This is a genomic window from Umezakia ovalisporum Ak1311 (assembly GCF_029891685.1).
Classification (GTDB): Bacteria; Cyanobacteriota; Cyanobacteriia; order Cyanobacteriales; family Nostocaceae; genus Umezakia; species Umezakia ovalisporum.
The window spans coordinates 1-45,539 of sequence record NZ_JANQDJ010000071.1 but is presented as its reverse complement, the minus strand read 5'-3'; the positions used below and the strand labels follow the sequence as shown (position 1 = coordinate 45,539).

The 45,539-nt window shown below is 41.0% G+C and carries 37 protein-coding genes and 1 pseudogene; 18 read left to right on the top strand and 20 right to left on the bottom strand.

What is annotated here, in order from left to right; genetic code table 11:
* Positions 1-322: 322 nt before the first annotated feature.
* Positions 323-883 (top strand): Bpu10I family restriction endonuclease, encoded by a 561-nt coding sequence (locus tag NWP25_RS14170; protein WP_280699629.1) that lies wholly within the window; start codon positions 323-325, stop codon positions 881-883.
* A gap of 129 nt (positions 884-1,012) precedes the next feature.
* Complete coding sequence (locus tag NWP25_RS14165; protein ID WP_280699627.1) at positions 1,013-1,762, top strand: TspO/MBR family protein; 750 nt, start codon at positions 1,013-1,015, stop codon at positions 1,760-1,762.
* Between the two features lie 428 nt (positions 1,763-2,190).
* On the opposite strand, the gene NWP25_RS14160 is transcribed toward NWP25_RS14165, so the two are convergent.
* From NWP25_RS14160 to rimI, 3 genes are all read right to left on the bottom strand, one after another.
* On the bottom strand, positions 2,191-2,409 hold the full coding sequence (locus NWP25_RS14160; RefSeq protein WP_280652521.1) for a helix-turn-helix domain-containing protein: 219 nt from the start codon (positions 2,407-2,409) through the stop codon (positions 2,191-2,193).
* 273 nt (positions 2,410-2,682) lie between these two features.
* Entirely contained in the window at positions 2,683-5,154 is a 2,472-nt protein-coding gene (locus NWP25_RS14155) for an ATP-dependent Clp protease ATP-binding subunit (RefSeq protein WP_280652522.1), read from the bottom strand.
* 454 nt (positions 5,155-5,608) lie between these two features.
* Positions 5,609-6,154: a ribosomal protein S18-alanine N-acetyltransferase gene (gene rimI / locus NWP25_RS14150; RefSeq protein ID WP_280657691.1), complete on the bottom strand. Its 546-nt coding sequence runs from the start codon at positions 6,152-6,154 to the stop codon at positions 5,609-5,611.
* Positions 6,155-6,322: 168 nt separating this feature from the next.
* Between rimI and lysA the strand changes: the two genes are divergently transcribed.
* The 7 genes from lysA to NWP25_RS14115 all read left to right on the top strand — a co-directional run bounded on the left by lysA (position 6,323) and on the right by NWP25_RS14115 (position 14,349).
* Entirely contained in the window at positions 6,323-7,738 is a 1,416-nt protein-coding gene (lysA, locus tag NWP25_RS14145; RefSeq protein ID WP_280652511.1) for a diaminopimelate decarboxylase, read from the top strand.
* Between the two features lie 412 nt (positions 7,739-8,150).
* A complete protein-coding gene (gene cdaA / locus NWP25_RS14140) occupies positions 8,151-9,074 on the top strand; it encodes a diadenylate cyclase CdaA (RefSeq protein ID WP_280652512.1) in 924 nt (307 codons plus the stop codon).
* Complete coding sequence (locus NWP25_RS14135; protein WP_280652513.1) at positions 9,071-9,820, top strand: isoprenyl transferase; 750 nt, start codon at positions 9,071-9,073, stop codon at positions 9,818-9,820. Before cdaA ends, NWP25_RS14135 begins: the two co-directional genes overlap by 4 nt.
* 363 nt (positions 9,821-10,183) lie before the next feature.
* The gene (locus NWP25_RS14130; RefSeq protein ID WP_280699625.1) at positions 10,184-11,254 is read left to right on the top strand and encodes a sulfate ABC transporter substrate-binding protein; all 1,071 of its coding nucleotides are present in this window, start codon (positions 10,184-10,186) and stop codon (positions 11,252-11,254) included.
* Between the two features lie 22 nt (positions 11,255-11,276).
* On the top strand, positions 11,277-12,128 hold the full coding sequence (gene cysT, locus NWP25_RS14125; RefSeq protein ID WP_280699623.1) for a sulfate ABC transporter permease subunit CysT: 852 nt from the start codon (positions 11,277-11,279) through the stop codon (positions 12,126-12,128).
* Positions 12,118-12,990 carry a sulfate ABC transporter permease subunit CysW gene (cysW, locus tag NWP25_RS14120; protein ID WP_280652516.1) on the top strand — a complete coding sequence of 291 codons (873 nt, stop codon included), beginning with the start codon at positions 12,118-12,120 and terminating at the stop codon, positions 12,988-12,990. Before cysT ends, cysW begins: the two co-directional genes overlap by 11 nt.
* A 210-nt stretch (positions 12,991-13,200) precedes the next feature.
* Entirely contained in the window at positions 13,201-14,349 is a 1,149-nt protein-coding gene (locus tag NWP25_RS14115) for an alanine--glyoxylate aminotransferase family protein (protein WP_280652517.1), read from the top strand.
* Between the two features lie 443 nt (positions 14,350-14,792).
* On the opposite strand, the gene NWP25_RS14110 is transcribed toward NWP25_RS14115, so the two are convergent.
* The 5 genes from NWP25_RS14110 to NWP25_RS14090 form a co-directional block, all read right to left on the bottom strand.
* A complete protein-coding gene (locus NWP25_RS14110) occupies positions 14,793-16,685 on the bottom strand; it encodes a hybrid sensor histidine kinase/response regulator (RefSeq protein WP_280652518.1) in 1,893 nt (630 codons plus the stop codon).
* A gap of 243 nt (positions 16,686-16,928) precedes the next feature.
* Positions 16,929-17,156 carry a response regulator gene (locus NWP25_RS18560; RefSeq protein ID WP_313959016.1) on the bottom strand — a complete coding sequence of 76 codons (228 nt, stop codon included), beginning with the start codon at positions 17,154-17,156 and terminating at the stop codon, positions 16,929-16,931.
* Positions 17,157-17,840: 684 nt separating this feature from the next.
* A complete protein-coding gene (pyrR, locus tag NWP25_RS14100; RefSeq protein ID WP_280650610.1) occupies positions 17,841-18,383 on the bottom strand; it encodes a bifunctional pyr operon transcriptional regulator/uracil phosphoribosyltransferase PyrR in 543 nt (180 codons plus the stop codon).
* Between the two features lie 105 nt (positions 18,384-18,488).
* Entirely contained in the window at positions 18,489-19,457 is a 969-nt protein-coding gene (cbiB, locus tag NWP25_RS14095) for an adenosylcobinamide-phosphate synthase CbiB (protein WP_280650609.1), read from the bottom strand.
* Between the two features lie 39 nt (positions 19,458-19,496).
* Entirely contained in the window at positions 19,497-19,940 is a 444-nt protein-coding gene (locus tag NWP25_RS14090) for an Rrf2 family transcriptional regulator (protein ID WP_280650608.1), read from the bottom strand.
* 389 nt (positions 19,941-20,329) lie between these two features.
* Here NWP25_RS14090 and NWP25_RS14085 point away from each other — a divergent pair, with 389 nt between their 5' ends.
* Entirely contained in the window at positions 20,330-20,743 is a 414-nt protein-coding gene (locus tag NWP25_RS14085) for an AbrB family transcriptional regulator (RefSeq protein WP_280657685.1), read from the top strand.
* 51 nt (positions 20,744-20,794) lie between these two features.
* On the opposite strand, the gene NWP25_RS14080 is transcribed toward NWP25_RS14085, so the two are convergent.
* Positions 20,795-22,687 carry a chloride channel protein gene (locus tag NWP25_RS14080; RefSeq protein WP_280650606.1) on the bottom strand — a complete coding sequence of 631 codons (1,893 nt, stop codon included), beginning with the start codon at positions 22,685-22,687 and terminating at the stop codon, positions 20,795-20,797.
* Positions 22,688-23,404: 717 nt separating this feature from the next.
* Between NWP25_RS14080 and NWP25_RS14075 the strand changes: the two genes are divergently transcribed.
* Entirely contained in the window at positions 23,405-23,776 is a 372-nt protein-coding gene (locus NWP25_RS14075) for a hypothetical protein (RefSeq protein WP_280650605.1), read from the top strand.
* A 28-nt stretch (positions 23,777-23,804) separates the two neighbouring features.
* Here NWP25_RS14075 and NWP25_RS14070 read toward each other — a convergent pair whose 3' ends face one another.
* A complete protein-coding gene (locus tag NWP25_RS14070; RefSeq protein WP_280650604.1) occupies positions 23,805-25,466 on the bottom strand; it encodes an ArnT family glycosyltransferase in 1,662 nt (553 codons plus the stop codon).
* 262 nt (positions 25,467-25,728) lie between these two features.
* Between NWP25_RS14070 and NWP25_RS14065 the strand changes: the two genes are divergently transcribed.
* Positions 25,729-27,327 carry a hypothetical protein gene (locus NWP25_RS14065; RefSeq protein WP_280650603.1) on the top strand — a complete coding sequence of 533 codons (1,599 nt, stop codon included), beginning with the start codon at positions 25,729-25,731 and terminating at the stop codon, positions 27,325-27,327.
* Here NWP25_RS14065 and NWP25_RS14060 read toward each other — a convergent pair.
* On the bottom strand, positions 27,317-28,609 hold the full coding sequence (locus NWP25_RS14060; RefSeq protein ID WP_280650602.1) for a recombinase family protein: 1,293 nt from the start codon (positions 28,607-28,609) through the stop codon (positions 27,317-27,319). The genes NWP25_RS14065 and NWP25_RS14060 overlap by 11 nt on opposite strands.
* A gap of 16 nt (positions 28,610-28,625) precedes the next feature.
* Entirely contained in the window at positions 28,626-28,985 is a 360-nt protein-coding gene (locus tag NWP25_RS14055; RefSeq protein WP_280699621.1) for a VOC family protein, read from the bottom strand.
* Positions 28,986-29,415: 430 nt separating this feature from the next.
* On the opposite strand from NWP25_RS14055, the gene NWP25_RS14050 reads away from it, so the two are divergent.
* The 3 genes from NWP25_RS14050 to NWP25_RS14040 all read left to right on the top strand — a co-directional run bounded on the left by NWP25_RS14050 (position 29,416) and on the right by NWP25_RS14040 (position 31,773).
* Positions 29,416-29,901 (top strand): DUF4383 domain-containing protein, encoded by a 486-nt coding sequence (locus NWP25_RS14050; protein ID WP_374915148.1) that lies wholly within the window; start codon positions 29,416-29,418, stop codon positions 29,899-29,901.
* Between the two features lie 285 nt (positions 29,902-30,186).
* On the top strand, positions 30,187-30,897 hold the full coding sequence (locus tag NWP25_RS14045) for a rhomboid family intramembrane serine protease (protein WP_280650015.1): 711 nt from the start codon (positions 30,187-30,189) through the stop codon (positions 30,895-30,897).
* Positions 30,898-31,098: 201 nt separating this feature from the next.
* Complete coding sequence (locus NWP25_RS14040) at positions 31,099-31,773, top strand: rhomboid family intramembrane serine protease (RefSeq protein ID WP_280699619.1); 675 nt, start codon at positions 31,099-31,101, stop codon at positions 31,771-31,773.
* A 95-nt stretch (positions 31,774-31,868) separates the two neighbouring features.
* Here the strand turns inward: NWP25_RS14040 and NWP25_RS14035 are convergent, their stop codons facing one another.
* From NWP25_RS14035 to NWP25_RS14015, 5 genes are all read right to left on the bottom strand, one after another.
* Entirely contained in the window at positions 31,869-34,028 is a 2,160-nt protein-coding gene (locus NWP25_RS14035) for a GumC family protein (RefSeq protein WP_280657680.1), read from the bottom strand.
* Positions 34,029-34,266: 238 nt separating this feature from the next.
* On the bottom strand, positions 34,267-35,652 hold the full coding sequence (locus tag NWP25_RS14030; protein ID WP_280657679.1) for a polysaccharide biosynthesis/export family protein: 1,386 nt from the start codon (positions 35,650-35,652) through the stop codon (positions 34,267-34,269).
* Positions 35,653-35,806: 154 nt separating this feature from the next.
* A complete protein-coding gene (locus NWP25_RS14025) occupies positions 35,807-36,529 on the bottom strand; it encodes a cyanoexosortase B system-associated protein (protein ID WP_280650019.1) in 723 nt (240 codons plus the stop codon).
* Positions 36,530-36,585: 56 nt separating this feature from the next.
* Positions 36,586-37,488, bottom strand: a complete 903-nt coding sequence (gene crtB, locus NWP25_RS14020) for a cyanoexosortase B (protein ID WP_280699618.1) — start codon at positions 37,486-37,488, stop codon at positions 36,586-36,588.
* A 109-nt stretch (positions 37,489-37,597) separates the two neighbouring features.
* Entirely contained in the window at positions 37,598-38,755 is a 1,158-nt protein-coding gene (locus tag NWP25_RS14015; protein ID WP_374912272.1) for a DegT/DnrJ/EryC1/StrS family aminotransferase, read from the bottom strand.
* Between the two features lie 750 nt (positions 38,756-39,505).
* Here NWP25_RS14015 and NWP25_RS14010 point away from each other — a divergent pair.
* Both NWP25_RS14010 and NWP25_RS14005 read left to right on the top strand, forming a co-directional pair.
* Positions 39,506-41,029, top strand: coding sequence for a sensor histidine kinase (locus tag NWP25_RS14010; protein WP_280699616.1), 1,524 nt, complete (start codon positions 39,506-39,508; stop codon positions 41,027-41,029).
* A gap of 403 nt (positions 41,030-41,432) precedes the next feature.
* Positions 41,433-42,860: an IctB family putative bicarbonate transporter gene (locus NWP25_RS14005; RefSeq protein WP_280650022.1), complete on the top strand. Its 1,428-nt coding sequence runs from the start codon at positions 41,433-41,435 to the stop codon at positions 42,858-42,860.
* A 169-nt stretch (positions 42,861-43,029) separates the two neighbouring features.
* Here NWP25_RS14005 and NWP25_RS14000 read toward each other — a convergent pair whose 3' ends face one another.
* Positions 43,030-43,305, bottom strand: coding sequence for a WGxxGxxG family protein (locus NWP25_RS14000; RefSeq protein WP_280650023.1), 276 nt, complete (start codon positions 43,303-43,305; stop codon positions 43,030-43,032).
* A gap of 300 nt (positions 43,306-43,605) precedes the next feature.
* Positions 43,606-44,073, bottom strand: a complete 468-nt coding sequence (smpB, locus tag NWP25_RS13995) for an SsrA-binding protein SmpB (protein WP_280650024.1) — start codon at positions 44,071-44,073, stop codon at positions 43,606-43,608.
* A 448-nt stretch (positions 44,074-44,521) separates the two neighbouring features.
* On the opposite strand from smpB, the gene NWP25_RS13990 reads away from it, so the two are divergent.
* Entirely contained in the window at positions 44,522-45,205 is a 684-nt protein-coding gene (locus NWP25_RS13990; protein ID WP_280650025.1) for a response regulator transcription factor, read from the top strand.
* Between the two features lie 3 nt (positions 45,206-45,208).
* Here the strand turns inward: NWP25_RS13990 and NWP25_RS13985 are convergent.
* Positions 45,209-45,403, bottom strand: a pseudogene (locus tag NWP25_RS13985) (arsenate reductase/protein-tyrosine-phosphatase family protein); the annotation flags it as partial.
* Between the last annotated feature and the right edge of the window lie 136 nt (positions 45,404-45,539).

Below are 45,539 nucleotides of genomic sequence, written 5' to 3'. Positions count from 1 at the left end.
ACCTTCAAGCTTGTATGTGTCAACAAATCAGTTATGTTCATTGGATGGAAGATATTATGAGATGTTGACATTTTCACCTTTGATAGGACTACTATATCTAACTATGTAAAGTTTTGTAACGACATTCAACATTTCTGGATTTCTTAGATCAACAACATTATGCTGAAAAGTTTGACTCTCGCTCAAATCTTCACTCTAGTGTATTGGAAGAATTTCTTTATTATTTATTTCGAGATTTAGCTAGAGATTTTGGGGTAAATGCTCTCATTAGAAAATCTCATACTTTTAAAGATATTTTTTTGTTCCTCCAAAATATGCTGAAATGCTCAAACATCCCTATGCACGTATTGAAAAGAAAGACCATGATTTTGTGATTGGTGCAACTATTGAAGCATCATTTGAAGCAGTTACACCTCCAGAAACAGAAAAAAATTCTGGTGAAATGTCCACCCTGATTAAAGAAGAACCAGAAAACTATTCAGAAGTGACAATTACAGGTAATACAGAAACTCATATATTTGATATTCCAGTAATTGTCATTGAATGTAAAACATACCTGGATAAAACTATGTTAGAAGGTTCATCACGAGCAGCAGAGGAATTAAAAGCAAGAAATCCCAATAGTTTGTATATCGTACTCATGGAGTGGATAAAATTAAGCAGTGATGTCAATCTTAGAAAGTACAAAGTTGATCATATTTATGTACTACGTCAACAAAAAAATACTGATCGAGAATTTAGGTATGAAGAAACATACATGAAAAATCCGATTAATCCGAAGGTAGTCCGACATTTATTCCATAAAGTTAGGAAACATTTAACAATGGACTGGACTAGAGCAATTGAAGATGGTATACAACGAGGTTGGTTAATTGAAGAATAATTACTTATTTTTTTGCATATTACTCAATTAGTAACTCTCAAATAATTTTTATTTTTGTCTCAATGTAAAAAAGCCTAATATATAATTAATTATTATTAATACTTACCAACTACTCACCATCTCTTAATTATGAACCAAGCCAAAACACGAATACTGGAAAAGTTCGTCAACACAGTTATGGGGGTAAAACCTGGTAAACAAAACTCCCCCAACACCTCAACAGCCACCACACAAGAACTAGATATCAACGCAGTTTTAGTTTATAAACTAGGGACTATCCTACAAATAGCAGTGATGATTCTTGTGTTGGTGGGAATGGAAAAATTAATTATGTTCATTGATAATAATTCCGGTTTCCCCAGTTGGGTTAGCACTGCATTAACTGGATTATTTTTTGCTGTCTTAAGTATCCGTTCCCGGATTTTTTCCCTTTTAGATAATACCCGTTCTCGTACCACCTATGACCAAGTAATTAGACCCAGATGGTCTCCGCCACCTTTAGCATTTCCCATAGTTTGGATGATAATAGCAGTTTTGCGGGTGATTTCCTCTGTATTAGTTTGGCAAACAATGAATCACCAATTTTTGGTATTACCTTTAATTCTGTTTGTGGTACATCTAGCTCTAGGGGATACTTGGAATACAATTTTTACCGTAGAACGGAGATTAGGTACTGCTGTTCCTGTAGTTATTTTAGGTCCTTGGTTATCTGCGCTAGTGGTGACAGCAATTTATTGGGAAACTAATCCTTTAGCAGGGATGATTTTATCATTTTCCTGTGTTTGGTTAACTGTAGCTGCTGTACTAGTGTGGAGAATTTGGCAATTAAATGGATCCGAACCTCTGTATCCCTTAAAGGTTGCATCTGGGGAGAAATAAATAGAGCTGGCTGAATAAATGTAAAACCTATATAAATCAAAGGTTTGAGGTCGCTAAAAAAACAAAACAGGTGCAGGGTTTTTGAAGGCTTTACCATCAAAAGTGTACATTTTGGGTTAGATAAATCAGAAAATTTAGGGATGACCGATAGCGGAAACTGTTCCCTGTTCCCTTTCCTCACTGATAATTTCTCAACTCAAATAGGATGACTATACATGAAAAACTGTAGGGAAGAATTAATTCTCTACCTCCAAAGTGACGCAATAACACTGTGATTATTTCTGGGAGTTTTTTTTTAAAGCTTTTTGCACTTATGGTTTAGCATTGGCACTGGGTGGGCCTGGTACTTTTAATTTGGCATTGAGCTTGTAGCGGACAATTTTATGTACCGTTTTGTAAGCCAGTGTCACTCAGCACTTTTGAGATAGCTATTCTTGGATTTGGCTGTAGCTGTTAAATCCTTGGGGTTGACTCAAGTCTTGCTGTAGTTGGTTCATCACTTGGGGTGGAACTAAACTTTGTTTTCCTGGAGGAGTTTTCAACTCCAGCAATCCTTCGATTCCCTCTTGCTGATACCTTTTTACCCAACGGTACACGGTTGATTCGTTTCTTCCTAATCTTTGTGATAGTTCTTGTCTCGTAGCGATAGAGCATGCGCTTTGGTTTTGAGCCAGTAGAGCATCTGTACCCTTTCTTTGGTTGCGCCAGTAACTGCATGACGCAATCGGTGTTGTAATTCCTCACAACTGATTTCCCATACAGATGCACCTGATTTTACTTCTCTTAATTTAGTGCATCTTCATAGAGAATTGGTATCAGCCACAAAACCCTCCTTCTTTTCTCTTGCGCCTGGTGCTTCACAAAAAAAAGGGTAGAGAACGGAAATTCCCCACCGCTGATTTAAGTTTTATAATTTCTAACTAGGAATCAACACCCTGAGTTAATAACTCGCGGCGCTGTCCAGCACTAACTTGAACGTTACCACTCTCATCAACATCAACGTAGGCGATGTCGCCATCCTTAATGCGACCAGAGAGAATTTCTTCTGCTAGGCTATCTTCTAACAAGCGCATAATCGCTCGACGTAACGGCCTTGCGCCATAGCTGGGGCTGTAACCTTCCTCAATCAAACGATCCTTAAAGCGATCGCTCACCTCTAAAGTGATACCCTTCTCAGTTAGACGACCAAATACTTCCTTGAGCATGATATCGGCGATTTGTGTTACCTCTAGCTTGCTCAACTGACGGAAGACAATAATTTCATCTAGGCGGTTGAGGAATTCAGGACGGAAGTACTGCTTGAGTTCTTCATTCACCAGAGAGCGAATGCGGTTGTATTGAGTCTCAGTAGCATCATCGGCGAATTCAAAGCCGATACCGCCACCGCCTTTTTCAATTACTTTAGAACCAATGTTGGAAGTCAAAATCAGCAAGGTATTCTTAAAGTCTACCGTACGTCCTTTGGCATCAGTTAACCGACCGTCTTCCAAAATTTGCAGCAGCATATTGAAGACATCGGGGTGGGCTTTTTCGATTTCGTCGAACAGCACCACAGTATAGGGTCGCCGTCTCACAGCTTCAGTTAATTGACCGCCTTCGTTGTATCCAACATAACCAGGAGGCGAACCAATCAGCTTGCTGACAGTGTGGCGTTCCATGTATTCCGACATATCCAGGCGGATCATTGCTTCCTCGGAACCGAAGAAGTAAGATGCCAAAGACTTCGCTAGCTCAGTTTTACCTACACCCGTTGGACCGGAGAAGACAAAACTAGCAATGGGTCGATTGGGATTTTTCAAACCGACACGAGCGCGGCGAATTGCCCGTGAAACTGCTTTCACAGCGTCTTCTTGACCAATCAAACGCTGATGCAAGGTGTCTTCCATGTGCAGCAGCTTTTCGGATTCCGATTCGGTGAGCTTGTTTACTGGTACGCCAGTCCAGGAAGCCACAATGTGAGCGATATCCTCTTCATCTACTACGGGTTCTTCACCTTGGTTGCTGGAACTGTTGGTTTTGCTTTGTGCGATGGCGCGAATTTCAGCTTTGATTTCCATTTCGCGATCGCGCAGTTCTCCTGCTTTATCAAAGTCTTGCGAGCGTACAGCGTCGTCTTTTTCCTTTAAGATTTGACGTAGTTCCTTGTCTAACTCCTTAGCTGCGGGTGGCAATTGGGAGTTAATCAAACGTACCCTAGAACCAGCTTCATCGATTAAATCGATAGCTTTGTCTGGGAGGTAGCGATCGCTTATGTAACGGTCAGATAATTTCGCAGCCGCTACAAGAGCTTCATCGGAGATTTTCAGCTTGTGGTGTTGCTCGTAGCGTTCGCGCAACCCGTGTAAGATTTCAATAGTTTCTTCAACTGACGGTTCACCCACCATTACCGGTTGGAAGCGTCGCTCCAAGGCTGCATCTCGCTCGATGTGCTTGCGGTACTCATCAAGAGTGGTGGCACCAATACATTGCAACTCCCCTCTAGCCAAAGCTGGCTTGAGGATATTTGCTGCGTCGATGGCTCCTTCCGCTGCACCTGCACCAATTAGGGTGTGTACCTCGTCAATCACCAGAATCACATTACCCGCCGAGCGGATTTCATCCATGATTTTTTTGAGGCGTTCTTCAAATTCACCCCGGTACTTGGTACCCGCCACCAGCAAGCCGATATCTAGAGTGACCACCCGCTTATCTTCCAGGATATCAGGCACATCTTTGTTGGCAATCCGTGACGCTAAACCTTCAGCGATCGCTGTTTTCCCAACTCCTGGTTCACCAATCAATACTGGATTATTTTTTGTCCGCCGACCCAAAATTTGGATCACCCGTTCAATTTCTTTGGCCCGTCCCACAACTGGGTCTAGCTTGTTGTCCGTCGCCATTTGGGTTAGGTTCGAGCCAAATTCATCCAAGGTTGGTGTTTTGGTGCGACCCGATGGCCCAGTGGCTGAAACCTCTGCTGTTTCTCCCAGCATTCGGATTACTTGGGTTCGTACTTTTGATAAATCCACCCCTAGGTTTTCTAGCACCCTGGCTGCCACACCTTCCCCTTCCCGGATCAGGCCCAACAGCAGATGCTCGGTGCCAATGTAGTTATGCCCTAATTGGCGCGCTTCTTCCAAGGATAGTTCTAAAACTCGCTTTGCCCGTGGCGTAAACGGAATTTCCACGGCCACAAAGCCTGAACCCCGGCCTATGATTTTTTCTACTTCAATGCGGGCATCTTTGAGATTGACACCCATTGATTTCAACACTTTAGCCGCAACTCCCGTACCTTCCCCAATCAGACCCAGGAGGATCTGTTCGGTTCCCACGAAATTGTGACCTAAGCGGCGGGCCTCTTCTTGGGCCAGCATGATTACTTTAATGGCTTTTTCTGTGAAGCGTTCAAACATGGCATTTTTCCCATCACCTGCGTCGTGCCGGTATGCTGATTTTAGCACAGGCTCTGCTTTTGGATGCCTGTATAAAGATTATAGGCCACCAAAAACTTTCGCCCTATGTAATAGCGCAAGTGCTAACTATTTATTACTTCTTTTATGGCTGCTATACTGAGGAGCTTAAGTCTACCAGGGTTTCTGGGCTTGACCACTGTGCAACATACCACTATTCTTAATGCTTTATTTAACCATTTACAAACGCTAACTAATAACACATTCGTCAGACTATAGTCAAGAATATGGTCAATTGATATTTTTTTCAAAATTTAATCTTTGGTTTAATTAAATATTTAAATCAAATGTTTTGGCGTAAACCTGAATTTTTGGTCATTAATGTGATCTTAATGGCGGTTAAGTGATTTTTATCTGTCAACCAAGATGGTGAAAAATTTCAACAATCACCAATGACTCAAAGCATCTGCCAAAAAGAGTGCTTCAAGCGATCGCTCACAGCAGTCTGCCAATTTTTCAGAGTTTTTGTAAATTGGGGACATTGTAACTCTGATAGCCACAGCACCAAAGCATCCTCGCCGTTGTCTTGGTAATAACGTTTACGCCGCCCCGCTATTTTGAAGCCAAATTTTTGATATAAAGACATGGCCACCACGTTAGAGGCACGAACTTCCAGGGTAGCTCGTTCTAAGCCGTGATCCCTAGCCGTTTCAAGTAGGGAATATAGTAAAAGCTGTCCTAAGCCTTGACGGTGATATTGGGGATGAACTGCCAAAATTGTGATGTGTGCTTCGTCTAAGATCCCCCAAAAGCAACCCATTCCTAGCAGTTTTGCCGGAACAAGAGGGGAGAACAAACCCAGGAATTCACTGTTAGGACTATCTAACTCTCTTTGGTAGCCTTCCATAGTCCACAAACCGCCAAAACAGGCTTGATCCAGTTCCAGGATGGCACTCAAATTCTCTGAAGTCAATGATTTAATCTTCAAGTCTAATAAAGTCACGTTAATGGGGAATGGAGAATAAAAAAAGAGCGCTTCAAGACAATGGCAAACTGAACTCAGGCATATCTGCTGTTACCGACTTATTTTCGGTAAACTGAGAATCGGGACACCTACTCACGCCACGCCCAGAAAATTTTCAACTTTGAGCAAGGACAATTTATAAAAACTATGGTATCGACTCACCCCACTGGGGTTCAATATACTGGTAGTCAGTATTTACCTCAAAAGCGCAACCCAAAAGCAAATGTTTCCCCCAACCAGGAACTTTTGCCTTTGACTGCCAAAGTTAATAGTCAAAACATCCTGGAAATTGGTGGGTGTGATGTCACGACACTAGTGCAGCAGTTTGGTTCACCTTTGTACATTTTAGATGAGGAAACGCTGCGTTTAGCTTGTCAGCAATACCGAGACGCATTTAAGCAATATTACCAGGGTGAATCTCAAGTATTATACGCCTCAAAAGCCTGGAGTTGTCTGGCTGTTTGCGCCATCGCTGCATCTGAAGGTTTAGGAATAGATGTAGTTTCAGGAGGCGAACTTTACACGGCTCTGACTGCTGGTGTGCAGGCGCATAAACTTTACCTCCACGGTAATAATAAATCTCGTGAAGAACTCGTTTTAGCCATTGATTCCGGTTGCACTATTGTGGCAGATAACTGGCAAGAACTACATACATTGGTGAACATAGCAAAACAAGGAGGGGAAACATCTTCGCCCATCCGGGTCATGTTGCGGTTAACACCAGGGATTGAATGCCATACCCACGAATATATTCGCACAGGACATTTAGATAGTAAATTTGGCTTTGACCCCAATGATTTGGACGAAGTATTGACCTTTGTTAGTCAGCAACCTGCTTTAAACTGCATAGGGTTACACGCTCACATTGGTTCCCAAATTTTTGAACGCCAACCCCACCAAGATTTGGCCGCTGTCATGGTGCAGTGGTTACAAAAGGCAGCAAATTACGGTTTAAGCGTCACAGAATTGAATGTTGGTGGTGGTTTAGGAATTAAATACACTGAATCCGACGATCCCCCCAGTATTGAAGAATGGGTAAAGGCAATTTGTGAAGTCGTTCAAGAAGCTTGCACCGCGGAGAATCTACCTTTGCCAAAATTGTTATGTGAACCCGGGCGATCGCTCATTGCCACAGCCTGCATCACGGCCTATACTATTGGATCATCGAAAGTTGTACCCGACATTCGTACCTACTTGACAGTTGATGGCGGCATGTCCGACAATCCCCGACCGATAACTTACCAATCAGTTTATCGTGCAGTAGTGGCCAATAAAATGTCTGCTCCTGTCACAGAAACCGTAACAATTGCCGGTAAACATTGTGAATCGGGGGATATTCTCATTAAAAATGCCCAACTGCCAAAAACTGAACCAGGGGATATTCTCGTGGTTATGGCAACTGGTGCCTACAACTACAGTATGGCATCTAACTATAATCGCTTATCCCGACCCGCAGCTGTTCTAGTGGCAAATGGTGATGCCAACCTAATTTTGCGCCGGGAAAGTTATCAGGACTTGATTCGACAAGATTGTCTACCAGACAGACTAAACGCGCGGAAGTAACAAGCATAAAGGTTGAATTTTGGGAGTTTCCCCACTTGTCGGCCTTTGGCATTCTTCCGGGGTAAAAGCTACTGTGAACTTAGAAGCTAAAAAGCCCATTTTTTCTCAACCCTCTCTTTCCTTAAAGTTGGTTTGTATACAAAGCTCCAAAACTTCCTATACCCAGGAATTTCCACAGAACAAGAAAAGGTTGTTCCATGGTTTTTGGGTGATTCCGTGAGTTTTGTATAGACTTACTCTTTTAGGACAGGGAGGGTGCGGAAAAGAGGTTTCTAGAATCAATAGCTAAAAAATGATCACCAATAGCTAATGATTCATCACTCGCTGATTCCTCAAGCGTAAACCTTTGGCGCATAAAAACGACGGGGAAATGACAGAATATTGAGGCACAACAAAGAGTAATCCAGATGTCATGAGAGATTCGTGGAAGCAATGGCTGACAAACCTGGGATGGTCGCAGTCCTTGCTGCTTGGGACTCTGGATATCTTGTTAGTGTTAGCGCTGACATATATGATACTAGTTATTATTAGTGAGCGTCGAACACTTTGGATGGTGCGGGGTTTCATTATCTTGATGTTAGCCTCAGCAATTAGTGGCAGAATGGGTCTACTACTGTTAAATTTTGTTCTCGAAAAGTTGGTGATTGGCTGTGCTGTAGCCATGGCTGTTGCTCTCCAGTCAGAGTTTCGCCGCTTTTTAGAACAAGTGGGACGTGGTGAATTCCAGCAGTTATTTAAACCATCCAGTTTAACAATCCCCAAGTCTGATACTGTGATTGATGAAATTGTGGATGCGGTTAAAGAACTTTCAAAAAACCGCATAGGAGCTTTGCTGATTTTGGAAACAACTGGTCCGATTCACGAGCGGGATTTTTCTGTGCCTGGAGTTAAGCTGAATGCTGATGTTTCTAAGGAACTCATACAGACAATTTTTCAACCAAAAACTTTACTGCACGATGGAGCAACTTTGATCCGTGGCTCGCGTATTGTTTCATCAGGTATAATTTTGCCCCTTTCGGGACGCACAGCCTCCCGCCAGTTGGGAACACGCCATCGGGCTGCAATGGGAATTACTGAGCGAGTGGAAAATTGTATCTGTGTCGTTGTATCAGAAGAAACGGGTTCTATTTCCCTAGCGGAACGAGGAACTCTCAATCGACCACTGACGATTAGAACACTCAAAGAGTCCTTGGAGGCTCGATTATCTCCAGCTGTAGACCGGGAGGCAGTTGCTCCTAGTTTATTAGGTTTGGGTCTTCAGATGGGTCGTAAGGCAATAATACTAGTTTCACGTTTACTCGGATTACCATCGACCGCTTCTCGAAATAAAAAATGACAGCACAACAAACTGAATTGCAATATTTACCCTCTGACTTAAAACGAGAACTACTGCCAAAGCACGTTGCAGTGATTATGGATGGCAATGGTCGATGGGCTAAACGTCAAGGTCTACCCAGAATTATGGGACATAAGCGAGGAGTGGATGCTCTCAAGAATTTGCTGCGCTGTTGTAAAGATTGGGGTATTCAGGCGTTAACCGCTTACGCTTTTTCTACCGAGAACTGGAAAAGACCCCACGAAGAAGTAGATTTTTTGATGACTTTGTTCCAAAAAGTTTTACGCCAAGAGCTACGGGAAATGATCGAGGAGAATGTGCAAATCCAGTTTGTGGGCAATTTAAATGCTTTACCGCTATCACTACAAGCAGAAATCTCCCGCTCAATGGCAGCAACCCGCCATAATCATGCTATTCGGTTCACGGTAGCTACTAATTATGGTGGACGGCAGGAAATTTTACAAGCTTGCCGCGCCATCGCCGAAAAAGTGCAGCAAGGTGTCCTTAAACCTGATCAAATTGATGAACAGTTATTTGAGCGTCACCTGTACACAGCAGGAATTACTGACCCCGATTTATTAATTCGTACTAGTGGCGAAATGCGACTTTCAAATTTTCTCCTCTGGCAAATGGCCTATGGGGAAATTTATATTACGGATGCTCTTTGGCCAGATTTTGACCGTAATGAGTTCTACCAGGCCTTGTCTGCCTATCAGCGAAGAGAGCGGAGATTTGGGACAGTCTAATTAGTAACTGTAGGCAAAATTTTCTACATAAACTTAATCATAACTTGGTCAGCGATAGCCACGCTGTAATCGTTGACAATCATTATGTCAAAGGCACGCTTCTAGAACTGACGCATTGACAGAACAAACTAAATAGGAAGTATGGATTTTAGAGACTTAACGTTTATTCTCTCACAATTTTAGGCCATCGCCATTTATCAAAGAATGATTGATAAAAGCCTGAAACGACCCATTTCCCTCAATCCACAAAATAATAAATTTGTACGGTGTGTAAGTCCTACTGTAATATCTATGACTAAACCCAAAAAGCCCATAACTTGATAGATTAACTGTAGATTTAAATTGAGGAGCCTTAAGCTCAGTATGTGGCTGGATAATTGGAATCAATGGAAACACACATCATTATTAAAAAGCTTGATTTCCCCGTTTTTGGTAGCAGTCTGCTTAAGTATTGGGATCTCCGCCTGCGCTCCTGGTAATAGTGAAAGTGGTTCAGCAAGAAAAGAACTTACCCTACTCAGCTACGCCGTCACCCGCCCCGCATATAAAAACATTATCCCCCTCTTTGTCAAAGAGTGGCGAGAAAAAACCGGGCAGATTGTCACCTTTGGCCAAAGCTACGGCAGTTCAGGCTACCAAACCCGTGCTGTAATTGACGGTTTAGAAGCAGACATAGTAGCCCTAGCGCTATCGGCAGACACCTTGAAAATTCAAAATGCCGGACTAATTAAACCTGGCTGGGAGAAAAAAACACCCAATGGCGACGGCATTGTTCACCGTTCTGTAGGCGTGATTGTTACCCGCGAAGGCAACCCGAAAAATATTAAAAATTGGGATGATTTAGCCCGGGATGACATCAGCGTAGTCACTGCTAACCCCAAAACCTCTGGTGGCGCTCGTTGGAACTACATGGCCCTATGGGGGAAGATAATCAAAACAGGCGGCACTGAAGAACAAGCCAAAGAGTTTGTGACTAAAGTCTACGCCAATGTACCAGTTTTACCAAGAGATGCCCGTGAAGCAACTGACGCATTCTTTGTGCAAAAACAGGGAGATGCACTCATCAACTACGAAAACGAAGTAATCTTAGCTAAAGAGCAGGGACAAAATTTACCTTACCTAGTTCCCGAAATTAATATTTCTATTGATAGCCCCATTGCCGTAGTCGATAGCTATGTTGACAAGCGAGGTACCCGCGAGGTAGCAGAAGCCTTTGTGCAGTTTCTCTTTACCCCCACAGCCCAGCGCGAGTTCGCCAAAGTGGGATTTCGCTCTGTGATACCAGAAGTAGCGGCGGAATTTGCCGGCAACTATCCCAAAATCTCGACGCTGTTCACCATCGAAGACTTTGGTGGATGGAATCAAGTCAGTCCCAAATTCTTTGACGACGGCGCAATCTTTGATGATATCCAAGCCAATATTGCCCGACGTTAGGCCTAACTCACCTCCTCAAGTCATGACACTTTCAAACACACAATCTACCTTCCTCCCTAATCCCAAAAATTGGCTGAAGGGCTTTTCTTTGCCGTGGGGAATTACCATTACCTATCTTTCCATTGTCTTACTGTTGCCCGTCTCAGCCTTGATACTACGGGCTACAACCCTAACACCTGGGGAGTTTTGGCGGCTGGCTACCGCTCCTGTTGCCCTGTCAACCTACAACATCACATTTGGTACTGCCTTTTTTGCGTCCGCTATTAACTGCGTGGCTGGTACTGCTACAGCTTGGGTGCTGGTGCGTTACGACTTTCCCTTGAAACGAGTTCTAAATGCAGTGATTGACCTACCTTTTGCCCTACCCACAGCAGTTGCAGGTATTACCCTCAGTACTGTTTACAGCGAGCAAGGCTGGATTGGTTCGTTTCTCGCGCCCTTGGGCATGAGGGTTTCCTTCACTCGCTTGGGGGTGGCGGTGGCGATGGTGTTTATTTCTGTTCCTTTTGTAGTTCGCAGCGTACAGCCTGTACTGCAAGAGTTAGACCATAGCATCGAAGAAGCTGCTTGGTCTCTGGGGGCTTCCCAGTGGGAAACTTGTTGGCGGGTAGTGCTACCGCCCCTCATACCTGCCGTCCTGACGGGTACGACCCAAGCTTTTGCCAGGGCGGTGGGAGAATACGGCTCAGTGGTTTTGATTGCTTCTAATATTCCCTATCGAGATTTAATTGCTCCCATTCTGGTATTCCAGCGCCTTGAACAAAATGACATCGCTGGGGCTACCGCTATTGCCACAGTATTACTGGTTATTTCCCTGGTATTGTTGCTGATAGTGAATTTATTGCAAGCTTGGAGGCACCATTATGAGGGTTGAACCCAAATCTACCCGGTCTCTCCCAAATACAGTCAAATCCCAGCAAAATAAAGAGTGGGGTAAAGTTGCTTTGATTGCAACTGTAGTCACCTATTTAGTGCTGGTCTTGTTTCTTCCCACTCTTTATGTATTTATTGGAGCTTTTAGCCGAGGTATCAGCCCATTTTTTGCCAATCTTACCAGTCCTGATTTTATTCAAGCTTTGCGTCTTACGGCATTAGCTGTAGCAGTAGCTGTACCATTAAATATAGTCTTTGGGCTATGTGCAGCTTGGGTAATTGCCCGTCGTCGGTTTCGGGGACGTACTCTGTTACTCAGTATCATTGACTTACCGTTTTCAATTTCACCCATTGTGGCAGGTTTAATGCTTGTTTCCCTCTATGGACGCAATGGGCTACTTGGCCCTCTACTACAATCCTTGGACATCAAGATTATTTTTTCCTTCCCTGGTATTGCCCTGGCGACTATGATGGGGGGAATGCCCTTTGTAGCTCGGGAGGTAATTCCAATATTAGAAGAAGTGGGCACTCAAGAAGAAGAAGCTGCCAAAACCTTGGGGGCTGGAGAATGGCAAACTTTCTGGCGAGTGACACTACCTTCTATTCGTTGGGGATTGTTCTATGGAATTATTCTCACCACTGCTCGGGCTATGGGAGAGTATGGTGCTATTGCTGTAGTATCGAGTAACTTAATTGGCCGTAGCCAGACCCTCACCCTATATGTAGAAGAGGCTTATCGCAATTACGATTCCCAAAGCGCCTTTGCCGCTTCGGTGGTTTTAGCCGGACTTGCTGGTGCTACCCTGGTCATTAAGGAGCTGTTTGAGCGTCGCATTCGTATCAAAGATGAAAGAGACAGCTAGTACCACCTTGAATTCAAAAGTCAAACCGCTTTATTACTTGGGTCAAGCAACTTGTTAAAAAAACGAACCCCAAAAAGTGATGTTTGGAATCTCCCCCTGCACCAAGTAAGCAGTGAGTGGGGGATAAGGTCAAGAAGGTCATTCTTTGATTTCAGGTTTGGTATCACTTTTGATGCGATAAATTAAGTATCGTTTAGGCAAAAGCAAATCATGATGCCAACTATTTCCATTAACGACAGTCACCGCTTACCACTAAAACCTCTAGAAATTCCATTGCGTCTGCTATTGGGGCCTGGCCCATCCAATGCCCATCCCGCCGTTCTTCAAGCCATGAATACCCCACTAATTGGGCATCTCGACCCAGCTTTTTTGGAACTCATGGATGAAATTCAATCTCTGCTCCGCTACGTATGGCAAACAGAAAACTATCACACCATAGCAGTTAGTGGTACGGGTTCAGCCGCAATGGAAGCAACTATCGCTAATGCTACAGTACCGGGTGATGTGGTTTTGATTGGTGTAGCTGGATACTTTGGCAATCGCCTGGTAGACATAGCTGGGCGATATGGCGCGGATGTGCGAACTATCCCCAAACCTTGGGGGCAAGTTTTTAGCCTTGATGAACTTCGCACGGCTGTAGAAAAGCATCGTCCGGCAATTTTGGCTTTGGTTCACGCCGAAACTTCCACAGGTGCACGTCAACCTTTAGAAGGAGTGGCTGAGTTGTGCCGTGAATTTGGGACTTTGTTGTTGGTAGATACAGTTACCAGTTTAGGTGGTGTGCCGATATTTTTGGATGCTTGGGGAGTTGACTTGGCTTATAGTTGTAGTCAAAAAGGATTGGGTTGTTCTCCTGGTGCTTCACCTTTTACCATGAGTTCTCGTGCAGTAGAAAAACTGCAGCAGCGTTCTACAAAGGTGACCAACTGGTATTTAGATATGTCTTTATTGCGTAAATATTGGGGGAAAGAACGAACCTATCACCACACAGCACCCATTAGTCTATACTATGGCTTGCGGGAAGCACTGCGTCTAGTGGCAGAAGAAGGATTAGCCAATTGTTGGGAGCGTCATCAAAAGAATGCAGAGTATCTCTGGGAAGGATTAGAAGATTTAGGCTTAAGTATGCACGTTGAGAAGGAGTATCGTCTGCCAACTTTGACTACTGTGCGTATTCCCACAGGAGTAGATGGTAAAGCCATCGCTCAACGGTTACTCGATGAACATAATATTGAAATTGGCGGCGGTTTGGGTCAATTAGCCGGTCAAGTTTGGCGAGTGGGACTAATGGGTTTTAATAGTCGCCGAGAAAACGTTGACCAACTTCTGTCCGCATTACAGCAAGTTTTACCCAAGTAGCCATCATCCCACTAGCCCAAACCCTCTCCTTGGTCAGGGGAGGGACAGGTTCTGGTGTGCAAAACAAGGATAAGGTTAATGCTGCTTTAGTGAAAGAAAAAACCAGTAATTATTAGGGGTAAGAGAATTAAGGCAGAGACAATTAAAACAAGTGTTGCAGGATCAATTTTAATGTAGTTCTTCTGTGGATCTTCCATTTGTGAACATCTCAAACGAGTTAAGTGTATGAATTTAGCCTATGGTATATTTGCTCTTTCTTCCCACATTACTACGAATCTTCCCCGCTAAGGGTTTACCTCACTTATGTGAAATGCCTGTAAGTAAAAATCAAACTAACTATATTACGAAAAGTAAACAAGTCTGAAACCCCAAGCAATCAACCGGATTTACGCCCAGTTGCGTAATTAAATTTTTTAGCTGATTTTAAGTTCCGTGTAGCAGAACTAATCCTTACTTTTAACAGCACTAATGGTTTGCAATAACTGACTAGCTGTGTAAGGCTTCGCTAAAAAGGCTTTAATGCCAACATCATGAGCCGCTTTGAGTTTATCAGTTGTCGCCAATCCACTGACAGCTATAATTTTTACATTTGGGTTAATTTTTTGCAATGTCCTAATAGTTGTCATCCCATCCATAGAGGGCATAATCATATCGGTTAAGACAAGAGATATTTTGTCTCGATTTTCGACATACAAAGCTATGGCCTCAATACCATCACTGGCGGTGATTGCTTGGTAATTATAGTTTTCTAAAGATGTTTTCGTAATATCGCGAATGGTGGCTTCATCATCTACAACTAAAATTAATTCTCCATTGCCTTGGGGCAAACTCTGTTCCACTTCTTCTATGGTTTCTGCTATCTTTTGTGCCGGCAAATATACCTTGAATTGACTGCCGTGTCCTGGTTCACTGTGCACATTTACAAAACCACCGTGGCTTTTAATAATCCCCAAAACTGTAGACAGCCCCAGCCCAGTTCCTTTACCAATTTCTTTAGTTGTAAAAAATGGCTCAAATATCCGATCTAATATTTCTGGATTAATACCCATTCCTGTATCAATAACAGTAATAACTACATAGAAACCAATTTTGGCATCAATGTTCATTCTGGCGTAATTCTCATCTACTAACAGATTTTCCGCCAATATTTTTAAATTCCCGCCATGGGGCATGGCATCACGAGCATTAACACACAAATTCATCAGCAATTGATGTAATTGTGTAGCATCACCACATACAGTCCACAGATTTTGAGGAATTTGGGTAGTAACTTCTATGGACTTGGGAAAAGTTTCCTTAATAATTTGTTGGATTTCTATAATTAAATGCTTTAGTTGTAAAAGAGTGCGCTCTCCCTCAAGACCACGAGTAAATGATAATACCTGGTTAACTAAATTGGCTCCACGTTTAGCGTTGGAAATCAAAATGGGCAACAACCTTCTAGATCGCTCATCATATGTTTGCGACTCTAAAAGTTGGGCTGTCATCATAATTGGCGCTAGAACATTATTTAGGTCATGGGCAATACCGCTTGCCAAAGTGCCAATGCTTTCTAATCTTTGGGCACGGAGAAATTGAGATTCCAGTTGTTTTTTTTGGGTAATATCTGTATTAACCACTAGGATAGATTGTGGTGTATTACCAAAGTTTTGCACTAATGTCCAACGGCTTTGGACAATAATTTCTCGTCCTGATTTCGTCTTTTGATGTAACTCTCCCTCCCATGAACCATGTTGCATCAGATGCTTGAATGCTTCTTGTAATAGCGGTTCATTTTTTTCATGCCAAAGTTCTTGTGTTTTCTTGCCAATTGCTTCTTGTTTTTTCCAACCGTATAAACTTTCAGCTGCTTTGTTCCAAAATAAAACAGGGTCGTCCACGTGGTGGACAAAAATCGCATCGGTAGCAACGTCTAATAAAGCGGCTTGTTGGCGGATTTTCTGTTCTGTTTGTTTACGCTCCATAGCGTAACGGATGGAACGTTCTAGTAAAGGCGCGGTCAATTGGCTTTTTTCTAAATAATCTGCTGCGCCTGCTTTCATGGCTTCTAAGTCTATTTCCCTGTCTCCATGACCAGTTAGTAAAATTATCGGGGATGAACAGCCTTCGGCGATGGCTTGACGCAATAGCTCTAGTCCACTATGAATTCCTAAACGGTAGTCTACAAGATAAATATCATAATTGTTCTGAGCGATGATATCCTTGGCGATTTCATAATTATCTATCCATTCCAACTCGCAGCCAGCTACCTGAAATTCACTAAACCAATCACGAGTTAAAATATAATCCTCCTCATCATCGTCAACTAACAGAACTCTGATTGGGTTGTCGTTCATTTCTTACTCCCAAATCTTCTAGCGGTAGTTGCACTATTTCAAGCCAGAATTTTCCTATACTGTTCATGATTTCAACTAGGGAGGTAAATGTTACTGGTTTAGTGATGAAGGAATTTGCACCTAAATAGTAAATATGATATGTGTCTGTTTTGTATCTAAATTTGATAGTATTATCACTGTAGTAAGGCGTAGTATGCGATCTGTTTTAATATCAAAGTTTTGCAGTACTTCAAAACCGTTTTTTTAGGCATATTTAAATGTAGTAAAATTAGCCCTCCCTGGACGTGGAGCGTGAGTTGTGCCATTGTACGAACCACGATTGTGCGGGTAATCCAGCAGATCTTTACCATTGCTGGCAATATGGAGATTGATTGGCAATTGGCTTTCTGCTAATGCTCTATGAACTAATATGTGGTCTTCTTCATCATCATCCGTCATGATCATTGTGACGGTTGTGTGCCTACCGTCCACGCTGAATTTCTCCCATAAATTAGTCACTAAGTTAGACAGTATCAATAATTGAAGTTTAAATTACGACATACTCCCAGATATACCAGATAAAGATATATCTGTTAAGTTAGAGAATGCCATTTTACGGTTTTTTATTAATCTCTCTCCAGGAAGAATAACCAGAAATTACAATTCATTGGCAACCTGACCATAAACTTTAGTTCTTGTCCTAGTATAGTTTCTACTGTGTTGACACTCCCCTGCCTTTAGGCTAGGGGATTTTACATTCACCGTTTCTGTAGCTTTAATATGCCTGACGGGACGCCACGCGAAGGAGGATGCCCTCCCCTATTTTTTGCTAAATTGAGAATATTTACTGCTGCATTCACATCTCTTTACGACTCACACCCACAACCACATCTATTACATTTGTATTAACTTTGGCTATGCAAGGGTTGGAAAGTGTGAAAAATACGGTCAACATACTTTTGATAAAAACCAATTCCATTATCTTCAACAGTAACTTGGCAAGTGTCAGAAACTACAGCAACTTCATCTGGTTGACCGTGTAAAAGTTTACGTTAAAATTTTGCACAAGCTGTGGTTTCGGGGCGGTGAAAAATTTCAGATGTTGTTTGACGATGCCTAAGACTAGTAAGGAAAGGATTTAGGTATGAGGTTTTGTATTGTCCTAAGTCGTCATTCCTAGTTATTTGCCCCCATCAACTCAACTGCATCTCTACCGTCCCAATCTTGTAAATAAACCTTGACAATTTCTTCTTTAGCGGTAGGTAGTTGCTTGCCAAGGAAATCTGGGTGAATTGGTAGTTCTCGATGACCTCTGTCTACTAAAACCGCTAAACGAATTACTTCCGGTCTACCATATTCGGTAACGGCATTCAAAGCAGCGCGAACCGTCCGACCTTTAAAAATTACATCATCTACCAGCACAACTGTCTTGCCTGTGAGGTCAAAAGGAATGTTGGTTTTTGCTGGAGTCCTTAATCCAATTTTGTCGAGATCATCTCGATAAAATGTGATATCTAACGCCCCCACTGCCACGCTGACACCTTCGAGTGTTTCAATCTGACGTGCCAATAATTCTGCTAATAGCGCTCCTCTAGTATAAATACCGATGAGTACCAGTTGGGATAAATCACGGGATTTTTCAACAATCTGACAGGCCAGGCGAGTTAAAGTACGACGGAGGTCTTCTGAAGAAAGGATTTCAACTACTTTGGCAGACATAGTTTAGATGGAGAAATGGATAGATAGGCCATGAATCGCATTTGTACAAGGGAATTATGAATGGGGAGCAAAAATGTCTCAATGCCCAATTTTCTATATTAATAATTATCGGTTTACAAGTACGAATAACAAAGCGATCACTATCCCCAGCCAGAATAAAAAAGAGTATCGAGTCAGTAATAAGGCAGTTTGAATCGATTTTGGGGTAATGGGATGCATAGCATCTCCTAGTAGTGGTTTTTGTTTAGGCACTCCGCCGTACCAATTTGTTCCTCCCATTTGCACACCTAAAATCGCCGCATAAGCACACTCACTCCAGCCTGAGTTGGGACTGGGATCTTTTACTCCATCTCGGCAACACATTCGCCAAACATATCGGGGTTTACCTGACAATAATCCCAAGGTAATTACCGTTAAGCGACAAGGTAGCCAAGTTAAGTAATCTTCCAACCTCGCGCTAAACCACCCCAAATAAGTATATGGCGCTTGACGGTAACCAACCATGGAATCCAAAGTGCTACTAGCTTTGTATGCTAAAGCCAAAGGAATTAAACCCACACCAGGCAAACAAGCACCAAGAATTGCATAAAACAGTGGTGCCATAACCCCATCAGTAGCATTTTCCGTGACAGTTTCTAACACAGCGCGTAAAATTTCTGGTTCTGAGAGCTTTTGTGTATCTCTACCTACGTAATTACTTAAAATGTTACGTGCTGACTCTAAATCTCCGGCGGTTAATGGTTCTAAAACCCGATACGCTGCTGTTCGTAAACTTTTTAAAGCAAAACAACTAGCTAGAAGAATGCTTTCCACAACAATTGCCCACAATGGATGGAACCATTTGGCAGTTTCAATTATTAACCAACCGACACAGCCGCTACCAATTATTAAAATCAAACCTAAGAAGATTCCAGCTATGCGTTGTGTTAGAGAATTATGACAAACTTGGATAAAAAATTTAGTGAGGCGAGAAATTAGACACCCCATAACTTGTACGGGATGAGGCCAACCCCAAGGATCACCAATGAAGTAATCTAATAGCGCGGCAACGATGAAAACCAGAGATAATGTCATTTGTATTCTGTTGGAAAGGGAATTAGTAATGACCAATGACTAAACAACAAAACTAGCTTCCTCTCCAAGGGAAGCTTGCCAACTACGAGCATCGTAATAGAGATCAGCAAGAGTAATACTGTACAAAGCTTCTTTTAGCTTTTGGTTGAGTCTGTGCCAGAGAGTGAATGTCACCCAATCTTCAGTTTGTGCCGGCGTTGGTGTGTGATGTGGTAAATGAGTAATAGTTTCGCCCACTGCCTCTAAAATTTGACCTATGGAAATTTGTGCTGGCTTTAATGCTAATTGGTATCCGCCAATGCTACCGCGAATTGATTTGACTAATCCAGCCCGACGCATTGTTATCAGCAACTTCTCAAGGTAAGGCGCTGGGATATCTTGGCGAAGCGAGATCACTCTCACTGATGCGGGTCCATAATCTGGTTGTAAAGTCAAATCTAGCAATGCCTTTACACTGTAATGTCCTCTAGTAGTTAGTTTCATGCTGGCAAGTTTTGTTGATTTCTCAGCTGTCAGTCGTTGTATTTTGACGAGTGACGAGTGATTAATTACTAATGGTAATGATTAAAGGATGAGGTTTGCTGATCATCTTGTGTTCTCACTATCAAGCTGACCAAGTGTACAATTTTTGGGTGGGGCTTTAAAAAAATTAAACGAATATTAGCAGTGATGACAAACTAAATATAGTTATGAGCATTTTATAAAATAGATTGTCTTGACAATATTGATAATTATGCAACAATTTCACATGAGAGTGTAATATACTTGGCAAAGCTGAGATAAAAAGTAAGGGATTGTGTTCCTACTAGCTCAATGTCAGCTAGAGTAAAATCGATTCAATTACTTCAACCATTCATTTTCGACCTAAGTTGATGCCTAAACTGAAAAAAATAGAACCCCTACAGGGTGAAGAACTGCTGAAAAAAGTTAAAGAGCTAGAAAGCCTTAGCAAAGAAGAAAAAGCGAAGCAGTGCGGCTATTACACCGTTACCAAAAATGGTATAGAGCGTGTGAATATGATGAAATTTCTGAATGCCCTCATTGATGCTGAAGGCATTCAGTTAGACAGTTCACCCAGTGCCAATGGACGTGGCGGGCGCAGTGCTAGCTATAGAATTAGTGTGCAATCAAACGGTAATTTGCTGATAGGTTCAGCTTATACAAAACAAATGAACCTTAAACCAGGAGATGAGTTTCTTATCACCTTGGGGAAAAAACATATTCGTCTGAGACAGGTAGATGAAGATGAGAAGGAAGATATGGAACCCATAGAGGCTACAGCTTAATAAATTGTCAGTTGTCAGTTGTTAATTTTTCCACTGGCTACTGACCATTGGTTAACGCCCAATGACTCTTTCTGATAAATGGTGCTGTAGTGCCTGACTCGTTACAGCCAAGCTGCATATCAATGCAACTTGCTCCCGTTCTAGTAAGCCTAAAATGTACTCATAATTATCTCGTGCTACCACAGGTAACTGGTGCAAACCTCGTAGAGTCATGCGATCTAAAGCCTCAGACAAGAGTTCATCTTGCCAAGCATAAAGAATTTCAGTGGTACAAATATCAATGAGAGTTTGACGAGATAAATCAGTCGTAATTTCACTTGAAGAATGGGAGTGAGTTTGGGGGAGACTAAGCACACGATTAATATCTTCTATAGACAAGATACCAACTAATTTTCCTGCGTCGTCAATTACTAAAGCACTACGACAGCGATCGTGGATCATTTCTATTGATGCTTCTAACACTCCCAAGGTTGCAGGCAACTTTTTGGGGTTAGCAACCATAGCATTTTTCACCAAAATTTGCTGCATAATTTCCGCTTGTTCGTCTTTCAAGTCAGAAAGACCAATTTGTTGTAGATTGGAGTTGGAGTTAAAATTCGGCTTAATTCGTTCTGTTACCCACACGCTTAAACCAACTGCTGCCATCAAAGGTAAAACAATACGGTAGTCACGGGTTAACTCAAATAACATCAAAATAGCTGTTAATGGTGCTCTGACACTCGCAGCTAAAACTGCTGCCATGCCTACCATTGCATAGGCTGGGGGAGCCGCCATCACCTCACCAAATGCGGGAAATAGGAGGGTAATGATTTTGGCGTAAACAGAACCAAAAGAAGCACCTAAAAACATTGCTGGTGCAAATAAACCACCAATAAACCCACTGCCTGTACTGATTGCCGTCATCAATAATTTAAGTACTAACAGCACAATCAATAACTCCAGAGAAAACTCTACATCTTGAAGCATGGCTTCGACAGTTTCATAACCGATGCCTAAAATTTGGGGAAATTTTAAAGCTACTGTGCCGAGGATTACACCACCAATCAAGGGATGAATGGGTTTAGGAATACCTACTAATAAACCAAAACCTGAAATTAACCTAGCAAAACTAGCTTTTGCTAAATGAATACTTCCTGTATAAGTGAGAGAAACTAAACTGGCTCCTAAACCTAATCCAATATAAAGGGGTAATTCTAAAAGACTGCGGACTTGATAAACAGGTAAGTCAAAAGCCGGTTGTGCCCCCAAGCCAATTTGAGCAATTAATGCTGCCACTACTGCGGCTAGCAGCACCACACTCACAGCAGAGGTAGCAAAAGATGTTGCCCCCATCACCACTTCTAAAGCAAAAAATACTCCAGCAATGGGAGCGTTAAATCCAGCCGCTAACCCAGCCGCGGCACCAGCACCTAAAAGTAATCGTTGTCGCTCTTGAGATACCTTAAGAACTACAGACAACAGCATCCCAAAATTTGCCCCGATTTCTACACTGGGTCCTTCAGTCCCCAAAGAAGCACCACTACCCAAGGAGACAGAGGCCGCTAACATTTTTGTTACTGGTCGTAATTGTTGCTTGAGTTCTGTTCCCTGGGAGGCTGCAATCATTGATGAAAGTCCTGGGCCAAAGTCTTGAGCATACCAACGCATCAATCCGACAATTAACCCCCCTAGGATGGGAACACAGGCTAAAGTCCAGTCCCCCGGAATGGCAATAATTGCACTGATAAATTTTTCTTGCATCAGGTGATGAACCAGCTCAATTAAATAGTGAAATGTCACTACACCCATACCAGTACCGCCACCGACTAGCAGTGCTAAAAATAATACAACAGTTTCTGGTGATAGTTGAAATCGGTTAATCAGTTGTGTTAAACGGGTGGAAGGTGTGGGAAATATAGGTTTTTCCGTTACCTTCCTCATTTTGCTGGGAGGCAAGAGAGTCATTGAGAGGTGGGATAAATGTAAGAAAAAACTTAAAATTTTCGCTACTGATTCTTATTGTCAGCCATTCTTGATTAAGCAGACAAGTTAAGTGTGATGGGATGAAATTACAAAGTTTGGTAAAAAAACATTGGCTTTGTTAAAATTTTTATCATGAGAATGGTTAAATATAGAAAGAATTAATCATCAATGGTCAAACAGTTTTGGATTTTAGATTTACGTTAGCAAAGTGTACACAGCGCAGCGAGTGTTTTAGATTGACTCTACCTCCTTTGAGATACAAATTGGGGATTTTAAATTGCCGTTAGCGAAGCCTAAGCATCGCAACGAGCAGTTTAGATTGAAAATGAAAAAATCAGTTAATCCCAGATCTGAAATTTAAAATCTAAAACTGATTAATCCAAAATCCAAAATTGGCGCGGTCAACGATCACTAGTAAGATGCGAGTGAGTGCTTACTTATTTTCTGTAGAGAAAATACATTGTCTGTATATTGTTTGTAAACTTAATGGGTGCACCATGGGCGAGCAGTAAACAGAGGCCATCCTCATCTAAATCTAGCTACATTCGTGTTGCGACCATTGAACCATGCTTTGTAGAAATATACAGGAGTGATTCATGGCTGATGTAGGATCGCACCGTGAGGTCTACTAAGTGTTTTTCCAAAATGGAATATAGCTATTCTTATAGAGTGAGTAAATGGACTAAGCGGACGAGGTAGATGAATATACACACCTTTGATAATCATTATGTTGGTTGCCCAATTTGTCAAAGAAATGCTAAACAAAGACTAGCTGAGTCACACATTGGCTTGTTTACCTGTCCGTATTGTCAGCAAAGGCTAGTAGTGTGTCGCAGTGGGCATTACGTGCGCGATCCGTTTATGCTCAAACAAATCATGCTTTGTTCGTCTCTACGTCGTCAAAGTAGTCCTTTAGCTAGAATTATACGAGATTTTATTCTGATCAAGCGTCCTATATTAAGCTTGGCTGTGGGTCTGGCTATTTTCTTGACTATGATGACTGTAACGCAGGAAAATACCAACTACGATCCCCAATTTCCCAGCACTGAGAAAACTCAAGACGGGAAATAATCCGGACAAGGGCAAAAGTTAATTACCCCTACCGATTAGGTTCTTTAGTGATTAATATCCAGTCTTCAGCTTGGGAAATCCGCTTCATTGATTCTAGTTGGAGTTCTTTGAGCAAATCTGCATGTATTAAAAAGTAAGGTTGTCTACTGTACTGCCAATAATATTGCAGTTCACTTACGGGAGCGGGAACAATGGTTCGATAGCGTTTACGGAGCTTATGCCTTTCACTCAGGATGACTTCAGAATCGCTATAAAAATCTAATGAAGGTCTGTGATTTGAATAAGATGTATAAATTTTGTTGACTGGCGGATCTGCTTGCCTGATCATCTCCGCTACTGGCTTGACCGAATAAGCATCCCATAATTCCCAGAGCCAGTAGTTTGATTTCATCAATAGCAGTAGAGAAACATAACTTCCCCACAGCAAAATCTTCAAGAATTGCCCATTACCTCGTTCTGCTAAAATAGCCGCTAAAGTCATAGTCACAGCTATTGCTGCAAAAATTAGCTGTAAATCGGTTTTGTGTGGTGTGGTGCTACTTAAGTAAATGCTAGCCGCAGAAGTGACTACAGCAAGTATTGACAACCCAGCTACCCAAGTACGCGGATAGGATGATGTTATGGGCAGATTTTCTATTTCTGCTAACTCATTACCAAAAGCTAGGGCCAAACTAGGGTAAATGGGCAATAAATACCAAGGTAGTTTTATACTCATTAAGGAAATAGTCACTAAGTAGACGACACTCCATACCACTAAGAGTTTCGCCCAGCTAAGGTTAAGATTTTCCCAAACTGATCGCACAGTTTGGGGTAAAAAAATCAACCAAGGCCATGTCCATTTGAAAATTTCTATGACATAGTACCAAGGTGGTGCAGAATTTTTCTCAATAGCTGTGCCAACTCGACTCAGAGATTGATTGATCAGACCAACTTGAGCAAAACTGTAACCGTAGTGCAGAAGTTGGGCGTAATACCAAGCAGCTACGGGTAACATGCCAATGCAGATGCCTATCCAAAAATAATAACTACTGAGTAGTCTGGGTGTATCCCAAAATAAAAAGATAATGGCAATGAAAGCCAATAACACACCTAATACCCCCTGGGTTAAACAAATCAACCCAAGTCCAATGCCAATACCCAGACAATAACGTAAATCCCGGCGCGATCGCAACAAGCACAACATCATGATCATAAAAAAGCTAACCACTGCGCCATCTAAAATCGCCAATCTGCCATAACGCACTATGGGTAGCATTGTCAGATAAATCAAGGCACTATAAATTGCTGCCCAACGTTGACGAAATATCTCTCGACCGATAGTATAAAGCAGTGGTACTGAGAATGCTGTCAAAATTGAGCCAGGTAAACGTGTTGTCCACTCACTGACGCCTCCCAAAGAGTAGGCCCCGGCAATCAGCAAATGTATTAAAGGTGGTTTGTTATGATATGGTTCACCTCCTAGGGTTGGGTAAAGCCATCCCATTGAACCTGCTGGAGCATGGCAAATTTCCCTCGCAACCTGTGCCACAGTGGCTTCATCGCCATCTTGCAACGGTAATCCTCCAAGATTGACACTAAACAGTAAAGCTGCGGCCAACAGTAATACGATTATCCACACCCAATCAATCCTTTTATTAACCGCGCGGTGCTGTTTTTCTAGATAGCCCCAAATAGAACTTCCTTCTTGCATATTTTATATTTTATAGTCATCACTTTGCTTGCTGGTTTAATTACATGGAGATTAAAGCAAATCTCTGATGTTGCTACCCAGTAACAATAGGTATTTTCTAGAATTCCTAAGTTCCAAGGTTAACTCAATTTTCTCTGGCCATGGATAATTTTTGGGAAGTTTGGCTGATTTTTGTTCAATTTATTTAACAATTATTGGCTGGTAAAAATGATACAAATATTACCAGTGTTAATATGCTACATACCTGTTGAGGAACCTGTCAATGAGTTTACCTTTTATTTTAGATATAACAATTGGTTTAATTTTTATCTACTTAACTTTGAGCTTGTTAGCTTCTGAAATTCAGGAAATGATTAATACAGTTTTACAATGGCGTGCAGTACACCTAAAAAAGTCCATTGAAATTCTTGTAGCAGGTGATGCCGAAAATTCAGATAGTGATACTGTGATCAGCTTTGTCAATCAATTGTACAACCATCCGTTGATTAAAAGTGTCAACCAAGAATCAAAAGGCTTTTTAACAAATTTACCTCGCCAGTTTGTTTGGTTCTTATCATCTCTTCCCGTTAAATTTTTTCCATATCGAGAAAAAAGAACTAAAAGTTTTTTTGGATATACACAATACGAAAAAGAGAATAGCAAAGATGATAGCAAGTCACAAATTGTCAAACACAGTGCGCCATCTTATATTCCTGCGGAGAGTTTTGCCATAACTCTCATGGAAACATTAGGCATACCAGCACTTATTCAAAAATTAACTGAATCAAGACTGATAAATTTTAAAGATGAACAGTTACACGAAATACAAAATATTTTGTTAAACTTTCATAACCAAGTAAATAATATAGATGATCATATCAGCAGATTTTCAGTTAGCATCTACCAGGAATTTACAGAAATAATTGAGAAAAACTTTGCAAAAATTACCGATGATTTCCAAAAAAATAAAACTGACTTGGTTACTAGCATGAATCGGATGGCACAAACTTTAGATAGATACATAGCAATTTTTCAAGAAGATATGCCAGAAGATTTTTTTGCTGGTAAAGCTTTACGAAAGTTGATATTTCTTAGAAAAGATATATTTAATAATATTGAACAAACTATTTTGCTCAGAGGTTTAAAACCTAATATTAATGAAGTTATTCACTTAATTAATATCGGTAGTGATATTCACCAACAATTACTCAATGAATTTCAAGATAAAAATAGTGAAGCCTATAAAACATTTGAATATTTCAGTGAAAACCTGCAAGTATTCACAAAAAAACTGCCCCCATTCGTAGTAAGCAACATGACTGCATTAGCAAAGCGTGCCCAAAAAAATGCTAAAACTACAGAAGAAGGAATTTATATATTACAACAAGAGATAGAGCAGACTTTTGATAAATCAATGGAACGAGCTACTGGCGTTTACAGACGAAATGCCAAAGGAGTAGCACTTTTAATTGGCTTTAGCATTGCCATAACTGCTAATGCTGATGCATTTCATATTGTCAGTAGACTATCAAAAGATTCCTATATCAGGATTGCCATTGTTAATCATGCTGGGCAAATCTTGCAAAACGATAATATTGATACATCAGACAAATTAGACATTATTAAAAAACAAACTGAAAGTGTTTTAGCAGAAATAGTCTTACCAATTGGTTGGAATGCTATTAACTTAGAACAGCAGATTGATTGGCATCCCAGTAAAAAGTATCATTTTTCTATCTGGAAATTGTTGACTATGATTTTCGGCTGGTTTCTCAGTGGTATTGCCATTTCCATGGGTGCGCCCTTTTGGTTTGATTTATTGGGTAAATTTGTGAGTGTACGTAATGCAGGGAAACCACCTATATCTTATACTAAAAAATAAAAATTACGCGCAATTCCCAGTTCTTGTCCTGACGAATAATCTCAATTTGCCTAATAAATTCTCGAAAATAAAACCTTCTTTCTGCTTCTGATAAGTCAAACCAAAATTGTGGAATTGAAACCGCTTCAGCTAGAGAACGCAAGTTGACAGGGGGAAGTGTTGCTAGTTTTGCTTGGAGGTGAGAAATTTCTGTCCGGAGTTTGTAAGCCCTTAACTTAGCGGTTTCATCATCCAAAATACCGGTTTCGACTAAAGCTGGTAACTGCTGAAGTATTTGTTGCTGACGAGCGATCGCTTGCCCTAAACTGTTCTTAATTGTATCCGACTCGGGAAAATCCATCTCTGACACAGCTAAGGGTAAGTCGCGGCAAATAATTTTAACTGTATTTTCTAATACCTCTTGATAAGGAATAGCCCGACACTTGGGACGTTGAGTGCAGCTAATAGGACGTAGATAAAGATACTCTTTATCTTGGTAACGCTGGGTGACACGGGTAACTGTTGTGTGTGACTGACATTGAGCACAAACAACCAACCCAGCTAAAGAACGGGGTGCGCTAGCAGTTCGAGATGGTAAACGACTGTTGCTGCGTAAAATTCGGTCAATTTGAGCTGCTTCTTCTCGAGAAATGAGCGAGATATGGGTGTCAGAAATAATTTCATTATTCTGATAAGCCGTATCACCCCGATACACGGGGTTAGTTAGCCAACGTCGTCCTGTGGTGACAGAAATTTTTTTACCATATTTTTTTGCCAAGTAACGCACTGATCCTCGCAGAGAACCATAAAGTAGGAAGTGCTCAAAAAAATCTTTGACTATGGTCGAAGTACTGCGGTCAATGGTATATTTTTCTTTACTGCGACGATAGCCATAGGGGGGTTTACCTGGAGGAGGTGAGGCTTGAAGACGATTGTGGGCGTGTGCTTGGCGAATGCGGCGGCTATGCTGTTGACGTTGAATTTCCTGTAGTAATTTCCACAAATCAGAGCCCATATCAGAATTTTCTGAAGTGTAGGGCTGTTCAGTAGCAATGATTGTTATTCCCATTGCTTCGAGTTGGTGCAAGCTCTCGCTCACTTCCTCCCAAGTGTCTCCTAACTCTTCTAAACGATGGATAAGCAGATAATTTGCTGGTGCAGTTTTACAGTCTGAGATTAACTTTTGTAACTGTGTTCTGTTACCCAAATCTTGATAGACTCGATCCACTTCCCATCCCCAATCATTAATGTCAGCAGAAGGTTCTAGTAGGGGATTACTGTAAGAGTAAGCAATAATTTTCAATGCTCCACTCCCCATATTACTGCTGACTAAGTTCGATAATATTCCCGTCCGGATCTTGAGTAAAAAGGGCAACGCGACCGGAAGCACTAACTTGAACGGGATAATTTTGACTGAGTAACTGTTGTTTAGCAATATCTAAATCAGCAACAGAAAAAGCGATGTGAGGATTGCGTCCCCATTTTTCATGAGGGTTACCTGTAGGGGCGGCAGTTGCAACTATCAAGTGAATTTGATAACTGCCTACTTGATACCATGCACCAGGATACTTCAAGGAACGGTCTGTTTTAGACAATCCCAACACTTTGCTATAAAAATTTTCGGATTTTTCTAAATCAGTAACGAGAATTGCCGTATGGAGAGACTGAATAATCTGCATTGTTCATCTTTTAACTAAGTTAATTTAAATTAAACATAAAATGGTCATGAATTTCTTTTTTTATTACCTTTTTTCTTGTTTTTCTTCAGGTGTTTTGGGGTTTATTATGGAGTATCCTACCCCAAACACTATACAGAATTGGTATCAGGACATCTATAGTCAACCTGTAAAACATTGGGTACCTGAGCATTGCATTTACTTTATCATATTTCCAAAGTTTGAAAGAATTGCGTGCAAGTTAGCCATTTTCAAGTTTTAATCCTGCCTTGGGATAGAGTTATATCGATGAAATTTGAGTTGAATAGAAAGTGTTATGTCTTGCGAACCAACTTATTAGAGATAGCTGTTGTTATTTGTTTAATAAATTAGTTGCAGCGACATTTCTGCTAGCAGCTAGTATTTGCAGGAAAATTCACACACTAGAGGTAAAATGAATATACAAAACTTCAACATGGCAAGAATGACCGAGCGTTATTGCGCTTTGAGCATCGGCATTATTTATTTGGTATTAGGTCTGGCCGGATTTGTACCAGCTTTCGTTTCATTGTCAGGAACAAGCGCACCTTATATCCCTGCTGATGTAGCTCCTAACGCTTATGCTGCGGGATTTGGCTTCATATTTGGGGTAGTTCCCACTAATTTATTGCATAACCTTGTACGTTGCAGTGTAGGATTTTGGGGAATAGCTTCTTACAACAATCCTAACAGCGCTCGCATATTCAATCGTATTTTTGCAGTTGTTTATGCCATACTAGCGATTATGGGATTTTTACCCTTTGCTAAATCATTTTTCGGATTTATGCCTTTGTTTGGTACCAATGTTTGGATTAATGCTCTAGCAGCAGTTTTTGCGGGTTATTACGGTATTCTCATGCCAGCAAAAATTATGGGTGTTAATGTATCCCAAAATATCTAATTAAAAACAAGTAAAACCGCAGGAAAATAAATTTATCATTAATCCTGTTCAATGCTCTAGAAGGTTTTTAGGGCTTCTGGAACGTTTTTATGGGCAATAATTTTGAAAATTTAAATGAGCAATTTATCTCTTGACAAGTCTGATGGCAAATGAATTGACATTCTTATGTTCGTTCCTTCTTCATAAATCCCGCACAAATACGGTTACGTTAAACTATAGATAGAAGAAAATACTGACAAAATTCAGTAATCTGAGGGTAGTGACTCAAATTTCAGGAAAATATCAGTGGTTCCTATTAAAGATAATAATCCTACACAAATTACGCCTTATGTGACTTATGGAATAATTGCAGCCAATGTTTTGGCTTTTATTTATGAAGCAAGTCTTCCTCCCGAAATATTAGACGAGTTTTTTCATCTTGCTGCTGTAATTCCCAAAGAACTGACTTTAAGTTTTTCTGGAATCTCTATCAATCAACCAGTACCAGAATGGGCAACTTTGATTACGGCACAATTTTTGCATGGGGGTTTGTTGCATCTAGGGGGAAATATGTTGTTTCTCTGGGTTTTTGGTAACAATGTGGAAGAAAAGTTAGGCCATGCTAAATATTTACTGTTTTATTTATCTTGCGGTGTCTTGGCATCGTTGGCACAATGGTTGTTTGCTCAAGATTCTACCATTCCTTCATTAGGGGCAAGTGGTGCCATCGCTGGGGTTATGGGAGCATATATTCTGCGGTTTCCTCAAGTCGAAATTATCGGTGTAGTACCTTTAGGATTTTTCTTTCCTTCTTTCCGCCTTCCCGCATATTTCTTTTTGGGATTTTGGTTTATCCAACAAGCTTTTTACGGAATAGCTGGTCTAGAAGCACCCAGAAATATCGCCATGGAAAAAGGAGGTATTGCCTATTGGGCCCATGCAGCAGGTTTTTTGTTTGGAGCAATTCTTGGCCCAATGCTGGGTTTATTTAGTGATAAATCTAGTCAAGAAACATGAACTCTATGTGGTATTGCCGAAATTTTAGGAAGTTTATGTAGTTATTTGACCAATCTTACCAGTAAAAATTTACTCCTAAAGAAGTTATAATATTTTTGTGTACTTAGTTAAATAAAATGTCGTGTATCTTTTAGTTTTTTGACATCGTTGACAGACAACACAGGCTATATTGCAATTAAGCCCTAATTAGGAAAAACACCTGTGTTTCCCCTCCATGATGAAAACCCAACGCGAGTCACCCCGTATTTAACTTACGGGTTGATTGGTTTAAATATTGTCGTCTTTGTTCATGAAGTGAGTCTATCCAGTGAACAAGTAGAGCAATTCTTCCGTATGTATGCCCTTATACCAACAGAGTTAACCAATGGCTTTGCCTCAGAGTGGACAACTTTATTTACGTCACAATTCTTACACGGTGGTTGGTGGCATCTGATCTCAAATATGGTATTTCTCTGGGTCTTTGGCAACAATATTGAAGACCGTATGGGTCATTTGAAGTATTTGATTTTTTATCTGGCTTGCGGTGCTTTGGCCGCCTTGTGTCAGTGGTTTATTAGCATGGATTCTGCCATACCTTCTTTAGGAGCTAGTGGTGCAATTGCTGGGGTTCTTGGTGCATATGTGATCCGTTTCCCCCAATCTAGAGTTTTAACCTTAGTCTTTTTGGGTTTTTTAGTCACCACAATCAGAATTCCAGCAATTATTCTCATAGGGATTTTTGTGGTTCAGAATGTAATATCGGGTCTTGCCAGTCTGCAAGCTGCTGCTAATATGACTGTGGAAACAGGCGGAGTTGCTTACTGGGCCCACATAGGCGGGTTTGTTTTTGGGATGATTCTTTCTCCATTATTCGGGTTGTTTCGCCCAGACTATTAGCAGTAAGTACGGAAGCAGCAAGGGACGGGGGAAGGGAGGAATTGAACTTAAGCAAGGTTTATCTGCCCCTGTTTTTTGCTCCTTTTCTGACCGCTTTAATTTTTGTTACCATTGGCTGAAGCTTCTGAAAAAATTTTCCCTTCTTCCTTGTGTGACAATGACTGAGGCTGGGTAACAATAATATCTGCACCGTTAACAATAACTCCCAACAAACCTAATTCACATTCAACTAATTGATCAATAGCTTCTGCTAACACACTCTCTTGTGTCACGTTGGGACGGGCTACTAATACTATGCCATCGCTATAGGGTTGGATTAACAGCGGGTCATTAGATAAACTGAGACAACTAGTATCTAATATTACTAAGTCAAAACGTTCCCGGACATCTTCCATGAGCCGTCTTATTTCGCTTGATTCAAGAATAGCAGCAGATTGGCGTAGTGAACCAGGACTAGGAATTATGTATAAATTTTCTACATCAGGAACTAAGCGGACACATTCGTTCAACCTGGCATAATAGCGCAGGGGTGCAACGTTGGCATCGGGATCGGGGGTAACCTTCAGGGATGAAGCATAAGAAGGCGATCGCAAATCGGTTTCAATAATCAAGGTTCTTTTACCGGCAAGGGCTGACGCTATACCCAAGTTATAAGCACTCACAGTCTTACCTTCTTGGGGACTAGTGCTGGTAATCAATACCACTTTGAAATTTCTACCTCCTATGCGGCGCAAATTGCTGCGAAACTTTTCATAAAACTCCAAATAAGGAGAATCAGGGGAAAGTATGACAGGTAAGGTTTCGCCATCCAAATCATCCACAGGCATTAAAGGTAACTCTCCCAGTTGGGGAACTTCCCGTTGTTTGAGGCTGTCGCGGATATCCTCCTTGGTTTTGAAAGTACCTTCTAAAGAACCCAAAAAAAATATGACCCCACCACCAACTAGCAAGCCCAAGAAACCGCCAACACCCAAAGTCAGAGGGACGCTTTGGGGTTCACTGACATCGGTGGCAACTTTAGGTATTCTGGCAACGGTTAAGCTACTAACTGTTTCTGCTTCTGCGGCTTTAGAGTCTGTAAGCTTTGCTTGCATTTGGTCATAAATCGCTTTTTTCAGTGCTAGTTCCTGTTCTAAACGTGATCGCTCCAATTGCTTGTTGGGTATTTGAGAATATTCTTGCCGTAATCTTTTTTCTTCTTTAATTTGTTGAGCTAATTGTTGTTGGAGTGTTTCTCGTTGGGTTTCCAAAGCCACCATCTGATTTGCTAGTTGTTGTCGAGCCGGATCTAAATTGCTTTGGGCACGGATAAGTGAAACACTTCCAGGCAAAGGGGCTACAGTACCGTTACCTCCTACCACCTCAGCAGCACGTTGCTGGAGCAATTCTTCAATAGACTGTTTCTGACGCGCTAACTGAATCATTGTTGGGTTTTCAGGTCGTAAATCTTTACTAAGTAAGGTTATTTGAGATTCTACTTGATACATTTGCGATCGCAAGTCTAAAAGAATCGGATCAGCACTCAAAGCAGAAGAAACATAGGCTTGTCCGACATTTAAACCCAACTTTTCTTGCAAACTGCGAATTTGTCCATCAATCCCCGCAATAGTGAGTTTAATTAAACGTTGCTGATTTTGGCTATTAGTTACTGCATTCAACAAACTACCATTTTCAGCTGCTAATATTGCCGGACGTTCTCGGCGATCATACTGTTCCAACTTTTGTTCTGCTGCTTGGAGTTCTGATTTTGCCTGGGGTATGCGCTCATTAATTTTTTCCATAATTGCTTTTAATCGCCCGGTATTAATATCACCACTGAGCTTAATCATGGCTTGCATTAATTCCTGCAATATCTGCTGGGCTCGCTTGGGGTTACTATCTTGATATTTCAACTCAATGATTGAGGATAGCAGTTTTCCTGTCTCGTTTCTCTGTGGTAGACGTAGCGCCACATTTGCACCGATAGTTTTTGGTTTTACATTGACTTTTGCTGCTACCGGTTCAATAATCTGATCTGACAACAAAACTTCCTGAGTCAGTTCTTGCCCTTGTTGCTGAATTTCACTACCAGTTGCTGAAAACGAAACTGGTGGACGAGTGTAACTAAGTGCGGCATCTGCTACATAGGTGGGTGGTGCTTCTGGCTGTATCACCATTATTGTTGACCCTGCAACTACTAAAGCAAAACTGCCCAATCCAATCCATTTATATTTCTCAAAAGCAACTAGATATCGCTTAACAATTGGTGGAGTCATAATAAATAATTCAAAATTCAAAATTCAAAATATAAGGCTTTAGCATAGGGGGATTTTAACCTCAAATAAAACCCAAGCTAGGCATAAAATACCTTGTTAGCTATTTCCTAGGGTAGGGTTATGAGACCCTTTCCTTATTGATAAATTAGATAATTGTTCCATCATAGAGCTTGGTAGAAATTAACGACCCATTACCCATCCATAAGAACCTTGCTATTGCCTGATTATGAATTACAAATTACCTACGACCACCAAAGTTTTCAAAAAAATTGAGGAAACTCTGCACATTGAAAAAGGGCTGTGTAATGGTGGTGAGAAGATGAGAAATTCTCCCAACTAAATTCCGTCCCACAACTATTACATCATTATCTTGAAGTGGTACGTTTTGAGATGCATCCCCAGCCAAAGCCCTTCTTGCATCCAATCTCTGGGTAACAGCTCTACCTTGTTCAGGATCGAAGCGAACTAGGGCAATGTCCCGGAGATTAGCTCTATCCAGATTGATTCCACCTAAAATATCTATAAAATTACTGCCATTAGGTAGTGCTTGCGTCACCATTCCTGACGTAGTGTAATTCAAAACCCGGACACGAATTTGTGGTACAGCCAGGGATGAACGAGCCACTAAGTTACGGTCGTAACCGTCATCACCACCGACTTCTTGCCGTGGGACAACAATCGCATCACCATCTTGTAAGCGTAAACTCGGTATTGAGCCGTTATTCTGTAACACTGCGTATAAGTCAACAGTTTGTGAAATCACAGAACCATCAATCAACCTGCGACGAACTTTGACTTGGCGCAGGTCTGCGGTCATTGTAGAACCACCAGCTATGAACAAAGCATCAGCAACACGGGCTATTGGGGAAGTAAGAGGATAAATTCCCGGTCGAAAAACTTCACCGCTAATGCTGACCTGAACTGGTCGTGGTGTTGCTAGTGATACTACCAAATTCGGTTCAACTAAAACACGACTTAAACTCAAGCGAATTTTTTCTTGTGCTTCGTTTAAACTCAAGCCTTTTATAGAAACTGTTCCCACTTGCGGAACAAGTATATTGCCTTCTGGATCAATTTGGGTTTGAAAACTCGAATCTGGACGCAGGCCTGTTAAAGATAAAACTATTACAGGATTAATGACAAAACGATCCAGTAACACCCGAATTTTTTCTTGTGCTTCCTCTAAGGTTAAATTGTCTAGCGACACCGTGCCGAGCAATGGCACGATAATGTTACCTTCTGGATTGATGAATGATTGAAAACTCAAATCAGGGAAACGCTCAACCGCAACCCTAATCGTGTCTCCCGGTCCTAAGCGATAACGGCCAGAGGAGGGCTGAAATGTAACACTAATTACATCTCCTGGCCCCAAAAGATAGCGGTCGAGTTGAGGAAAAACCTGTTCATTCAAGTCCTCAACCCCTGCTGGCGGTGTTGGACTAAGGTCTCCGTCAGGAGAAGGTGGTTGTACTTCAACAGCACCAGAGGGGAGGGTGGGTAATAATTGCCCTGTCAATTTTTCACCAGACGATAAAGGTCTAGCAATAACTGGTTGGAGAGCAGTTGTTAATAAAATACTTACTTGAAAACTAACAAAATATAGGCCGCTGAGTGATGCACGCATATCAAAAATGAAATTATAGTCAAACTCAGATCAAAGTAACTTTCACCGATTGATGATTTTAGTCTGAAGATATTTTAAATTCTTGACCATCTAATGCTGTTGATAACTTTGTACCTTATTGTTTCTGCACAAATAAATGCACTCGTGAATTGTTTTAGAAAAAATTGGCCATCAATGTAGTTTGTACTGTTTGACCGATAGACTGAGCTAACGCCCAAGTAGAAACTACTTGGCCTAAAGGTTCCATGGGAATCATTATGCTTACACTAACCCAAGGAATGCGTTTTTGATGCCATTGTGCCAATTGATCTGCCAGAAACCAGCGCCAAGGTAACGGATGTCCACCATTTGGCGTTGCATACCATTGCAAGACAGCGAAGGTTTCATGCTGGGTGGAGACGCGAAAGAACCTTGCTTCTACCTTAGTTTCAGTATTTGCTCCGGATTTTGGGTGTCGTTTGAGAGTAAATTCCGCAGAGCGAAATTGAGCTATATCCCATCGTTGCCAACGAGATTTTCCCCAGCTATTAATGTCAGTCCACTCTACCTCCGGTTGATCCATTGGACTATTTTGTGGATGCAAAAGTAATATTGCCTGATTTTGAGTGCTTTTTTGGTTGAGAATCTGTAATGACCATCTACTGGTACCTAGGACTTGTTCGATTTGTTCAACTGTTTGCCAATCAGGAAGGGTTATCCCGGTTTTACGTATCTCTCTCAATTCTCTCAGATTGGGAACATCTGGTGGTTGTTTCCATTGCCAACTTCCTGTAGTGTATCCGGAAATTCCATTAGTTGTTAATAGTATTAATAACAAACAAAGCACTGCTACATGAGTTAGTTGCTTTTCTGGAAAAAACTTAGATAAGGGTTTCATCAGTAAAAATTGCTTATGGAAGGGAATTTGGAACAAGTTTGAAGACAGAGAATTCACTATTCCGCATTGTTTTCAGCTTCTTGCTGAAGTTTTACATCTGTGGAGAAATAGTTATTCATCCAATTCAGCAAAGGTATTAATAACAGCAACATACAAGCAGAGTAAAGGTCTCCCCCCCAACTGTCATGTAGCCATTGAAAAGCTGCCTCCCGACCTGTACCGTGAAAGAAGCTGAGTAAAGTGTTACGAATAATATTGGCAATAATGCTAATGACAATGGCACAAGATAAAAACCAACTGCTAGTGCGCCGTGAAGATAATATACCTGTCCAATAAAGCAGCATCAAGCTGACATAGACAGTAGTAAACAACATTTTTAGACCAGCACAATAAGGGGCAACTTCGACAATTCGTCCATTCACGTATACATTGATTTCATCAACAATTACTTCCATGCCCAATTGATTTAGGATGAAGCCTGCTGTACCCGCGATAAAACTTTGCAATGGCAAGGTATAGGGAACCAGAAGGTAGGGTATTGCTGTTGGAGTTGCTAAAAATGTCAGCAGCAAAGCAAATGCTTGCAATCGAAAGCCTGGTATCCCCTTGAACCACAAGCACATTCCTGTCAATATTGTCGGTAGGGAGATATTAACCCATTCTGGAACACCGCTCAGATAAAATACTCCTCCTATGCAAAGCAAAACAGCACCTAAAGGATGAGCTGTATTTTGTAGTCGATGCCATTTTTTCCGGTTTAACCAAGTGAGGTAAGCAGCAAATGGAAGACCAATAATACCGTGGCTAAAATATTCATGTTGGATACTAATGCTTTTGTTTAGCCAACCATCTACCCAGTGCAGCAAGATAGGAGCATAGAGTAGCATTAAAAAAGCGAAAATTGCCAAGTTGAACAATTGTTCTGTGTTCCTTTGATTGATCTGTTGCTGAAGTGGCATAATTTCCAACAATTTCAAGTTAACAATTCACAATCCACACACTTATTGTAGGAACTCAGACTGGTTATTTTACTATTGATGATTGAGGTACGAAATTAAAGACTATAAATTAAAAAAATAATAACTTTTGCGTTGCATCATTGAGAGCAGATCTAATAGCTGCTACAACTTCTTGGATTTGGTGACTATTTAAACCTGGGTACATGGGTAAGGACAATATTTGATTTGCGAGCTTTTCTGTTTGGGGAAAGTCTCCTATTTGATAACCTAAGTGGCTGAAGGCTGGTTGCAAATGGCAAGGAATTGGGTAGTGAATGCCGGTTTGAATTCCCATTGCTGTCAGTTTTTCTTGAATTTGCTGCCGTTTGAGGACACAAAGTTCATCAACTTTGATTACATAAAGGTGATAAACATGTCCAGTGCTGCTGTGGTTTTGCATGGAAAGAATCCCAGCGGATGCTAAGGGTGCTAGTTCAAGATCATATTGCTGGGCAATACTCAGGCGATCTCGATTCCACTGGGGCAGATGTGGTAGTTTTTCTAATAGGACTGCTGCTTGCAATGTATCCAAACGACTGTTAGTCCCTAATTCCACATGAAAATACTTTTGCGATGCACCATAATTTCGCAAGTGCTTCATTTTTTGAGCTACATCTGAATCTCGGGTTAGCAGCATCCCTCCATCGCCAAATGCTCCCAAATTTTTGCTGGGATAGAAACTAAAAGCCCCGGCTGTCCCTACAGAACCAGCCCGATATCCTTCTCTTTCGGCTAAATGTGCCTGGGCTGCATCTTCAAAAATTAGCAGTTTATAAGTATCAGCTAAGTCTAATAGTTGTTGCGGTGACACCATCTGGCCATAAAGATGTACGGGAATAATGGCCTTGGTCTGTGGCGTAATTGCTTTTGCTGCTGCTTCTAAATCGATTAAAGCTGTTTGTGGATCACAATCTACGAGAACAGGCATTGCCCCGGCACGTAAAACTCCAATCAAAGTTGCTACAAAGGTATTAGCAGGTAAAATTACTTGGTCAGCAGCACCAATATTACACGCTTGTAAACCAAGGGCGATGGCATCTGTTCCTGATGCAGCACCTACACCATATTCTGTCCCAGATGCTGCTGCAAAAGCTGCTTCAAAATCTATCAATGGTTTCCCTAAAATAAAATCTCCTTTTGCCAATACAGCCTGTATTGCCTGTTGTAATTGATATTGAATTGGTTCGTGTTGTAGATTTAAGTCTACAAAAGGAATTTTAGAACTCATATTCATCTTTGCTATCCTGAGAAATAAATATCAAATTTTTGCCTATTAATACAACTATTAACTTATGAAGTAATAGTAAAGAGTGAATAAAGTATTCCTTTAAAAAATCTAGTTACTTAAAATAATGTTTATTTATATGCATCAAATATTATGTATAAAAAGAATTAATTTTATAGTTTTTTAAGTAAACATATTTAAAACAATAAGTTTTTGGATAAACTTGTAAATAGATATTTGTAATTTTTATACAAAAACATTAATTGTAAGAGCTATTAAAGATATGCTGATCTAGGTTAATTCATGAAGATACTAATTTTGCTTTTTTCTCAAAAATATTTGTATCCTTTGGGTTTTATGAAACAAAATTATGTAGAAAAAGGCAAAAATATGGGTATAACTGGCCATTTTGTTCACAAAAATCTATCCTTAAGTAGAAAAAAACATAAATACTTCCCGACATAACCGCTAAAATTTTCAGGAGGTTCCAGATCAAAATCAGATGACCTTTTCATTTGATTTTCGCTTTGATATTATATTAGCTTTATCCAATATGAAACTAACGCTTTGTGCCATCAAAACTACAAATAAAGCAGATTATAGTATTTTGCTTACGGATGGCTGATCAAATTTACAATCTGATTTTGTTGATTAACACCAAAATTGGGGAATGCTTAAAAGTAGAGAATCATAACCCAAACCTAGGGGTTATATAAATTACAAGGGGGAGAAAGTATCAAGGTAGCAGTGGCAATGGTAGAGCCTGAAAAGAAATTGTTTGGCTTCAAGGATGGTTGGTTTTCTCCAAGAGCGACAGAGGAACGACGCCTAGAAGCATTGTCTGAATTAGGTTTGCTTCAACCGGAAACGATTCCTGTCTTTGAAGAAGCCACTCAAACTGCTGCCCACTTTTTAGAAGCACCAATTTCCATATTGGGATTTATGGACCAAGAACGTTATTGGTTCAAGTCAGCCGTAGGTTTATCTAGGCTAGGGCTAATGAATCATCTTGCACAAAACCGTCAGTTGTTACGTGAGGAATCTTTTTGCACCCAAGTGGTAGAAAGCCTTCAAATATATGTGATTAATGATACTCAAAATGTCACCGACTCATTACTTAAGAATAGTAAATTGGTGAAAGATTTTGGTATCCGTGCTTACTTAGGAGTGCCGCTCATTGATGCTTCTGGGAATTGTTTGGGCGCATTGGCAATTATGGATTTAGTGCCACGTAAGTTTACAACTCGCGATATTGAATTTTTACAAATAATAGCTCGTTGGTGTATGAGTGAATTTGAGCGTAACCTAATGTTGCTGGACAAAAAGCCACAAAGAATTAATTCACAAAACGCTCTTAGGACATCACTGAATAATCAAAGCACAACTACCATTGTTACGGACACCCTAGTCAGTTTACAAAAAGAATCTGATTGCATTCATGAACTGAAAGTCCAACTTTTGGGACGGATAACTCAAGAACTACGTACACCCTTAACATCTGTACTAGGCATGGCTGGGGTTTTAGGACGTGAGATTTATGGGCCTTTGACAATGAAACAGAGAGAATATGTAGACATCATTGAACATAGTGGTAGGTACTTACTGTCCTTGGTCAACGAAATTACGGAAATCGGAGGGTTGGATGAAAATACCTCTAGGCTGAATCTATCTCCCGTAAATATTGAAATGCTATGTCAACAAGCTATCAATTCTCTAAAAGAAGCCGCTAACCGCCGGGAGCAAAATATTCGCCTGTCTATAGAACCAGGATATAGTCGCATTTGGCTTTTGGATAAAGATAAAGTGCGGCAAATCTTGTATCACTTAATTTTCGGTGTGATTCAACTTTCTGCTACAGGTAGTATTGTCTGTCTTCATGTTTCTTACCAGGAAAGTACGCTGAATATTACTATTTCGGTTTTCCATCCCTGGTTGGAAGATGGGATAACTAACGTTGACTCCTATTTCTACCTTAATTCTTTCTCCGGTGTGGAACAAACAGCCGAAGGTGCAACCTACAACACTTATGAAGATGAGGAGAACTCAGGGATGTCAGTAGTATTGGAGAGAACACCAAACTTAACTGCTTCTTACTCAAATACATTGGTTATAAACTCTGATCAGGATTTACCTAAAAATTATAGTAACTTGACCCGTGAAAGCTTGGGTTTGTTGTTTGGTTCTCAACTGGCAGAACTTCACGGCGGAAAAATTTCGATTCAAGGTTCACCCGAATCAGGACACCGCTATGTACTGTCTTTGCCATTACAGCAATAAAAGTGGTTGGCTCACTGGCTTTTGGCTGTAAGATGAATGGGCAGCACTTAAAGGTGCAGTGTTCAATTTGTGCACTTAACTTAGACACTATTGTAGAATTAATTCGTACCGTGGGGCACATGGAATCTGAAGCTTGTGGACGGAACAATCTCTGTTTAGGTGAGGAAACTCATCTCAGTAGGTTGGCTTGATGAAGCAAGAATCCTACATGCTTGAGTCTGTGGGAGTGTCAAGAATGGCTACTGCTAGACAAGCAACAAGTGAATAATTGAACTTCCCAATGGCTGCAAAAAAAATTACTGAATGAAAAGTGCTGACTCGTGAAGTGCGGAATACGAGGTGGGCAAGGTTATGATCAATCCAAGTTACGTGCGGGTGTGCTCATTGATGAGAAAGTGGGTTTATGAATTTAGTCTGGCAACGATTTACTTTGTCTTGTTTACCACTCAAAGAATATTTAGCAACAAGCTACTTACACCGTTCTTTGGTGGGACTATTGCACTCCTGGCGGCAAAGTAGCATCTTGATGCAGTGGGGAGATGTAATAGCAGTTGCTTTAGTCAGCCTAGTTTACGCTTTTGCGCCTTTTGTATCGAGTAACTTAGTAGGACTATTGTTAGTAGCTTGTGTAGGATTTTGGTTTTTGTTGACTTTATCCGATGAGTCAGCGCGAGCAAATACAATGTCATTTACCCCTATTCACCTGCTGGTCTTACTCTACTGGGCTATTGCTGTAGTCTCTACAGCATTGTCACCGGTCAAACAGGCAGCATTTAAAGATTTGGTGGTGTTGACGCTTTATCTGTTGCTGTTTGCCCTTTGTGCTAGGGTTTTGAGATTCCCTCGGTTGCGGTCTTGGATAATTACTCTGTATTTACATGTATCTTTAATTGTTAGTATATACGGTTTGCGGCAATGGTTTTTTGGCGCTACAGCACTGGCAACTTGGGTAGACCCGCAATCTCCCCTTGCTAAGACCACCAGAGTCTATAGTTATTTGGGTAATCCCAATTTATTGGCTGGATATCTTGTACCAGCAGTAGTTTTTAGCTTAGTAGCAATTTTTGCCTGGCAAAGCTGGATTAAAAAGGCTTTAGGGTTAACTATGTTTATTGCTAACGGTGCTTGTTTGGTTCTGACTTTTAGTCGTGGCGGTTGGATTGGTCTAGTAGTGGGTGTATTGACTGCCATCACTTTGCTGGTCTATTGGTGGATTGTGCGAATGCCTGCTTTTTGGCGCACTTGGTCACTGCCAATTATTTTGGGAGGTATGATTGGTGTAGTATTGCTAGCAGTCATATTTGTCGAGCCAGTGCGCCTCAGAGTTTTGAGTATTTTTGCAGATCGCCAAGATAGCAGTAATAATTTTCGCAGAAATGTTTGGGATGCTGTCTTTGAAATGATACGCGATCGCCCTATTATTGGCATTGGACCTGGTCATAATTCTTTCAATCAAATTTATCCACTTTACCAACGTCCTCGTTATACGGCTTTAAGTGCTTATTCGGTTTTCTTGGAGGTGGCTGTAGAAACTGGTTTTGTTGGTTTAGGCTGTTTTCTTTGGCTGATAATTGTGACGTTTAATAATGCATTTTTACAAGTGCGACGACTGCGAGAATATAGAAGTCTAGAGGGATTTTGGTTAATTGGAGCATTTGCTACCTTGGCGGGGATGCTGGCTCACGGTACTGTAGACACTATTTGGTTTCGTCCTGAAGTCAATAGCCTTTGGTGGTTAATGGTAGCTTTAATTGCTAGCTACTGGAGACCCACAACTCAAAACTACACTCAAAATGTTAATTCTTCTGACGAAGAACTTACACGAAGCTAGACATTGTTACTGATGACAAAAATAGCACAATTCAGGAGCCAGAATCGACTATAGATTTGTGGCTCCTGAATAGAAAATCGACTGTTGTCGGTCATTCTGAATTTTGTTAACTTAGCGCAGCGGGGCTGATGGTAAATTTTGAGTTCTCTTCAAAATAAATTCTCAATAGTTAGTCTCTGTAAGTTGTACTTCCGGGGGTAGTTGGCTCGCGATAACGAGTAGGTTCCTCGCCACGCTTTCTACCAGCTAAACCTGCTAAACCAAATAGACCAATTAATCCTAACCAACCCCAATCAAAATCTCGGCGTTCGTAAACTGTAGTTCTTGGTATGGTGTCCACTCTGGGGTCAGTAACTTGGGCATTGACAGGTAGGGTTAAAGGCAACATTGCCATACTAACACTCAGAAAGCCAGCACCAACTGCTTTGGTCAAATTACGTGTCATGGTGAAAATCTCTCATCCCTTCCAACGTTACTCACCACTGTATCGACTCCCATAACTAGCTAAATCAATCTGGGGCTATAAACTAGCTGTTCTCTCAACTCACACTGAAGACATACAGTAGAATGCAGGCATGGGAAGTACAAATATAAGTGATAAAAATCCTGTGGAGCAGGTATAGTATGGTTAGGCTACCTAAGCTAACCACTACACTCAGTACAAGTCTTGTCCTCTACGGGTGTACATCACTGGAGACAATACACTCCACTGTGGTCAGGTGGTTAGGAAATATTGTCATCAAGCTTAATAATTTTTCATTGCCCGTTGCATATCACGTTGATCTTGCCGTTTTTTCAGGGATTCCCGTTTGTCATGTAGTTTTTTACCCTTACCAAGGGCTATGCTCACTTTCACCCATCCTCGTTTGAGGTACATCTTTAAAGGTACTAGTGTTAAACCCTGCTGCTCCACTTTGCCAATTAACTTGCGAATTTCTTGGCGATGTAGTAACAGTTTCCTTGTACGACGTGGTTCATGATTAAAATATTGACCACTGGCGTTGTAAGGAGAGATATGGACGTTGATCAGCCATACTTCGCCATTGCGAATCAAAGCATAACCATCTTGGAGATTAACTTTCCCGGCGCGAATCGATTTGACTTCTGTTCCTGTTAATTCAACTCCAGCTTCCAAGGTTTCTAGGATTTCATATAAATAACGGGCTTGACGGTTATCACTAATAACTTTGTAACTTTCGCTCTTGTCGCTCATTGAAAAAATTTTGCTTGCTTTAAATGTGCTGCCAAAGTATTTGGAATAGCTGTAAATTTAACATCAATATCAGCGTTATCCCATATTCTTTTAATTTAGCTTTTTTTTCAGTTATCAGCTTTCAGCTTCTCAGTGCAGAACTTAGAGAAACATTATCAACACTAAATATTAATTTACATTATAGTGAGTATTCTCCGTAAATCATAGCTTTATTGTTAAGACTTAAAAAGCTAGGTGTAGCTTTTCAAGATTAGAAATTGAATTGCGTTAGAATTTGTCAATACTTACTCAGGATTTAAGATTTTCTTCATAAATCCACCCTGAGACAGTCATTGGCTGGTAATCCTGTCATAGTATGAAATATGAGAACACTATTTTTGCTTGTGTTTACTGATTAGGTCCTATTAACTAAATTTCTGAGTCAAAAAATGCTAGGGGTGTATTGTTCATGCCCTTGACTATTCTTGTTGTAGATGACGATTTGGGCACTCGTCTGTCTATTAGTGACTATCTTGAACTGTGTGGCTACTCTGTGGTCACGGCGAATGACGGTCAAGAAGCTTTAGCAATGGTAGATAATTACCATCCTGATTTGATCGTTACTGATATTATTATGCCACGAATGAATGGATATGAACTGGTACGTCGGGTACGCCAACAACCAGCATTCCGGTTATTGCCTGTAATTTTATTGACAGCACGTACAAAAACCCAGGAAAGAATTCTAGGCTACCAGTCAGGGTGCGATTTGTACTTACCTAAGCCTTTTGAACTGGAAGAGTTAGCAGCAGCAATTCGTAATCTTCTGGAGCGATCACAAATTATTCAATCTGAGTACCGTTTTTCTCATCAAGAAAATTTGGGCAGTTTTTTACCTACAAAAGAGGTGGAAATCCAAAATTCTCTATCTATTCATATTCAGCGATCTCATCTATTAGCATCCTTGACCCCCAGAGAAAAGGAAGTCTTAGAACTATTGACTCATGGTTTTTCTAATGTTGATATGGGACATCAACTGCATTTAAGTCCGAGAACAGTAGAAAAGTATGTTAGCAGTTTATTAAGAAAAACTGCCACCAGCAACCGAGCGGAGCTGGTGCGTTTTGCCATTAAGCATGGGCTGGTGGAATAGCCTTTACATTTTTAGTTTCTGACTGGTAACGTATGCCAGTAGACCTTCACAAGCATCTACAAGTAAATCTATTACTTGATTAAAACCTTCCGCTCCCCCGTAGTAAGGGTCTGGAACTTCCTTGAGGTTGTGCCGAGAGCAAAATTTACACATTAAGTAAACTTTGTCATGATATTGCTGAGTCAGATCAAGAATTAAACTAAGCCAGTCAGTCACCCAACGGACTCGTCTTCAAAACCGTACGTGAGACTTTCGCCTCATACGGCTCCTCAATGACATGGTTCTTGTCATGAATACCCCTTAGACTACCAGCATTGGCAGTCTTTTCGCCGTG

What these genes read in the sequence shown, in the direction of transcription:
- NWP25_RS14130 (WP_280699625.1), top strand. Translation starts at nt 10,184, where the DNA reads ATGTGGCTGGATAATTGGAATCAATGGAAACACACATCATTATTAAAA.
- NWP25_RS14075 (WP_280650605.1), top strand. Translation starts at nt 23,405, where the DNA reads ATGAATATACACACCTTTGATAATCATTATGTTGGTTGCCCAATTTGT.
- NWP25_RS14015 (WP_374912272.1), bottom strand. Translation starts at nt 38,755, where the DNA reads ATGAGTTCTAAAATTCCTTTTGTAGACTTAAATCTACAACACGAACCA.
- NWP25_RS14110 (WP_280652518.1), bottom strand. Translation starts at nt 16,685, where the DNA reads ATGAACGACAACCCAATCAGAGTTCTGTTAGTTGACGATGATGAGGAG.
- cbiB (WP_280650609.1), bottom strand. Translation starts at nt 19,457, where the DNA reads ATGACATTATCTCTGGTTTTCATCGTTGCCGCGCTATTAGATTACTTC.
- NWP25_RS14050 (WP_374915148.1), top strand. Translation starts at nt 29,416, where the DNA reads ATGAATATACAAAACTTCAACATGGCAAGAATGACCGAGCGTTATTGC.
- NWP25_RS14035 (WP_280657680.1), bottom strand. Translation starts at nt 34,028, where the DNA reads ATGACTCCACCAATTGTTAAGCGATATCTAGTTGCTTTTGAGAAATAT.
- NWP25_RS14090 (WP_280650608.1), bottom strand. Translation starts at nt 19,940, where the DNA reads ATGAAACTAACTACTAGAGGACATTACAGTGTAAAGGCATTGCTAGAT.
- NWP25_RS14025 (WP_280650019.1), bottom strand. Translation starts at nt 36,529, where the DNA reads ATGAAACCCTTATCTAAGTTTTTTCCAGAAAAGCAACTAACTCATGTA.
- NWP25_RS14010 (WP_280699616.1), top strand. Translation starts at nt 39,506, where the DNA reads ATGGTAGAGCCTGAAAAGAAATTGTTTGGCTTCAAGGATGGTTGGTTT.
- lysA (WP_280652511.1), top strand. Translation starts at nt 6,323, where the DNA reads ATGGTATCGACTCACCCCACTGGGGTTCAATATACTGGTAGTCAGTAT.
- NWP25_RS14030 (WP_280657679.1), bottom strand. Translation starts at nt 35,652, where the DNA reads ATGCGTGCATCACTCAGCGGCCTATATTTTGTTAGTTTTCAAGTAAGT.
- NWP25_RS14085 (WP_280657685.1), top strand. Translation starts at nt 20,330, where the DNA reads ATGCCTAAACTGAAAAAAATAGAACCCCTACAGGGTGAAGAACTGCTG.
- cysW (WP_280652516.1), top strand. Translation starts at nt 12,118, where the DNA reads ATGAGGGTTGAACCCAAATCTACCCGGTCTCTCCCAAATACAGTCAAA.
- NWP25_RS14065 (WP_280650603.1), top strand. Translation starts at nt 25,729, where the DNA reads ATGAGTTTACCTTTTATTTTAGATATAACAATTGGTTTAATTTTTATC.
- NWP25_RS14155 (WP_280652522.1), bottom strand. Translation starts at nt 5,154, where the DNA reads ATGTTTGAACGCTTCACAGAAAAAGCCATTAAAGTAATCATGCTGGCC.
- NWP25_RS14000 (WP_280650023.1), bottom strand. Translation starts at nt 43,305, where the DNA reads ATGACACGTAATTTGACCAAAGCAGTTGGTGCTGGCTTTCTGAGTGTT.
- smpB (WP_280650024.1), bottom strand. Translation starts at nt 44,073, where the DNA reads ATGAGCGACAAGAGCGAAAGTTACAAAGTTATTAGTGATAACCGTCAA.
- cysT (WP_280699623.1), top strand. Translation starts at nt 11,277, where the DNA reads ATGACACTTTCAAACACACAATCTACCTTCCTCCCTAATCCCAAAAAT.
- crtB (WP_280699618.1), bottom strand. Translation starts at nt 37,488, where the DNA reads ATGCCACTTCAGCAACAGATCAATCAAAGGAACACAGAACAATTGTTC.
- pyrR (WP_280650610.1), bottom strand. Translation starts at nt 18,383, where the DNA reads ATGTCTGCCAAAGTAGTTGAAATCCTTTCTTCAGAAGACCTCCGTCGT.
- NWP25_RS14005 (WP_280650022.1), top strand. Translation starts at nt 41,433, where the DNA reads ATGAATTTAGTCTGGCAACGATTTACTTTGTCTTGTTTACCACTCAAA.
- NWP25_RS13990 (WP_280650025.1), top strand. Translation starts at nt 44,522, where the DNA reads ATGCCCTTGACTATTCTTGTTGTAGATGACGATTTGGGCACTCGTCTG.
- NWP25_RS14070 (WP_280650604.1), bottom strand. Translation starts at nt 25,466, where the DNA reads ATGCAAGAAGGAAGTTCTATTTGGGGCTATCTAGAAAAACAGCACCGC.
- NWP25_RS14080 (WP_280650606.1), bottom strand. Translation starts at nt 22,687, where the DNA reads ATGACTCTCTTGCCTCCCAGCAAAATGAGGAAGGTAACGGAAAAACCT.
- NWP25_RS14165 (WP_280699627.1), top strand. Translation starts at nt 1,013, where the DNA reads ATGAACCAAGCCAAAACACGAATACTGGAAAAGTTCGTCAACACAGTT.
- NWP25_RS14170 (WP_280699629.1), top strand. Translation starts at nt 323, where the DNA reads ATGCTCAAACATCCCTATGCACGTATTGAAAAGAAAGACCATGATTTT.
- cdaA (WP_280652512.1), top strand. Translation starts at nt 8,151, where the DNA reads ATGAGAGATTCGTGGAAGCAATGGCTGACAAACCTGGGATGGTCGCAG.
- NWP25_RS14055 (WP_280699621.1), bottom strand. Translation starts at nt 28,985, where the DNA reads ATGCAGATTATTCAGTCTCTCCATACGGCAATTCTCGTTACTGATTTA.
- NWP25_RS14135 (WP_280652513.1), top strand. Translation starts at nt 9,071, where the DNA reads ATGACAGCACAACAAACTGAATTGCAATATTTACCCTCTGACTTAAAA.
- NWP25_RS14115 (WP_280652517.1), top strand. Translation starts at nt 13,201, where the DNA reads ATGATGCCAACTATTTCCATTAACGACAGTCACCGCTTACCACTAAAA.